At 71.8% G+C, this 57,671-nt stretch carries 45 protein-coding genes, 1 tRNA gene and 2 pseudogenes (1 of these 48 only partly in view); 34 read left to right on the forward strand and 14 right to left on the reverse strand.

Annotation, left to right across the window (positions count from 1 at the left end):
• Nucleotides 1-101 precede the first annotated feature (101 nt).
• Together I4Q55_RS37910 and I4Q55_RS37915 are read right to left on the reverse strand one after the other, a co-directional pair.
• Entirely contained in the window at nt 102-596 is a 495-nt protein-coding gene (locus I4Q55_RS37910; RefSeq protein ID WP_206795144.1) for a winged helix-turn-helix transcriptional regulator, read from the reverse strand.
• A 45-nt stretch (nt 597-641) separates the two neighbouring features.
• Nucleotides 642-1,502, reverse strand: coding sequence for an AfsR/SARP family transcriptional regulator (locus tag I4Q55_RS37915; RefSeq protein ID WP_191307828.1), 861 nt, complete (start codon nt 1,500-1,502; stop codon nt 642-644).
• 492 nt (nt 1,503-1,994) lie between these two features.
• Between I4Q55_RS37915 and I4Q55_RS37920 the strand changes: the two genes are divergently transcribed.
• The 21 genes from I4Q55_RS37920 to I4Q55_RS38020 all read left to right on the forward strand — a co-directional run bounded on the left by I4Q55_RS37920 (nt 1,995) and on the right by I4Q55_RS38020 (nt 25,962).
• Entirely contained in the window at nt 1,995-2,897 is a 903-nt protein-coding gene (locus I4Q55_RS37920) for a helix-turn-helix domain-containing protein (protein WP_206795146.1), read from the forward strand.
• Between the two features lie 32 nt (nt 2,898-2,929).
• Nucleotides 2,930-3,925 carry a DUF1702 family protein gene (locus I4Q55_RS37925; protein WP_206795148.1) on the forward strand — a complete coding sequence of 332 codons (996 nt, stop codon included), beginning with the start codon at nt 2,930-2,932 and terminating at the stop codon, nt 3,923-3,925.
• Nucleotides 3,926-4,032: 107 nt separating this feature from the next.
• Nucleotides 4,033-5,016 carry a DUF1702 family protein gene (locus I4Q55_RS37930; protein ID WP_206795150.1) on the forward strand — a complete coding sequence of 328 codons (984 nt, stop codon included), beginning with the start codon at nt 4,033-4,035 and terminating at the stop codon, nt 5,014-5,016.
• The gene (locus I4Q55_RS37935; protein ID WP_206795152.1) at nt 5,013-6,986 is read left to right on the forward strand and encodes a VCBS repeat-containing protein; all 1,974 of its coding nucleotides are present in this window, start codon (nt 5,013-5,015) and stop codon (nt 6,984-6,986) included. Before I4Q55_RS37930 ends, I4Q55_RS37935 begins: the two co-directional genes overlap by 4 nt.
• Nucleotides 6,987-6,990: 4 nt before the next feature.
• Nucleotides 6,991-7,998 (forward strand): enediyne biosynthesis protein, encoded by a 1,008-nt coding sequence (locus I4Q55_RS37940; protein WP_206795154.1) that lies wholly within the window; start codon nt 6,991-6,993, stop codon nt 7,996-7,998.
• On the forward strand, nt 7,995-9,380 hold the full coding sequence (locus tag I4Q55_RS37945) for a cytochrome P450 (protein WP_206795156.1): 1,386 nt from the start codon (nt 7,995-7,997) through the stop codon (nt 9,378-9,380). The genes I4Q55_RS37940 and I4Q55_RS37945 overlap by 4 nt, the downstream gene beginning before the upstream one ends.
• Nucleotides 9,381-9,414: 34 nt before the next feature.
• Nucleotides 9,415-9,984: a DUF5987 family protein gene (locus tag I4Q55_RS37950; RefSeq protein WP_206795157.1), complete on the forward strand. Its 570-nt coding sequence runs from the start codon at nt 9,415-9,417 to the stop codon at nt 9,982-9,984.
• Nucleotides 9,981-11,633 carry a GMC family oxidoreductase N-terminal domain-containing protein gene (locus I4Q55_RS37955; protein ID WP_206795159.1) on the forward strand — a complete coding sequence of 551 codons (1,653 nt, stop codon included), beginning with the start codon at nt 9,981-9,983 and terminating at the stop codon, nt 11,631-11,633. Before I4Q55_RS37950 ends, I4Q55_RS37955 begins: the two co-directional genes overlap by 4 nt.
• A 66-nt stretch (nt 11,634-11,699) precedes the next feature.
• Nucleotides 11,700-12,806: a carboxymuconolactone decarboxylase family protein gene (locus I4Q55_RS37960; RefSeq protein ID WP_206795161.1), complete on the forward strand. Its 1,107-nt coding sequence runs from the start codon at nt 11,700-11,702 to the stop codon at nt 12,804-12,806.
• Complete coding sequence (locus I4Q55_RS37965) at nt 12,799-13,593, forward strand: TIGR03084 family metal-binding protein (RefSeq protein ID WP_206795163.1); 795 nt, start codon at nt 12,799-12,801, stop codon at nt 13,591-13,593. The genes I4Q55_RS37960 and I4Q55_RS37965 overlap by 8 nt, the downstream gene beginning before the upstream one ends.
• Before the next feature lie 252 nt (nt 13,594-13,845).
• Nucleotides 13,846-19,674, forward strand: coding sequence for a type I polyketide synthase (locus I4Q55_RS37970; protein WP_206795165.1), 5,829 nt, complete (start codon nt 13,846-13,848; stop codon nt 19,672-19,674).
• A gap of 1 nt (nt 19,675) precedes the next feature.
• A complete protein-coding gene (locus tag I4Q55_RS37975; protein WP_206795168.1) occupies nt 19,676-20,128 on the forward strand; it encodes a thioesterase family protein in 453 nt (150 codons plus the stop codon).
• Nucleotide 20,129: 1 nt separating this feature from the next.
• On the forward strand, nt 20,130-20,705 hold the full coding sequence (locus I4Q55_RS37980) for a flavin reductase family protein (RefSeq protein WP_206795170.1): 576 nt from the start codon (nt 20,130-20,132) through the stop codon (nt 20,703-20,705).
• A gap of 14 nt (nt 20,706-20,719) precedes the next feature.
• Entirely contained in the window at nt 20,720-21,778 is a 1,059-nt protein-coding gene (locus tag I4Q55_RS37985) for an NAD-dependent epimerase/dehydratase family protein (protein WP_206795172.1), read from the forward strand.
• Complete coding sequence (locus I4Q55_RS37990; protein ID WP_206795350.1) at nt 21,775-21,960, forward strand: DUF6222 family protein; 186 nt, start codon at nt 21,775-21,777, stop codon at nt 21,958-21,960. The genes I4Q55_RS37985 and I4Q55_RS37990 overlap by 4 nt, the downstream gene beginning before the upstream one ends.
• Nucleotides 21,961-22,122: 162 nt before the next feature.
• Nucleotides 22,123-22,275, forward strand: a complete 153-nt coding sequence (locus I4Q55_RS37995) for a hypothetical protein (RefSeq protein ID WP_206795174.1) — start codon at nt 22,123-22,125, stop codon at nt 22,273-22,275.
• Between the two features lie 180 nt (nt 22,276-22,455).
• On the forward strand, nt 22,456-22,761 hold the full coding sequence (locus I4Q55_RS38000) for a DUF6235 family protein (protein ID WP_206795176.1): 306 nt from the start codon (nt 22,456-22,458) through the stop codon (nt 22,759-22,761).
• 351 nt (nt 22,762-23,112) lie between these two features.
• Nucleotides 23,113-23,592: a DUF6423 family protein gene (locus I4Q55_RS38005; protein WP_206795330.1), complete on the forward strand. Its 480-nt coding sequence runs from the start codon at nt 23,113-23,115 to the stop codon at nt 23,590-23,592.
• Nucleotides 23,593-23,631: 39 nt separating this feature from the next.
• On the forward strand, nt 23,632-24,960 hold the full coding sequence (locus I4Q55_RS38010; protein ID WP_206795178.1) for an FAD/NAD(P)-binding protein: 1,329 nt from the start codon (nt 23,632-23,634) through the stop codon (nt 24,958-24,960).
• The gene (locus I4Q55_RS38015; protein WP_206795181.1) at nt 24,953-25,423 is read left to right on the forward strand and encodes a DUF6187 family protein; all 471 of its coding nucleotides are present in this window, start codon (nt 24,953-24,955) and stop codon (nt 25,421-25,423) included. The genes I4Q55_RS38010 and I4Q55_RS38015 overlap by 8 nt, the downstream gene beginning before the upstream one ends.
• Entirely contained in the window at nt 25,411-25,962 is a 552-nt protein-coding gene (locus tag I4Q55_RS38020) for a carboxymuconolactone decarboxylase family protein (RefSeq protein WP_206795183.1), read from the forward strand. Before I4Q55_RS38015 ends, I4Q55_RS38020 begins: the two co-directional genes overlap by 13 nt.
• Before the next feature lie 85 nt (nt 25,963-26,047).
• On the opposite strand, the pseudogene I4Q55_RS51100 reads toward I4Q55_RS38020, so the two are convergent.
• The 6 genes and pseudogenes from I4Q55_RS51100 to I4Q55_RS38045 form a co-directional block, all read right to left on the reverse strand.
• A pseudogene (locus tag I4Q55_RS51100) lies at nt 26,048-26,302 on the reverse strand (YceI family protein); the annotation flags it as partial.
• Nucleotides 26,303-26,437: 135 nt separating this feature from the next.
• Nucleotides 26,438-27,508, reverse strand: a complete 1,071-nt coding sequence (locus I4Q55_RS38025; RefSeq protein ID WP_206795185.1) for a nucleotide disphospho-sugar-binding domain-containing protein — start codon at nt 27,506-27,508, stop codon at nt 26,438-26,440.
• 85 nt (nt 27,509-27,593) lie between these two features.
• A pseudogene (locus tag I4Q55_RS38030) lies at nt 27,594-28,195 on the reverse strand (dTDP-4-dehydrorhamnose 3,5-epimerase family protein).
• Nucleotides 28,196-28,960: 765 nt separating this feature from the next.
• A tRNA-Arg gene (locus tag I4Q55_RS38035) sits at nt 28,961-29,037 on the reverse strand.
• Between the two features lie 1,204 nt (nt 29,038-30,241).
• The gene (locus tag I4Q55_RS38040) at nt 30,242-30,616 is read right to left on the reverse strand and encodes a peptidase inhibitor family I36 protein (RefSeq protein WP_206795187.1); all 375 of its coding nucleotides are present in this window, start codon (nt 30,614-30,616) and stop codon (nt 30,242-30,244) included.
• Nucleotides 30,617-30,794: 178 nt separating this feature from the next.
• Nucleotides 30,795-31,868: a LacI family DNA-binding transcriptional regulator gene (locus I4Q55_RS38045; protein ID WP_206795189.1), complete on the reverse strand. Its 1,074-nt coding sequence runs from the start codon at nt 31,866-31,868 to the stop codon at nt 30,795-30,797.
• A gap of 76 nt (nt 31,869-31,944) precedes the next feature.
• Here I4Q55_RS38045 and I4Q55_RS38050 point away from each other — a divergent pair, with 76 nt between their 5' ends.
• Complete coding sequence (locus I4Q55_RS38050) at nt 31,945-33,126, forward strand: MFS transporter (RefSeq protein WP_206795191.1); 1,182 nt, start codon at nt 31,945-31,947, stop codon at nt 33,124-33,126.
• A gap of 183 nt (nt 33,127-33,309) precedes the next feature.
• Entirely contained in the window at nt 33,310-34,482 is a 1,173-nt protein-coding gene (locus I4Q55_RS38055) for an ATP-binding protein (protein WP_206795332.1), read from the forward strand.
• Here the strand turns inward: I4Q55_RS38055 and I4Q55_RS38060 are convergent.
• Nucleotides 34,456-35,094: a histidine phosphatase family protein gene (locus I4Q55_RS38060; RefSeq protein WP_206795193.1), complete on the reverse strand. Its 639-nt coding sequence runs from the start codon at nt 35,092-35,094 to the stop codon at nt 34,456-34,458. The genes I4Q55_RS38055 and I4Q55_RS38060 overlap by 27 nt on opposite strands.
• Before the next feature lie 57 nt (nt 35,095-35,151).
• Between I4Q55_RS38060 and I4Q55_RS38065 the strand changes: the two genes are divergently transcribed.
• The 7 genes from I4Q55_RS38065 (at nt 35,152) to I4Q55_RS38095 (ending at nt 48,242) form a co-directional block, all read left to right on the forward strand.
• Nucleotides 35,152-37,179, forward strand: a complete 2,028-nt coding sequence (locus I4Q55_RS38065) for a cytochrome c oxidase assembly protein (RefSeq protein ID WP_206795195.1) — start codon at nt 35,152-35,154, stop codon at nt 37,177-37,179.
• A 130-nt stretch (nt 37,180-37,309) separates the two neighbouring features.
• On the forward strand, nt 37,310-38,986 hold the full coding sequence (gene ettA / locus I4Q55_RS38070) for an energy-dependent translational throttle protein EttA (protein WP_206795198.1): 1,677 nt from the start codon (nt 37,310-37,312) through the stop codon (nt 38,984-38,986).
• A 16-nt stretch (nt 38,987-39,002) separates the two neighbouring features.
• On the forward strand, nt 39,003-41,462 hold the full coding sequence (locus I4Q55_RS38075) for a hypothetical protein (protein ID WP_206795200.1): 2,460 nt from the start codon (nt 39,003-39,005) through the stop codon (nt 41,460-41,462).
• 445 nt (nt 41,463-41,907) lie between these two features.
• Nucleotides 41,908-46,896 carry an NAD-glutamate dehydrogenase gene (locus I4Q55_RS38080; protein ID WP_206795202.1) on the forward strand — a complete coding sequence of 1,663 codons (4,989 nt, stop codon included), beginning with the start codon at nt 41,908-41,910 and terminating at the stop codon, nt 46,894-46,896.
• Nucleotides 46,893-47,312 carry a thioesterase family protein gene (locus I4Q55_RS38085; RefSeq protein ID WP_206795204.1) on the forward strand — a complete coding sequence of 140 codons (420 nt, stop codon included), beginning with the start codon at nt 46,893-46,895 and terminating at the stop codon, nt 47,310-47,312. Before I4Q55_RS38080 ends, I4Q55_RS38085 begins: the two co-directional genes overlap by 4 nt.
• Nucleotides 47,305-47,940, forward strand: coding sequence for a hypothetical protein (locus tag I4Q55_RS38090; RefSeq protein ID WP_206795206.1), 636 nt, complete (start codon nt 47,305-47,307; stop codon nt 47,938-47,940). The genes I4Q55_RS38085 and I4Q55_RS38090 overlap by 8 nt, the downstream gene beginning before the upstream one ends.
• A gap of 53 nt (nt 47,941-47,993) precedes the next feature.
• Nucleotides 47,994-48,242 carry a hypothetical protein gene (locus tag I4Q55_RS38095; protein WP_206795208.1) on the forward strand — a complete coding sequence of 83 codons (249 nt, stop codon included), beginning with the start codon at nt 47,994-47,996 and terminating at the stop codon, nt 48,240-48,242.
• Between the two features lie 480 nt (nt 48,243-48,722).
• On the opposite strand, the gene I4Q55_RS38100 is transcribed toward I4Q55_RS38095, so the two are convergent.
• From I4Q55_RS38100 to I4Q55_RS38110, 3 genes are all read right to left on the reverse strand, one after another.
• Nucleotides 48,723-50,273 (reverse strand): glycoside hydrolase family 13 protein, encoded by a 1,551-nt coding sequence (locus I4Q55_RS38100; RefSeq protein WP_206795210.1) that lies wholly within the window; start codon nt 50,271-50,273, stop codon nt 48,723-48,725.
• Nucleotides 50,270-50,653 carry a globin gene (locus I4Q55_RS38105; protein WP_374194517.1) on the reverse strand — a complete coding sequence of 128 codons (384 nt, stop codon included), beginning with the start codon at nt 50,651-50,653 and terminating at the stop codon, nt 50,270-50,272. The genes I4Q55_RS38100 and I4Q55_RS38105 overlap by 4 nt, the downstream gene beginning before the upstream one ends.
• A gap of 170 nt (nt 50,654-50,823) precedes the next feature.
• Complete coding sequence (locus tag I4Q55_RS38110; protein ID WP_206795334.1) at nt 50,824-51,777, reverse strand: mechanosensitive ion channel family protein; 954 nt, start codon at nt 51,775-51,777, stop codon at nt 50,824-50,826.
• A 394-nt stretch (nt 51,778-52,171) separates the two neighbouring features.
• Here I4Q55_RS38110 and I4Q55_RS38115 point away from each other — a divergent pair, with 394 nt between their 5' ends.
• Entirely contained in the window at nt 52,172-52,669 is a 498-nt protein-coding gene (locus I4Q55_RS38115; protein WP_176171908.1) for an HNH endonuclease, read from the forward strand.
• A 118-nt stretch (nt 52,670-52,787) separates the two neighbouring features.
• Here I4Q55_RS38115 and I4Q55_RS38120 read toward each other — a convergent pair whose 3' ends face one another.
• A complete protein-coding gene (locus I4Q55_RS38120; protein WP_206795214.1) occupies nt 52,788-53,159 on the reverse strand; it encodes a hypothetical protein in 372 nt (123 codons plus the stop codon).
• A 278-nt stretch (nt 53,160-53,437) separates the two neighbouring features.
• On the opposite strand from I4Q55_RS38120, the gene I4Q55_RS38125 reads away from it, so the two are divergent.
• From I4Q55_RS38125 to I4Q55_RS38135, 3 genes are all read left to right on the forward strand, one after another.
• Nucleotides 53,438-53,692 (forward strand): hypothetical protein, encoded by a 255-nt coding sequence (locus I4Q55_RS38125; RefSeq protein WP_206795216.1) that lies wholly within the window; start codon nt 53,438-53,440, stop codon nt 53,690-53,692.
• On the forward strand, nt 53,679-54,167 hold the full coding sequence (locus I4Q55_RS38130) for a DUF5130 family protein (protein WP_206795218.1): 489 nt from the start codon (nt 53,679-53,681) through the stop codon (nt 54,165-54,167). The genes I4Q55_RS38125 and I4Q55_RS38130 overlap by 14 nt, the downstream gene beginning before the upstream one ends.
• A 423-nt stretch (nt 54,168-54,590) precedes the next feature.
• Nucleotides 54,591-55,376, forward strand: coding sequence for a hypothetical protein (locus tag I4Q55_RS38135; RefSeq protein WP_206795336.1), 786 nt, complete (start codon nt 54,591-54,593; stop codon nt 55,374-55,376).
• A gap of 99 nt (nt 55,377-55,475) precedes the next feature.
• On the opposite strand, the gene pepN is transcribed toward I4Q55_RS38135, so the two are convergent.
• Nucleotides 55,476-57,671 carry the 3' portion of an aminopeptidase N gene (gene pepN / locus I4Q55_RS38140; protein ID WP_206795338.1) on the reverse strand. Its footprint extends 372 nt past the window's final position, so 2,196 of the gene's 2,568 nt are visible here — the last part of the coding sequence; its start codon lies beyond the right edge, outside the window — the gene reads right to left on this strand; it ends in the stop codon at nt 55,476-55,478.

Consider the following 57,671-nt stretch of genomic DNA (forward strand, 5'->3'; position numbering starts at 1 on the left):
CGAAACCGGGCCGGGGGGGGGGGGGGGGGGGGGGGGGGGGGGGGCGCCGGGGGGGGGGGGGGGGGGGCCCCGGGGGGGGGGCCCCCCCCACGGCACTGTCCTCAGTGGACGAGGATGCCCTCCTGCGGCGAAGGTGCCGCGGTGATGCGGAAGAGCCGGGCGAACAGCTCCAGGCCGGCCAGCCTGCCGTCGATCGCGATGCGGCCCGTGCGGACCGCCTCCGCGGCGCTCGTCTGGCCGCCGATCACGTCGAGGAGGACCCGGCCGCGGTCGGCGTGGATGACCAGGTCCGCGTCCGGGAGGCGGCCCTCCGTCACCTTCAGCGCGCCGTCGACCATCGCGTGCAACGTCATCGTGTCGTGCAGGACGTGGTCCAGCTCGCTGCCGTACTCGGTGAGCTCGTGCACCACGCTCGCGTCCAGGTCGGGTCGCACGCGCCGGCGGACGACCCCGGACTTCTCCAGCTCGTTGAGCCGGGCCGGCAGGATGCTCGGCGGGATCTTCGGGAGCCCGGCCCGCAGCTCCGTGTACCGCTTCGAGCCGAGCACGAGGTCCCGCACGGTGAGCAGTGCCCACCGCTCACCGACGAGCTCCATCGCGGGCCACTCCGCAGAACTGGCCATAGGTACGGGTTCGTGCGGTCATCGGTCCTCACTTCGTGCGGTGGGGTGGAACTGGTTGTGGTCGCCCTCGGAGATGAGCTCGCGGTGCAGCAGCTGCAGGTCGTCGCACGGCTCGACGCCCAGCTCCTCGGCGAGCCGGCGGCGCAGGTCGCGGTACACGGCCATCGCGTCGGACCGGCGGCCACTGCGGCCCAGCACCCGCATCAGCTGCCCGTGCAGTGCTTCGTCCAGCGGGTTGCCCCCGGTCAGCGACCGCAGCTCGCCGATCAGCTCGCGGTGCCGTCCGCTGGCGATCTCCGCCTCCACCAGCAGGTGCAGCGTGGTGCGGTGCTGCTCGGCCAGCTGGGTCACGTACGACTGCAGCACCGGTCCACAAGAGACGTTCGCCAGCGGCGGGCCCGACCACAGGTCCAGCGCCTCGCGGAACCGGCCCGCCGCGTCGTCGTGCCGCCCGTTCCGTTGCAGGACCTGCCCTTCGTGCTGCAGCCGGTCGAAGCGGAAGACGTCCACCTGCGCGGGGTCGATGCGGAAGACGTAGCCCGGGTTCTTGGTGACGAGCAGGTCGTCGGCGTTCTCCGCGAGCCCGTTCTGCTGGATGCACCGCCGCAGATGGTAGACGTAGGTGTGCAGGGTGGTCCGCACCGTGCGGATCGGGTCGCTGGCCCACAGCTCCTGCATGATCGAGTCGGCGTGGACCAGCCGGCCCGGCCGGACCACCAGCAAGGCCAGCAGCTGCAGGACCTTCGGTGTCGTCGGCGCGTAGTCCACGCCGTCACGCAGGAGGCCGAGCGGGCCGAGGACCGTGAAGCGGACGACACTTTCGGATGGTTCCCGTGGCCGCGGGGTTGCCCCGGCCGCTAGCCTAGTTTCGGAGTACATTGCCGAACGCCTCCAGTGTGCAGCCGTGTGCCGGCTCCCCAGTAGTGCCGCGTCAGGACCGATGTACTCCCGATGTACCGTCGATCCCCCGGCTGTCCACATTCGAATGTGACAGAGCGGCCGGGGTGCGGCCAGTGAGCCGCCCATCAGAGTCGAACTGTGTTTCTCCGCCCGGACCCGTGCGTTCCGCACTTTTCGCGGCCGCGTGCCGCGGACTCCCGACCCGGCCGGGTTGGCCGTCCGGATCATGCCGCCCGGCCGGGCGAACGGCGGAAGGCCGGTGCTCACTCGCCGTGTCGGGGCAGCTTTCACAACGGATCCGTGCGAAGTGCACGACGGGAGCCGTGCCCTTCGCACGGGTTCGGCGTTCCCCGCCGACATTGCCTTCTCCAGTCTCCGTCGAGGCTCGATCGGTCGTCCACCGACCCGCGACCTCCGGCGTCTTACCTGGCGGCGAGGGAAATTCAAGCGGAGGAATTCGAGGTTGGGCTGATGATCTTGCGATCGGTTGCGTCCACGGGGGTACAGCGGGAGGCAGGCGAGCCACCGGAGGACGCGGACCGGCTCAGACGCGAACAAGCCGTCCAGCCGGCGATCCTGCGGGCGATCGAGCTGCTGCTCGAACGCTACTTCGAGCCCATCACCCTGTCGGCGCTGGCCGCCGAGGTGTACGTGAGCCCCTTCCACTTCTCGCGCATCTTCGCGAAGGCGACCGGGGTCACCCCGGGCCGGTTCCTGACGGCCGTGCGCCTGTTCGAGGCGAAACGGCTGCTGCTGACCACTTCCCTGACCGTGTCGGACATCGTCTGCAGCGTCGGCTACAGCAGCGTCGGCACCTTCACCAGCCGGTTCGTCCGGGCCGTCGGCATGACGCCGACCGAGTACCGCGAACCGGACGTCGGCGAGCTGCTCGTCGCGCACTCGGCGTACTTCCAGCGGCTGCCGTCGCAGCGGTCGCTGCGCGAAGCCGGCTGCGCTTCGCAGCCGATGGGCACCGGCCACCTGGACGTCGACCTGGTGCTGCCGGACGACGCGGCCCCGGCCACCGTTCTCGTCGGCGTGTTCGCCGACAACGTGCCGCAGCGCGGCCCGGTCGCCTTCGGCGGCTCGGCCAACACCCGGTCCGGGCGGTTGACCGTGCACGGCGTGCCGGAGGGCAACTGGACCGTGATTGCGATCGCCGACCACAGCTTGCACGCCAAGAGCGGCCCCGCTTTCACGGTCGGGACCGCCTCGGCCGCCGTGTCGCCGTTCGACCCGCCGGGCGTCACCGTCCGGCTGCGGCGGCCCGCGCTGACCGACCCGCCGATCGCGATCACCCTGGCGTCCCGGCCGACGCCGTCGAGCCGGCAGCAGTTCGCCACGCAACGGCCGCACCTGCGCGCCGTCGCCTGAGCCCCGTTCCCCCGACCGACAGGAAGATCCGGATGTCGACTCTGCTCGGCGTGCTGCGCAAGCGCGTGCTCGCTCCCTCCCTCGCGTCCGTCGGCTTCGCCGAGCGCGGGTTCCCGGTGGTGCACACCGACGCCACGGCCCGCCTGGAAGCGGTGCCGCAGGCGGTCGTGTGCGGGTTCGAATGGGCCATCGAAGGCGCGTCGCTGTGGGAGATCGAGCGGCGCCTCGCGCTGATCGAGCCCGAACAGCGCGGGTTCGCCTACGAGGGCGCGACGATGGGCTGCTCCATCCTCGACGCCATGCCCGGCGGCGGCTCGGACCGGACCCGCGAGCTGCTCGAAGGACCGGGCCGCCCGCACATCTTCCTGACCTACATCGGGATCGGGTTCGCGATGGCGCGGCTGCCGCGTCCACTGTGGAAGAAGATGCTGCCCGAGCTGACCGGGGTGGCCTACCACCCGGTGATGAGCTGGCTCGCCGTCGACGGCTACGGCTTCGACCGCGCCTACTTCGACACCGGGAAGTGGGTGGAGCGGCAGGCCGCCCCGGAGCCCTACCCGTGGGCCGGCCGCCCGGAGTACTTCCCCCGCGCGTTCGACCAGGGGGTCGGCCGCGCGCTGTGGTTCATCCACGGCGGGAACCCGGACGCGGTGGCCGCCGCGGCCGGCCGGTTCGCCGAGCACCGGCGGGCCGACCTGTGGAGCGGGATCGGGCTCGCCGCGACGTTCGCGGGCGGCAGTGACCAGCTCGGGCTGGCGCGGCTGCGCCGGGCGGCCGGCGGGTACCACGACGAGCTCGGCCTGGGCGTCGTGTTCGCGGTGAAGGCGCGGACCTACTCAGGGTACGTGCCGGCGCACACCCACCTCGCGTGCGATGCCCTGGTCGACCTGACCGTGCAGGAGGCGCAGAACCTGGCCGACCGCACCGAGCGCGCCGACGGCGACGACGGGCCGGTGCCGCCCTACGAGCTGTGGCGGGAGCGGATCCGGGAAGAGCTCCGTCCCGCCGCCGCGCGCCGGGCGAGCTGAGCGGTGATCCCACGCAACCGTGGAGTAGACCGCCGACCAGCGGATCTGTGACTGTGGAATCGACGAGCAGAACCAAGTCTCATTCGACCCGTTAGGGGGAGAGTGCGTTGGGCAATGGCTGGCGCGCGCTCAGACGCCGCATCCTGACACCGAACGTTTCGGAGACCACGCTGGAAAAGCGTGGCTTCCACCGAAAGAGCCCAGCCGCTCAAGAACGACTCGAGACGGTCGGGGAGAAATTCCTCCTCGGGTACGCACACGCGGTCGAGGCGCGTTCGGTCGAGCAAGCCGAAGAATGGCTCGAGCGCATTCCACCGCAGTTCCGCGGCTTCGCCTACGAAGGCGCGGGAATGGGGTACGGCGTCCTCGACGGGCTGCCGTTCGGCAAGAGCACGAACATCGCCGAATTCCTGGCCGGCCCCGGTGAGAAGCACGACTACATCATCTACGTCGGGGTCGGCTGGGCCATGTGCCGGCTCCCGCGGTTCGCGTGGCCGAAGGCCTCGGCGTTCGACCCGCTGCTGCGCTGGCTCGTGCTCGACGGCTACGGCTTCCACCAGGCGTACTTCAAGACCGACCAGTACATCCGGCAGCAGTACCAGGAGCCGGGTTTCTCGTGGCCGGACAAGCGCTACGACGGGTACGCGTTGCGCGCCATCGACCAGGGCATCGGCCGGGCGCTGTGGTTCATCTGCGGTACCGACGTCGAGCTGGTGACGAAGACGATCGAGGAGTTCCCCGAGTCGCGCCACGGCGACCTGTACGCCGGGGTCGGGCTGGCCTCGACCTACGCGTGCGGCGTCACGGCCGACGAGCTGCGGGAACTGGTCGACCGGGCCGGCATCCACCACGGGCCGCTGGCGCAGGGAAGCGCGTTCGCGGCCGAGTGCCGGGTGCGCTCGGGCCTGATGATCCCGGAGACCGAGATGGCGGCCCGGGCGATCTGCGGCCTGCCTGCCGAACGCGCGGCGGCCATCACCCAAGAGGTCCGGCCGGACGTGGTCGTCGACGGCGACGACGTCCCGGCGTTCGAAATCTGGCGGCGGCGGATCGCCGACGAAGTCCTGACGCACGGAGGTGTGCACGAATGACCGCGACCTTGGGCCGGCTGCGCAAGCAGCTGGCGGGCATCGTGGCGCTGGCGCTGATCTTCAGCCTGTTCTTGGTCGCGCGGCTGCCCAGCGTCTCCGCCGCCGAGCAGGACTCGATGGCGAGCAAGTTCCACTTCACGCCGATGTCGATCGCGCTGCCCGCGGCGAAGAAGGCGCAGTCGATCCGCACGGTGAACAAGGAGTACGAGGACATCGCCGCGTGGATCTCCTCGGTCGGCGCCGCGATCGCGCTCAACGACATCAGCGGCACCGGCAAGGCCAACGACCTCTGCCTGGTCGACACCCGCAGCGACCAGGTCGTCATCACGCCGTCGCCGGACTCGGGCCCGCGGTACGCGCCCTTCGAGCTCGATCCCGCTCCGGTGCTGCCGACGTGGGACTACATGGCGCCGATGGGCTGCGTCCCCGGTGACTACAACGAAGACGGCCGCACCGACATCCTGGCCTACTACTGGGGCCGCACGCCGGTGCTGTTCCTGCAGAAGGCCACCGCGGCGAAGTTCGACGCGGCCGCGTTCCAGCCGGTCGAGCTGGTGGCGGGCAACCACCGCGGCCCGGACGGGAAGTACAACGGCCCGATGTGGAACACCGACTCCGCCACCATCGGCGACTTCGACGGTGACGGGCACGTCGACATCTTCATCGGGAACTACTTCCCGGACAGCCGGGTCCTCGACCCGAACGCCGACGGCGGCATCACGATGAACCAGTCGATGTCGCACGCGCTGAACTCGGGCGCGAAGTACATCTACCGCTGGACCGGCGCCGCGTCCGGCGCGAACCCGAGCGCGCAGTACGTCGACGCTTCGCAGGGAATCCCGGAAGTCGCCCGCTACGGCTGGACGCTGGCCTCCAGCGCGACCGACATCGACGGCGACAGCCTGCCGGAGCTCTACATCGCCAACGACTTCGGGCACGACCGGCTGCTCTACAACAAGTCCACGCCGGGCCACATCGAGCTCGCCGAGGTCACCGGCGTCCGCGGGATCACCGACCCGAAGTCGAAGGTGCTGGGCAACGACTCCTTCAAGGGCATGGGCGTCGACTTCGGCGACCTGAACCACGACGGGCTCTACGACCTGTTCGTCAGCAACATCACCGCGTCGTGGGGCATCGAAGAGTCGAACTTCCAGTTCATGAACACCGCGAAGAACACCATGGACCTGCGCAAGCAGCTGCAGGACGGGGTCGCGCCGTTCGAGGACGTGAGCGGCAGCCAGGGGACCGCCTGGTCCGGCTGGGGCTGGGACGTCAAGATCCAGGACTTCAACAACGGCGGCGAGAACCAGATCGCGCAGGCGACCGGGTTCGTCAAGGGGCAGGTCAACCGCTGGCCGAACCTGCAGGAGCTGGCCACGGCGCACGACGGCATGCTGTCCAACCCGCTCTGGTGGCCGAACGCCCGTGCCGGTGACGACATCGGCGGCGACCACACCCTGCACTTCTTCGTGAAGAGCGCGGACGGCCGGTACACCGACCTCGCGCCGCAGCTGGGCCTGGCGGTCCCGGTGCCCACCCGCGGCATCGCCGTCGGCGACACCGACGGCGACGGCCTGCCCGAGTTCGCGGTGGCGCGGCAGTACGAGGCGCCGATCTTCTACCACAACGACAGCCCGAACCCGGGCAAGTACCTGCAGCTGAAGCTGTTCACCGACGCCCCGGTGGCGCCCGGCCCGCTGCCCGCGGCCGGCCCGCCCGCGATCGGCGCCCAGGCCACCGTGACGACGGCGGACGGCAAGAAGTACCTCGGCCGGGTCGACGGCAGCAGCGGTGAGGCCGGCCGGCGCAGTTTCGACGTCCAGATCGGCCTCGGGCACGACGTCAGTGGCCCGCTCGACGTGCACCTGCAGTGGCGGGACCGGACCGGGCAGTTGCGGACCCAGAACCTGAAGCTCGAACCCGGTTGCCACATGTACCAGCTCGGCACCACGGCGAAGGAAGCGATGTGACGTGATGGCGACCCCGACTCTGACCAAAGTGGACACCGCGCCACCGAAGCGCAGCAACAAGGTCGTCACCGCCTTGCGCCGCTTCGCGATCTCGATCACGATCTTCAACATCGTCGGCTACACCGTGCTCGGCTTCGAGCAGCCGTGGCTGTACCCGTTCGTCGCGCTGGCGACCGCGTACGCCACGGAGATCCTGCTCGAAATCATCAACGCCCGCGTCACCTCGCGTGCGGTCCGCTTCAAGGGCAACGGGTTCAAGGGGCTCATGGAGTTCCTGCTCCCGGCGCACATCACCGGGCTCGCGCTGAACATGCTGACCTACGTCAACGACCGGATCCTCGTGATGATCTTCGGCGTGGTCGTCGCGGTCGGCGCGAAGTGGATCCTGCAGGCACCGGTGTACGGCCGGATGCGGCACTACATGAACCCGTCGAACTTCGGCATCACGATCATCCTGCTCGTGTTCCCGTGGGCGAGCATCGCCCCGCCGTACCACTTCACGGAGCAGATCCCCACCTGGGGCGGCTGGCTGATCGTCGGCATCATCCTCGTGTCGGGCACGGTGCTCAACGCGCTGCTGACCGGCCGGATGTTCCTCATCGCGGGCTGGCTGAGCTTCTTCGTCATCCAGGCCGTCGTCCGCGGCTGGCTCTTCGGCACGTCGATCCCCGGCGCGCTGGCGATGGCCACCGGTGTCGCGTTCGTGCTCTACACCAACTACATGGTGACCGACCCGGGCACGTCGCCGTCGAAGCCGGGTTCGCAGTTCGCCTTCGGGGCCGGGGTGGCGCTCGCGTACGGCTTCTTCACCGCCGTGCACGTGGCCTACGGGCTCTTCCTGGCCACCGCGACCGTCTGCCTGATCCGCGGCATGTTCCTGTGGGCCCTGCACTTCTCGAACAAGGCGCGGATCAAGTTCGAGGCCGAACAGGCCGAGCAGAAGGCGAACCTGGAGCTCGCGCCCGCGCCGGCGGAAGCCGGCGGCGAGAAGCCGGGAGCCGTCGCGGCATGACCGGCCGCCAGCACCGAGCCCGGGCGGCGCACCCCGCGCCGCCCGGGCCGCCGCGCCGGGCGACCCTCCGGTTGCTGAAGCAGCTCTTCACCGACCGGCTCGCGCTCATGGGCGACAACGCCGAGGTCTATGGCGACGTCGTCCGCATCGCCATCGGCCCGAAGGCGATGTACCTGGTGAACCACCCGGACCTCGCGAAGCACGTCCTCGCGGACAACGCCGCGAACTACCACAAGGGCATCGGCCTGCAGGAGGCGCGCCGGGCCCTCGGCGACGGCCTGCTCACCAGCGACGGCGAGACGTGGCGCGAGCAGCGGCGGACCATCCAGCCGGTGTTCCAGCCCAAGCGGATCGCGCGGCAGGCCGCCGTCGTCGCGGCCGAAGTGGACGCGCTGATCAAGCGGCTCGGCGCGCACAACGGGCCGGTCGAGATCCTGCACGAGATGACCGGGCTGACCCTCGGCGTGCTCGGCAAGACGCTGCTCGACGCCGAGCTCGGCGGGTACGAAACGCTCGGCCACTCGTTCGAAGCCGTGCAGGACCAGGCCATGTTCGAGGCGGTCACGCTGAGCGCGGTCCCGCAGTGGGTGCCCTTGAAGAAGCAGCTGGAGTTCCGCACCGCGCGCGACGACCTGCGCCGGATCGCCGACGAGCTCGTCGAGCAGCGGCTGGCGAACCCGGTCGAGAACGGCGAGGACGTGCTGTCGCGGCTGATCGCGTCCGGGTCCGGGCAAGGTGCGTCGCGCGAACGCATGCGGGACGAGCTGATCACCCTGCTGCTGGCCGGGCACGAGACGACGGCGAGCACGCTCGGCTGGGCCTTCCACCTGATCGACGAGCACCCGGAGGTCGGCGAGCGGCTGCACGCCGAAGCCGTCGAAGTGCTGGGTGACCGCCTGCCCGAGCACGAGGACCTGCGCCGGCTCACCTACACCGCGGCCGTGGTCGAGGAAGTCATGCGGCTGTACCCGCCGGTGTGGCTCCTGCCGCGGGTCGCCCAGGCCGACGACGAGATCGGCGGGTACCACGTGCCGGCCGGCTCCGACGTCGTCGTGGTGCCCTACACCCTGCACCGGCACCCGGGGTTCTGGACCGACCCGGAGCGGTTCGACCCCGGCCGGTTCGACCCGGCGAACCCGGCCGGACGGCCGCCGCGCTACGCCTACATCCCGTTCGGCGCCGGGCCGAGGTTCTGCATCGGCAACAGCCTCGGCGTGATGGAGGCGGTGTTCGTGCTCGCCATGGCGGCGCGGGACCTGGTGCTGCGGAAGGTGCCGGGCAAGGTCGTCGACCCCGAAGCGATGCTCTCGCTGCGGGTGCGCGGCGGGCTGCCGATGACCGTGCACCGCCGGGAACGGGTGCGGCGGGCCGAGGCCGCCTGAGTTCACTGTGGACATTCGATGAGGAGGTAGGCCGGTGCAACGCGAAGCCACCGAAGAAGAACGCGTCAAGAACCTGACCCTCGAGGCCTACGCGGACACGATCGTGCCGGGGGAGAAGCGGTACGAAGGCGACCGGGCGATCGCCGGGGCCGCGCCCGGCCCCGGTTCGGTGGCGGCGGGCGCGCTCGAACTGCTGAACTTCGACGCGACCGGCGTCACCGTCGGCCTGCCCTACCTCGCGCAGTCGCTCAACGATCACGCGAAGGCCTACGCGGGCGAAGCGGAGCTGTCGCTCGATCACGACGTCCCGCCGTTCGTCGCGCTGCCCTACGAGCACCGCCGCGAGCTGGTGCGGCGGCTGACCGCGCCCGGCCACCCGGAGAAGGACGGCTGGGTCAGCCTCGCGCTGTTCTGCAACATGGCCTTCGACAGCGCCGCGCACAAGCACACCGCCGACGCCATCCGCGAAGGGCACCCGGGCCTGCTGGCGCTGGGCTACACCGCACCGGACGCCGACGGGTTCTGGCGGTTCCCGAAGTACGGCTACGGCCGCAAGCTGGCCGAGCTCCACCCCGACACCACGCCTTCCGGGAGCCCCGCATGACTGCCATCGACAAGACCGACGTCGTCATCGTCGGCAGCGGCTTCGGCGGGTCCATCCCCGCCTACCACCTCGCCGCCGGCGGGGCCAAGGTCACCGTGCTGGAGCGCGGGCCGTGGCTGGCCTCGGCCGACTTCGAGCACGACTACCTGCTCGGCTCGTCCTACACGCGGGCGTTCGACTTCGTCGTCGGCGACGGGATGAGCGTGCTCGGCGGCAACTGCGTCGGCGGCGGCAGCGTCGTGTACTTCGCCGCGATGCCGCGGGCGCCGAAGTTCGTCTTCGAGCGCCACGGCAGCATCGGACGCCGGATGTGGCCCTGGGTGATCAACCGCGACTCGCTCGAGCCGTGGTACGACCGGGTCGACGAGTCGCTGCCCGTGTCCAAACAGGACTGGAGTGACGTCTCCTACGCCGGCGGGCTGTGGGCCGCGGCCTGCAACCACTCGGGCCGGACGGCCAACCCGGCGCCGGTCGCGGTGGACAACGCCACCTGCGTCAACTGCAACTTCATGATGGCGGGCTGCAAGTTCGACGCCAAGCGCTCGATGCTGACGAACTACCTGCCCGCGGCCCTCTCGCACGGCGCGGAGATCCGCCCGCTGCACGAGGTCCAGCGGCTCGAGCGCACCGAGGACGGCGCCTACCGCGTCTACTTCGACCTGATCGACGAGGAAGATTACCGGATCCACACCGGCAGCGGCGTGATCGAGGCGAAGATCGTGATCATCGCTGCCGGCGCGGGTGCCACCCCGGTGATCCTGCAGCGCTCGGAGGCCGCGCTCGGCACGATGCCGCACGGCGTGGGCCGGTACTTCTCCGGCAACGGCGAGCGGCTCAACACCGCGATCATCGACGAGGACCGCGTCCGCGAGGTGCTGGGATTGTCCCGTGAGGACGGTCCGGTCTACTCGGCCAACCACATCGGCAAGGGCCCGACCGTCGCGAACTGGGACAAGCTCGACGGGTCGCTGCCGGAGTACGAGCGGTACTCGCTGGAGCAGCTGTACTTCCCGCCGGGCCTGGGCACCATCCTCGCCCAGGTGCCCGGCGGCGAGGAGCCGCGCTGGTTCGGTGCGGAGAAGAAGGAAATCCTCAAGCAGTGGGCCAACTGGCTGACGATCTTCCTGATGACCGAGGACGACAACGAAGGCGTGTTCGGCGCCCCGCCGCCCACTGGGAACGCCTACCGGATCTCGCAGCAGATGCTCGGCCGCGGCCCGCTGCGCTACGAGCCGACGACGAACACCCGGCGCGGCTGGGCGCTGGCCGACGCGGACTGCAAGGCGATCATCGAGAAGGACGGCCTGGCGAAGGTCGCGCCGTGGACCAACGACGTCGTCGGGGCGTACACCGTGCACCCGCTGGCGTCCTGCCGGATCGGTGACGACCCGGCGACGTCGGCGCTGTACCCGAACCACGAGCTGCGCAACCATCCGGGCATCTTCGTCACCGACAGCGCGGCGGTGCCGGGCGCGCTGACGGTGAACCCGGCGATGACCATCGCCGCGCTCGCCGAGCGGTCGATCCCGGGCATCGTCCGGGCCCTGCAGGCCCGCGACGTCGACGTCAAGTACGGCGCGCCGGCCCCCGACGGCTCGATCACGGGCCGCCGTGCGGTGTCCAAACTGGACCTGGTCGCCGGGAACTGACGTACCCGGACGGACGACTCGCGTACCTGGACGGACGACACGCGCCCGAGGGGCTGAGGAGGAAGTATGGCGGCGGGGTTGGTGCGGGTTGCCTTGCGGCGGTCGCTGCGGGAGGTGCGCTACGTCGACGTGGTGCGGCCGCGGCGGGCGCGCGGGCTGGTGCGGGAGGTCTACCGGCAGGTGGAGCGGGACTTCGGGATGCTCGCCCCGCCGATCGCGCTGCACTCGGCGTCGCCGGAGGTGCTGGCCGCGGCGTGGCTGATGCTGCGGGAGTCGCTGGTCGCGGGCGGGGCGGCGAGCCGGGCCGGCAAGGAGGCCGTCGCGGCCGCCGTGTCCGCGGCGAACTCGTGCCCGTACTGCGTCGAAGTGCACGCGATGGCGCTCGGGACGCTGGGGGAGCCGGCCGCCGCCGCGGCCATCGAGGCCGGGGACCCCGCGGCCATCCCGGACCGCGGCCTGCGCGCGCTGACGGCGTGGGCGGGCGGTGACGGCGGGCTGCCCGCGGACGTGCCCGAGGACGCCGCGGCGGAGTTCACGGCCGTGGCCGTCGCGTTCCACTACCTCAACCGGGTGGTGAGCGTGTTCCTCGGGCCGTCGCCGCTGCCCGAGGCCGTTCCGCCGACGGCGCGGGCGAAGGCCAAGGCCGTGCTGGGCTTCCTGCTCAAGCCGGGTGCCGCGCCGCCGGCCGGGCAGGCGCTGGACCTGCTGCCCGCCGCGCCGGGGCCGAACCCGGGCGAGACGCTGTCCGACGCTTTCTCGCGGGCTGCGGCGGCGATCGAGGCCGCCGGGGAACGCTCGGTGCCCTCCCGGGTCCGGGAGCTCGTCCGCCGGGAACTCAAGGCGTGGGACGGGAAACCGCCCGGGCTGAGCCGCGCGTGGGTGGACCCGGTCCTCGCCGAACTCCCCGCGGAGGAGCGCGCACCGGGCCGGATCGCCTTGCTGACGGCCAAGTCCGCCTACCAGGTGACGGCCGCCGACATCGCCGCGCTGAGTCCGGAAAGGACGGACGACCGCGGGGTGGTCGAGCTGGTGTCGTGGGCGGCGCTCACCGCGGCCGTGGCGGCGGGCGACCGGCTTTCTCTCCGCCCGCGAAGAGAAGACTTCCGAGCTCGCAACGGTGATGATCGATCAGGAGAAGACGTCGCATCGGTGAAAGGACAGACAGGTGACTGACACCACGGGCGTGATCGCCGACCTTACCGCCGAGGCCGCCGAGGTGGACGCGCTCGTCGCGGGGCTCACCGAGGCGGAGTGGGACACCCCCACGCCCGCGCCGGGCTGGACCGTCCGCCACCAGATCGCGCACCTCGCGTTCATCTTCCGCATCGCGGGGTTGTCGGCGGCGCAGCCGGAGGCGTTCGTCGCCATGACGAAGTCGCTGTCCGGTGGGTTCGAGGCCGCGGTCAACGCCGCGCTGGAGGACTACGTCCACGACCCGGCCGAGGTGCTCCTGACGCGCTGGCGGGCCGAGCGGGACGCGGGGCTCAAGGCCCTCGCGGCCGTGCCCGGGAACCAGCTGGTGCCGTGGCTGGTGAACCCGCTGCCGCCGTACGTGCTGGCGTGCGCGGGGATGATGGAGGTGTTCGGCCACGGCCAGGACATCGCCGACGCGCTCGGCGTGCGCCTCGAGCGCACCGACCGGATCCGGCACATCGCCGGGTTTTCCGTTCGGGTCCGGGACTTCGGCTACGAGGCGCGGAACCTGACGCCGCCCGCGGAAGAGTTCCGGTTCGAGCTCACCGCGCCCTCCGGGGGGCTCTGGGCGTTCGGGCCCGAGGACGCGGCCCAGCGGGTCACCGGCAGTGCCGAGGACTTCTGCCTGCTCGTCACCCGGCGGCGGCACCGCTTCGACCTCGACGTGCGGGCGACGGGCACGCTGGCCGACCAGTGGCTCGACATCGCCCAGGCCTATCGCGGGCCGGCCGGGGCGGGGCGCCGCCCCGGCCAGTTCGACGCCTGAATCCTTCGTGGACAGTACGGGTCGTTGTCCGGTCGTGCTGACGACCCGGGCACGGGCAGCAAAAGGAGAAGCCGGTCCGCATCGCCCGGAGATGCTGGACCGGATGGCCCGGCGACCCGGAGCACCGGGCAGCGGCGGCGCCGCCAGACGGAGACAGGCCGGCGGCTGGACCCCTGGTCCCGCACCGGTGGGCAGCGGGGGCCGGACGGTTCCGATGGTATGGGGCTCGAGAGCCAGTGGGAGTGCGGTGGCATGAGCGTAGAGCGGATTTCGATCGTCGGTATCGGTCTCCGGTACCCCGACGCGAGTTCTCCGGAGGAGCTCTGGGAAAACGTGCTGGCCGGGCGGCAGGCGTTCCGCAGGCTGCCGGACGAGCGGATGAACCGGGCGGACTACTACTCGCCCGACCCGAAGGCACCGGACCGCTTCTACTCGCAGAAGGCGGCCGTGCTGCGGGGTTACGAGTTCGACCGGGTGGCGCACAAGGTCGCCGGCAGCACCTTCCGGGCGACCGACACGACGCACTGGCTCGCCCTCGAGGTCGCCGCGGAGGCCCTCGCGGACGCCGGGTTCGGTGACGGCGAGGGTACCCCGAAGCTGAGCACCGGCGTCGTCATCGGCAACAGCCTCACCGGGGAGTTCTCCCGCGCCAACATCATGCGGCTGCGCTGGCCGTACGTGCGCCGCACGGTCGCGGCGGCGCTGACCGCCCGCGGCTGGGAGGACGAGGACACCGCGAACTTCCTGCGGGAGCTCGAGGTCCAGTACAAGGAGCCGTTCCCCGAGATCAACGAGGACTCCCTCGCCGGCGGCCTGGCCAACACGATCGCCGGCCGGGTCTGCAACTACTTCGACTTCGCCGGCGGCGGGTACACCGTCGACGGCGCCTGCTCCTCTTCGCTGCTGTCGGTGGTGACCGCGGCCAACGCGCTCGTCCAGGGCGACCTCGACCTCGCCATCGCCGGTGGGGTCGACCTGTCGATCGACCCGTTCGAGGTGATCGGCTTCGCGAAGACCGGCGCGCTGGCCAAACGCGAGATGAAGGTCTACGACGCCGATTCGAACGGCTTCTGGCCCGGTGAAGGCTCCGGCATGCTGGTCCTGATGCGCGAGAGCGACGCGCTGGAGCAGGGCAAGCGGATCTACGCGTCGATCGGCGGCTGGGGCGTGTCGTCCGACGGCAAGGGCGGCATCACCCGGCCCAAGGCGTCCGGGCACCGGCTGGCCCTCAAGCGCGCCTACGACCGCGCCGGCTACGGCGTCGAGACCGTCTCCTACTTCGAGGGCCACGGCACCGGCACCGCGCTGGGCGACGAAACCGAGATCGAGGCGCTGTCCACGGCCCGCCGTGACGCCGACCCGCTGGCCAAGCAGGCCGCGCTGTCGACGATCAAGGGCAACATCGGCCACACGAAGGCGGCGGCCGGGGTCGCCGGCCTGATCAAGGCGTCGCTGGCGGTGTACCACCAGGTCATCCCGCCCGCGACCGGCCACTACGCCCCCCACGAGTCGCTCACCGGCTCCTCGGCGCGGATGTACGTCCCGCGCGAGGCGACGCTGTGGCCGGAGGACCAGCCGGTCCGCGCCGGTGTCTCCGCGATGGGCTTCGGCGGGATCAACTCCCACGTCACGGTGACCGAGGCGCCGACCGCGACCCGGCGCCGGGAGGTCGACGAGCGGGCCCGTTCGCTGGTCGCCGGCCGCCAGGACGCCGAGCTGCTGCTGTTCGATGCCGACGACCTGGCGACCCTGCGCGGGAACATCGCCGCGGTGCTGGAAACCGTGCCGAAGCTGTCGTTCGCGGAGCTGACCGACCTCGCCGGCACGCTGGCGAAGGACCTGTCGGGCAAGCCGGTGCGCGCCGCGGTCGTCGCGGCCAACCCCGAGCACGCCGAGCGGAAGCTGACCAAGCTGCTCGAACAGCTCGACTCGGGTGACTCGGTCTTCGACAGCGCCGACGGCATCTTCGCGAGCAGCCGCGGCTCCGCGCCGAAGATCGGCTACCTGTTCCCCGGCCAGGGTTCCGGCCGCGGTGGCGACGGGGCGCTGCGCCGCCGGTTCGCCGTGGCGGACGAGATCCACCGGGCCGCCGCGCTGCCCACCACCGGCGACCACGTCGCCACCGAGGTGGCGCAGCCCCGGATCGTCACCGGTTCGCTGGCCGCGCTGCGGGTGCTGCGCTCGTTCGGCATCGAGGCGGCGACGGCCACGGGCCACAGCCTCGGCGAGCTGACCGCACTGCACTGGGGCGGCGCGCTCGACGAGCGGGCGCTGCTGAAGCTCGCCACGATCCGCGGCAAGGTGATGGCCACGACCGTGGGCGACGGCACCGGCGCGATGGCGAGCATCGCCGCTTCGCCCGGCCGGGTCGAGGAGCTGGGCCTGGGCGACGACGTCGTCATCGCCGGGTACAACGCGCCCGAGCAGACGGTGATCTCCGGGCCGGCCGGGGCGATCGACCGGATCGTCGCCCGGGCGAAGGCCCAGGGGGTCACCGCGACCCGCGTCAAGGTCTCGCACGCCTTCCACTCGCCCGCCGTCGAGCCGGCCGCGAACGCCATGACCGAGCGGCTCGCCGAGTTCGGCTTCGCGCGGCTGGAGCGGCCGGTCGTCTCGACGGTCAGCGGGGACATGCTGCACGCCGCGGAGGACCTGCCCGGGCTGCTGCGCGACCAGATCGTGCTGCCGGTCCGCTTCCGTGAGGCCGCCGCCAAGGTGGCCGAGCGCAGCGACCTGGTGGTCGAGGTCGGGCCCGGCCGGGTGCTGACCGGGCTGTTCGAAGAGATCGCGCCGGAGACCCCGGTGCTCGCGATCGACACGGACAACGCGTCGCTGCAGGCCCTGCTGCGGGTCGTGGGCGCGGCGTTCGCGCTCGGCGCGCACCTCTCGGTGGACGCGCTGTTCGAAGGCCGGATCGTCCGCGCCCTGCCCGCCGACGGCCAGTTCACCTTCCTGGCCAGCCCGTGCGAGGCGGGGGCGTCGATCGACAGCGAGCTGGCCGCCGAGCTGGCCGCGGAGAAGGCGGAGGCCGCCGCGGCCGAGGCCGAGGAGTCCGGCGGGGACGCCGGTTCGACGCTGGACCTGCTGTGCCGGTTCGCCGCCGAGCGCGTCGAGCTGCCCCTGGAGGCGGTCACCGCGGACACGCACCCGCTCGACGACCTGCACCTGTCGTCGATCACGGTCGGACAGCTGGTCAACGACGTCACCCGGGCGCTGGGCCGCCCCGCGCTGGAGGGCATGCCGAACTTCGCGACGGTGTGCCTCGGCGACCTCGCCGAGATGATCGACGAGCTCGCGCAGACGGCCAAGCCGGCCGACACCGCCGCCGGTGAGGCCCCCGGCGTGGGTCCGTGGGTCCGGCCGTTCGCGGTCGAGTACGTGCCCGCGCCGCGGCCCGCCGCGGACCTCACCGTGGGGGCGGGGAACGCCGAGTGGCAGGTCTTCGCGACGCCGCGGCACCCGCTGGCCGAACCGCTGAAGGCCGCGCTCGCGCGGTCCGGCGCCGGGGACGGCGTGCTGCTCTGCCTGCCGGCGGACTGCGACGCCAGCCACGTCGGCCTGTTCCTCGAAGCCGGCCGCGCGGTCATGGCCGCCCCCAACGGCACGCGGTTCGTGGTCGTCCACCACGGCTACGGGGCGGCCGGCCTGGCCAGGACCCTGCGCCTGGAGGACCCGTCGGCGAAGACGACGATCATCGACCTCGCCGACCCGGAGCCGTCCACTGTGGACGCGATCAAGGCGGCCGTGACCACGGTGGTGGCCGAGGTCGCCGCGACCACGGACTTCACCGAAGCGCGCTACGGCGCCGACGGCGGGCGCACGGTGCCGCGGCTGTCCGCGCTGCCCGCCCCGAAGCCCGGCCCGATCCGCGACTCGCTGGACGCGACCGACGTCCTGCTCGTCACCGGTGGTGGCAAGGGCATCACGGCGGAGAGCGCGCTGGCGCTCGCCAAGGATTCCGGGGCGCGGCTGGCCCTGCTCGGGCGCAGCGACCCGGAGTCCGACAGCGAACTGGCGGAGAACCTCGACCGCATGCAGGCGGTGGGCATCCGCTACCGCTATGAGCGCGCCGACGTCACCAGCGCCCCGCAGGTGGCCGCGGCGGTCGCCCGGATGGAGGCCGAACTCGGTCCGGTCACCGCGATCCTGCACGGCGCGGGCCGCAACGAGCCGGCTGCCCTCTTCAGCTTGACCGAGGACAGCTTCCGCAAGACCCTCGCCCCGAAGATCGGCGGCCTGAACGCGGTGCTCGCCGCGGTCGACCAGGACCGGATCAAGCTCCTGGTCACCTTCGGCAGCATCATCGGCCGGGCCGGCCTGCGCGGGGAAGCGCACTACGCCACGGCGAACGACTGGATGACCGAGCTGACCCTGCGCTTCGGCCAGGAACACCCGAAGGCCCGGGCGATCGCGCTGGAGTGGTCGGTCTGGTCGGGCACCGGCATGGGCGAGAAGCTCGGCGTGGTCAGCGCCCTGATGCGCGACGGCATCACGCCGATCCCGACCGAGGAGGGCATCGCCGTCCTCCGCCGGGTGCTGGCCGACCCGGCCGCGCCGCCGGTGCTGGTGGTCTGCGGCCGCACGGCGGGCCTGCCCACGCTGCCGATCCGGAAGCGGGAGCTGCCGCTGACCCGGTTCGTCGACCGCGCGATCGTGCACTACCCGGGCGTCGAGCTGATCACCGAGGCGGACCTGTCCGACGGGGCCGACCCGTACCTGACCGACCACCTGCTCGACGGGCAGCTGCTGTTCCCGGCGGTGCTCGGCATGGAGGCGATGACGCAGGCCGCGGCGGCGACGCTGGACCGCACCGGCACCCCGGTGCTCTCCGACGTCGAGTTCCTCCGGCCGATCATCGTCTCGCCCGGCGGGTCGACCACGGTCCGGCTGGCCACGCTGGCCCGCGACGCCGACACCGTGGACGTCGTCATCCGCAGTGACGAGACCGGCTTCAGCGCGGACCACTTCCGGGCGCGGCTGAGCTTCGCACGGCCGGCCGAGCTGGGGGAGAAGGCCGCCCGCGACGTCGCGCTGCCGCCGGTCCCGGTGGAGCCGATCAGCGAGCTGTACGGCTCGGTCCTGTTCCAGGGCAAACGGTTCCAGCGCGTCCTCGGGTACCGGCGGGCGAGCGCCCGGCACGCGGTCGCCGAGATCGCGACCAGCGCGGACTTCTCGTGGTTCGCGCCCTTCCTGCCCCAGGAGCGGCTGCTGGCCGACCCCGGCACGCGGGACGCGATGATGCACGCGATCCAGTGCTGCGTCCCCGACGCGACGCTGCTGCCGCAGGGCATCGAGAAGCTGTACCTGGCCGAACCGGGGCGTCAGCACGACGAATACGTCCTCCTGGACGCGAAGGAACGCTTCCAGGACGGCGACAGCTACGTCTACGACCTGAACGTGCGCAACCCCGACGGGACGCTGGTCGAGCGCTGGGAAGGCCTGAAGCTGCGCGCGGTCCGCAAGCGCGACGGCGCCGGGCCGTGGGTCCCCTCGATGCTGGGGTCCTATCTGGAGCGTTCCTGTGAGCGGCTGCTCGGCGGGACGCGGTCGGTGGTGCTCGAGCCGGACCCGGCCGGGCGCCCGGCCGAGGGCACCGCCGAGCGGAGGGCGCAGACGGCGCTCGCCGCGGGCCGGGCGCTCGACCGGCCGGTCGAGATCCGGTACCGCCCCGACGGCAAGCCGGAGTGCGACGGCGGGGTCCACATCACCGCGTCGCACACCGCACAGCTGACCCTCGCGGTCGCCGGCACCAGCCCGGTGGCGTGCGACATCGAGACGGCGATCGAACGCAGCGAGGAGGACTGGACCGGCCTGCTCGGCGAAGAGCTCATCGCCCTCGGCCGGCTGCTGGCCGCGGACACCGGCGAGCCGGTCAGCGTGGCCAACACCCGGGTGTGGAGCGCGCTGGAGTGCGTGCGCAAGACCGGGTCGATGACCCAGGCGCTGACCGTGCGCCAGGTCGACGCCGACGGGTGGGCGCTGCTGGCCTCCGGCAACGCCCGGATCGCCACCTGGTCGACCACCGTCAACGACCGGACCGCCCCGATCGTCTTCGCCGTGCTCCAGGCAGAGGGGAACTGAGATGTCCGACTACTACGAGATCCGCCACACGGTCGGCTTCGAAGAGACCAACCTGGTGGGCAACGTCTACTACGTGAACTACGTGCGCTGGCAGGGCCGGTGCCGCGAGATGTTCCTGAAGGAAAAGGCGCCGGCGGTGCTCGAAGAGGTCCGCCACGACCTCAAGCTGTTCACCCTCAAGGTGGAGTGCGAGTTCTTCGCCGAGATCACCGCGTTCGACGAGCTGTCCATCCGGATGCGGCTGGAGGAACTCACCTCGACGCAGGTGCAGTTCGCCTTCGACTACGTCCACCTCACCACCGGCGGCGAGGAGCGGCTCGTGGCGCGGGGTCGGCAGCGGATCGCCTGCATGCGCGGGCCGAACACGGCCACTGTGCCGTCCCGGGTCCCCGAGCAGCTGCGCGAAGCGCTGGCGCCCTACGCGACGGCCGCGGTCAACGGCAAGGGAGTCTGACGTGGGCTACGACGCAGAGCCTTCCGAGGGGGCTCCCGTGCTCAAACGGCTGCGGACGACACGCGCCCGCAGTGGCCTCTCCGTCCAGCCGGGCCTGCGGCAGGTGATGGCCCAGTTCGCGACCGGGGTGACGGTGCTGACGGCGGGCGGGGAGGACGCGCACGGCATGACCGCCAACGCGTTCTCGTCGGTGTCGCTGGAACCGCCGATGGTGCTGTGCTGCGTGTCCAAGGCGGCCCGGATGCACACCGCGATCGTCACCGCGGGCTCGTTCGGGGTCAACATCCTCGCGGCCGAGCAGCAGGAGCTGTCGAAGTACTTCGCCGATTGGCGCCGTCCCGACGGGATCGCCCAGTTCGACGCGGTCGGCTACACGGCGGGCGACCTGACCGGCGCACCGCTGCTCACCGGCGCGCTGGCGTGGCTGGAATGCGAGCTCGCCCAGGTGGTGTCGGGTGGTGACCACTCGATCTTCCTCGGCCGGGTGGTCGCCACCAGCCGCGGCGAAGGCGACCACGCGCTCGTGTTCTACGGCGGCGGCTACCACCGGATCGACGGGCGGGCCCGCGCGGCCTGAGGGAGGCGAACGTCATGCTGATCGCGGTCACCGGCGGCACCGGCTTCCTCGGGACCCACACGGTCGCGGCCCTGCTGCGGCGCGGGCACCGGGTGCGGCTGCTCGCCCGCGACCCCGGCTGGACCGTGCCGTCCACTGTGGACGTCGTGACCGGCGACGTCACGGACCCCGCTGCCGTCGCCCGGCTGGTCGACGGTGCGGACGCGCTGCTGCACGCGGCGGGCGTCTACACCTTCGACAGCAGGCGCCGGGCCGAGCTGTGGCGGGTGAACGCGGGCGGCACCGAAGTCGTGCTCGCCGCCGCACGCCGGGCGGGCACCGGGCGGATCGTGCACGTCTCCACCGTCGGGGCGCTGTACCCGGCGGCCGGGCCGGCGATCGGGGCGGCGAGCCCGGTCGGCACCCCGCGGGAGGCCTACCTCGCCTCGAAGGCCGAGGCCGAGCGGATCGCCCGCGCGCACCGCGCCGACGGCGTCCCGGTCACCGTCACCCACCCGCCGGCGCTGCTCGGACCGCACGACCCGCACCTGGGCGACCAGAACGCGCGGCTGCGGGACCTGCTGCGCGGGCTGATGCCGATCTGGCCGTCGGGCGGGCTGCCGATCGGCGACGTCCGCGACTCGGCGGAACTGCACGCGCGGCTGTTCGACGGCGTGCCCGGCGACGGGTACTTCGGGCCGGGCCACTTCCTGACCACCCGCGAGTACCTCGCCGTGGTCCGGGCCGCGACCGGGCGGCGCCTGCCGGCGGCGTTCCTCCCGGCGCGGGCGATGTTCCCGGTCGGCCGGGGTGCCGACCTGCTGCAGCGCTGCTGGCCGTGGCACATCCCGGCCGAGTACGGCGCGCTCTACGTCTGCGCCTCCGCCGCGCCCGTCGCCGCGGACGCACCCGGGGCCGGCGTCCCGGCGCGGCCGGTGGCCCGCACCGTGCGCGACACGGTCGCCTGGTTGCACGCGACCGGACGCCTCACCGACCGGCAGGCCGGCGCGGCCGCCCTGCCCACTGTGCCCATGACGACGACAGCGGTCCCGGCCGAGCCGGGACCGTCCCGACCGAGGAGGGTCCTGCCATGACCGCCAGCGACGCCATCGAGCCCATCCGGCCCGGCTCCGACACGGCCCCGACGGCCTTGACGGCCGTGCCGGACGGCTGGCAGGCCCGGCCGATGCCCCGGTTGGGGCGGGGCATCGTCTGGTCCGACATCGTCGCCGAGATCGAGCACGACTACGAGGTCCGGCTGCGGGATGCCGCGTGAGCGGACCTCACCGCGCGGACGCCGCGGTGAGGCACTCGCCCTCGCGCTGAACCGCTGCCGTCGAACCGCCTCGGCCACTCGACGGCCGGTATCCCGGAATGCGGCGAGACTCGTCCGATTCGTGAGCTTTCCGGGCCGGGGAGTGAGAACGGAGGAAACGCCATGACAGCTCCAGCGTTGCCGGCCGGGAAGGGCCGGGCCGACGGAAAGCCGGCCGAACCGAGCGGCCGCCCGCGCGCGGACTCGCCGCGGGAACCGGCCGCGCCGGCCGAGCGGGAGTACCTGCGTGAGCACATCGTTCTCGGTTACAACTGAACGTCCGGCGGCCGGGCGGGTGCCGCGTCACGGGCGCGCGCCTGCCGGTCCGGCGCACGCACAGAGATGACGCGGTCACCGCGAGGGCGGGACACTGGAACCTCACCGGGGCCGGAGTGCGGGGCGGGACTCGCCGTGCGCGCCCGGCGCCCGGCCGAAGTTCGGTTGGGAGGCCGGTGGATGGCGATGCGCCTCCAGCTCACCGCGGGAGTGCAGGTGCTCGGGGACTGGGCCGAGTCGGCGACACAGGCCGAACGGAATGTCGTCTACGAGGCATTGTTCGCTGTGGGCGACGGGTCGGCTTTCCTGGTCTACGACATTTTCGGCGACCCGCACGATCCCGGTAATTTCATGATTATGGTGAAACCGGGTCTGGCGCTGATAATAATGGTGCAGCGGGCGGAATCCGCATTCGAGATCCGTTATGTCGGCCGTCTGCAGGACGATGTCGACGCTCCGGCCCGCCCGGGCTCGCCGGGGCAGTGAGCACTGGCCGCGAGATGACGCTGAGGCTTACTCCGGCCAGGCTGCCGCGGCTCGGCCCCGTGACGGTTTGTGACCGGGATGGTCGGGCGACGGCCGACGGCTGAATGAGCGGCACTGCGCCGAACGGGGTAAGACGTCGCCCGGATGGCGTACCCACCCGGTGGGTGCAATGCATGCCGCGGAACGGGGTATTCCTCATCTTGACAATGTCTCTTGTGGTATGAAAACCTCGTCGTGTTCGCCGTTGCGGCCGTTATTTTCTGGGGTGAATAACGAGGAGGCTTCGTCATGTCGTCGCCCGAATTGCCAGGACTCGATGTTTCCAGCCGGGTCCGCGCCCGGGACATCCAGCTGACCGGCGTGGCCGATGTCGGCCGCCGGGTACTCATGATCACCGGCGCGATCGACACCACCGATCACGACGTTTCGGTGAGTGTCAGCCTGCCGGAGCCGGGGCGCTGGCAGGTCATCAAGGCCGAGACCAACCTGACCGACCGGACGTGGGTCGCCATGCAGGCGGTGCTGGACGAGGACTCGGTGTTCATCGACGACGCCGCGCTGATGTCGCCCCAGTTCGCGAAGAGCTTCATGACGCCCGACCAGCGGCGGCTGACCTTCTACGACGGTGAGGTCCGGCCGGGCGAGGCCGTGCTCAAGACGTACTCGATGGAAACCGGCGGCAGCAAGCCGACGTACTTCTCCTCCCGGTACAGCCCGATCGCCACCGACAGCGCCGAGCAGTCCCAGCAGACGCTCGAGGAGCTGGTCACCAACGGGATGCGGCAGCGGCCGGTGGTCGAGCTGATCGTCCCGATCACGGTGATCGGCTGAACCGGCGCCCGGTCCCGGACTCGGGTGTGAGGGGAATTCGTGATCAAGTTCGTCCCGGAACCGCACCTGCTGGACTCACCCCGCGGCCGTGACTGGCCGCGGTTGCCCGCCCCGCCGGCCGCGGACCGCGGCACCCGGCCGGCCGCGACCGCGGAGGTCGTCGTCGTCGGGGCGGGGCCTGCCGGCCTCGCCGTGACGTCGGCGCTGTGGCACCACGGCGTCCGCGACGTCGTGGTGATCGACCGTGACGGCCGCCCGTGCGGGCGCTTCTTCGACCGGATCGACCGGCTCGGCCAGCGCGTCCTGCGCTCGCCCTACGAGCACCACCCGGGAGTCGAGGGCTACCGCGACTGCGAGCTGGTCGACTTCGCCCGGCTGCACTGGGCGCGGTTGACCCCGGTCGAGCGCCGGGAGATCCGGATGTCGCAGGCCGGCCACCGGTCCGTCGTGCCGGTGGACGTCTTCGAGGCCTACTGCGCGCATCTGGCGGCGAGCCACCACGTCGGCGAGAGGACGTGGCGGGGCGAGGTCCGCGAGGTGCTGCCCGCCGCCGACGCGGTCACGGTGCACGCCGGCGCCTTCACCGTCACCGCCCGCCACGTCGTGCTCTGCCTCGGCGAGGAACGGCGCCCCGCGCCGGATTCGTGGTGGGGCGGCGGCCCGACACCCCCCGGGACCTCGTACTGGGACGAGCCCGTGCCGGACGGCGGGCGGCAGATCGTCGTCGGGGCCGGGCTGACGGCCGCGCACCTGATCACCAACGCGCTTTCGGCCGGGCGGGAGGTGCGCTGGGTGCTGCGCGACCCCGGCGAGCGGTACCAGTGCGCCGACGTCAACTCGACGTTCTTCCGCCCGGAGGGCCGCAAGCGGTTCGACAGCGTCGGCTGGGCCGACCGGCTCGCCCTGATGAACCAGTTCCGCCGGGCGTCGATCATGTTCGAGTTCCAGCCGTTGCTCCGGCAAGCCGAAGCGGACGGCCGGCTGGTCGTCCACCGCGGCGAAACCGTGGCCCGGATCGCGACCGGCATCGGCGGGACGGTGACGGTGCGCCTCGCGAGCGGCCGCCGGATCGCCGCCGACCACGCCGTCCTGGCGCTGGGCACGGCACCGTCGATCGGCGACGGCCTCCTGCCCGCCGAACTGGTCGGCGAGCGCGACGGGTGGCCGGCCCTGGACGAGCGCACCCTGGTCTTCGAGCGCGCACCCCGCGTCTCGGCGGTCGGCGCCGCCACGGCGATGGTCCTCGGCCCGGCGGCCCGGAACATCGACGGGCACCGCGTGGCGACGACCCGGGCGGCCGCGGCCATCGCGGCCGCCGTCCGCGAGGAAAGCCCCGTCCGGACGCTCCGGGAGGCCGTCGGTGTCTGAGCCCGCCGACAGCCGGTTCGCCCGGCCCGACGACAGCCGGTTCGCCCTGCCCGACGTCGACGCGCCCGCCGACGTCGAGGTCGGCATCATCCTGCTCGGCCTCGACCCCGACCGCCTGCTCGGCGGGCTGGGCCTGGCGCGGATCGCCGACGATCCGGCGCTGGTCACCCAGCTGGTCGACCAGGTGCGCCACGGGGGCAGCAGTTTCGACCTGCCGGGCCTGGTCGCCCTCGGCCGGGCCCATTGGCTTTCGGTGCGCTCCGCCCTCGACGAGCCGGCGGCGGACACCCCGGGCTCGCTCCGCCAGGAGTGGGTCAAGACCGCCGCGCGCGTCGCCGCCGTCGCGCCGGGCGCGGGGCACGCTTCGATCGCGTACCTGACCGCGTGCGTGCTGCGCCGCGCGGACGTCGATCCCCGCGCCGACGCACCATCGAACGGAAAGGACCCGCGATGTCCTACCTGAAGTCCCTGCCGGCCGAGACGACCCTGCTCCAGGTGTTCCAGGCCTATCCCGAGCCGGCCCGGCACCTGCTGGCCTTCCACGAGCTGGTGCTGCGCGGCGAGTCCCCGTTCACGCCGGGCGAGCGTGAGCTGATCGCGGCCTACGTGTCCGGCCTGAACAGCTGCGACTACTGCCACGGCATCCACACCGTCACCGCCGAGGCGTTCGGCATCCCGGAGGGCACGCTGGCGGCGGCACTCGCCGACCTCGAGTCCGCTCCGGTGGACGCCCGCCTCAAGCCGGTGCTCGCCTACGTGGGCAAGCTGACGAGGACGCCGTCGAAAATGACCGACGCGGACGCCGAAGCGGTCTTCGCGGCCGGCTGGGACGAGCGCGCGCTCCACGACGCCGTCCTGGTCTGCGCCCTGTTCAACTTCATGAACCGGATGGTCGAGGGACTCGGCATCCGCGCCGCCGAGGGCTACACGACGACCTCGGGCGAGAGGCTGAAGAACGCGGGCTACGCGGGTCTGGCGGAGTTGCTCGACGCACCGGCCTGACCGGGCGCGGGCCGGGCTCACGAGCCCGGCCCGCCCGCTCGTCAGGTGTTGAGAACGGCTTCGATGTCCAGCGTGATGTCGACCTTGTCGCCCGTATCTTCGTGTTCTGGCCGGTCCGGAACCAGTCGGCCGAGCGCAGGTGGTCGTCACGCATCTTGAGGCCGGTGTCGACCGAAGCCAGGTCGATGTCGGCGGGGACGGTCGACCGGGCCGGGTCGTCGGCGGTCACGATCTGCGCGGTGAATTCGGTGAACTGCCGCGCACCTTGCTCATCAGGTGCCGGACGGAGAACCCCACCGCGGAGTGGAAGTGGTCGACGGTCCACGTGCCGGCGATCCACTCCGGAACCGCCGCCGGATCCACCGTGGCCTCGCTTATGAAAGTCCTCCCCGTGCGCTAGTGGTGCCTCTCAGCCGGCCTTGACACCGTCCTCCACCGGAGGGCACCTTCGCCCGTGCTCTGTTCCGGCGGGTATTCATCGGCCCAGAGCCTCCAGATTGGCGACGACATCGAGAGGTGAGAGCTGCGCCGCCATCTCGCGGGCGACGGCCGCGGCAGCCGTGGCGAACGCGGGCGTGCCGAGCAGTTCTTCGCAATGCGCGGCCACGGCTCTCGGGGTGACTTCGTCGGGCAGCATCCTGATCCCCGCCCCGGCCTTGGCGACCGCGTCCGCGTTCTCGAACTGGTCGTCGAACTGCGGCAGCGCCAGTTGTGGCACACCGGCGGAGAAGGCGGTCAGCGTGGTGCCCTGGCCGCCGTGCTGGATCAGCACATCGCAGGCGCCGAGCACCTGGTGCAGCGGCATCCGGCCGGCCTGGCTGACGTTCTCCGGCAAGGGACCCCAGGAGGCTATGGCCCGCTCGTCGACCGCGATCACCACGTCGACGTCCAGCCGCCCGAGCTCCCGCACGACGGCCAGCATTTTCCCGTGCAGGTCGGGAATTCCGAAAAGCGGAACCAGTGTGCCGAGCGTCAGGCAGATCCTGGGTTTCGTGCGCGGCGCCAGCACCCAGTCGGGAACGTCCGCGGTGCCGTTGTAGGACACGTGCCGGAAGCTCAGCTGGCCCGTCGCGTGCGGCAGGCGCAGGCTGGGGGGCCACGGGCTCAGCGACAGAGCGGGCTCCGGAAGGGTGAGTCCCGCCGCGACCGGCGAGCCGGCGAGCACCTCGACCGCGCCCGCACGGTACTCCGGCAGTTCGGCCACGCCCCACCGCACGTCGGCCAACGGTGTTCCGTGCGCGGCCGCGGCGAGCGGGCCGGCGAACTCGGCGCGCTCGCTCAGCACGACATCGGGCCGCCATGCGTCCACAATGGACATCATCCGCGGCAGCGTGGCGGCAGCGATCCGCCCGAACACCCGGCCGTGCACGTGCCGCCGCTGTTCGATCGGGTGTGTGGACAGGTCCGGGCCCAGCTCGACGAAGTCCATCGGCGGCCCGCTCGACACCGCGGGCAGCCCGGACCGCAGAACCGTGTCGACGAAGTTTTCCGGGACGGCGACCAGCACCTCGTGCCCCGCCGCCCGGCAGGCCCAGGCGAGTGGCACCAGCGGGAAGAAGTGCCCGAGCAGCGGCTCGGTGGTGAACAGGATCCGAATGATTGGCTCCGATCTCGGTAACCGGCAGGCCCGGTCAGTGCCCCAAGGCCACTTCGGCGGCTTTGCACTTGTCGTAGTGCGGAAGCAATCCGCGTTCCCGGGCTTCGGCGAGCGTCGGCGCGACTCGGTCGCGCGCGGACAGGATCGGTGTGAGGTCCTGCGGCAGCGGAAGTCCGAGCTCGGGGTCCGTCACCGAGAGCGCGAGCTCGTTCTCCGGCACGTACTCCCCGGAAAACAGGTAGGACATCACGGTGTCGTCCTGCAACGCGATGAACGCGTGGCCGACGCCGACCGGGAAGCAGACCGCACGGAAGTGCTCTTGATCGACCACCACGGCGTCCCAGTTGCCGAAGGTCGGTGAATCGACGCGGATGTCCACGACGACATCGATCGCCGATCCCCGGGGGCAGTAGAGGTTTTGGCACAGCCGGGCGGCGTCGCCGTGAAGTGCACACCCCGGACCACGCCCCGGCGCGACCGGCTGTGACTGGTCTGGGCCACGCTGAAGAGCCGCCGACCGGTGGCCGGCCGGAACGGCGTCTCCTGGAACGGCGAGACGAAGAGGCCGCGATCGTCTGAACTCGGGTTCGGCGTGATTCCCAGGGCACCTTCGACGGAAAGCTCACGTATCTGCATCGCTGTCCCCGCTCAAGAGTGACTCCCACGATGTTCGGACTGCGCCTGGATTCACCGCAGCAAGCGTGGCACCGGCACAACCGGGCCGGCGTCTTCAGCCATGCTGTTCGCCGCCGGACGATGGCGGGTGGCGCTTCGCGCGCGGTGTCACCGGACCGCTGTCCTTGTGGAGACAAGACCGCCGGGCTCCGGTGGTCCGGTACTCTTGCCCGCCCTGCCCGCCCTGCCCGCCCTGCCCGCCCTGCCCGCCCTGCCCGCTCGCCGGCGTCAAGCCGCGTCCGATGTGGAGGGCGGGTGCTCCGTTGGCTCTTCGGGCGTTCGGGGCGGTGGTTCCGGAGTGGGGCGGGCACGGTCGGCGAGGTGGCTGAGCTTGGTCAAGTGGCGTTGGACCAGCCCGGCGCGGCGGGCTTCGTCGAGCGCTGTCCGGGTGATGGTGTTCTGCCGTCGTCGGCGGTGACGACCGCCGGGTGCTTCCTGGTGCACTGTGGGTCTCCTTTCCGTTCGGTGCTTCACTCGATCGTGGGGTGCGTGCGCGCACCGAAGCCGCGGTCGATCGGTCAGGTAACAAGGTTGTTTCGGGAAGAACTCGTTCGGGACCCACTGGGCCACCTGGGCGCTTACGCGGTGCGACTTCCGGAGTCCTGCACGCGAGAGGGGACGAGACGCGGGACCGTCCACAGTGGGAGTACGGCCGAGGCGACGAGTGTGGGCCCGATCACTGGCCCGGGGCACGCCGTGCGCTGCTGCGCACGGCGTCTTCCCTGGTGGCGCCCCCGGCAGGACTCGAACCTGCGACCTAGAGATTAGAAGGCTCTTGCTCTATCCAGCTGAGCTACGAGGGCCCGCGCCGACGGCCGCTGCCGGTGACCCGGCACTGGCAGCTTAGTCGTCGCCACCCACTCGATCGTTCGACACCGGCGAATCGTTTCAGGTCTCGTTCGACGTAATTGGGGAGCTTCGCGCGCGCAGTGGTGATCGGACCCCCTCCTGTGTCCGGGGAAGTGCTGAGCGTGACCGAGCGGGCTTTTCCGCGCGGCCGGAACCTGTAATCTGGCCATCAGAAGGCTCTTGCTGTGTCCAGCCAGAACCCTGCTCGCCCGCTCGACCCGCGGCCGGGCAGGCAGCGCCGTGGGCTTCTGCGCACCGCTGCTTGCCCGGAGCAGCGGGCGGCGAGCCCGGTTGCCGGCCCCCTTTCTGCTGGGAAATCGTGTGCAGGAGGCTCCTGCCTGCAGGAACGTCGGGGGCGACCACCTCGGCCGCCTGGCGTTCGGCCGCTGGGCGCGGTCGACCTGGGGGTTGCCGAGCGGTTGGGGGGCCGTCGGGGTCTTGGCGAATGGTGGTTCGGTCTCGGGCGTCGTTGGCGGGTGCGTACCGGACGGGTGCCCGGCCGCTGGGGTGGTCGGTTTTGTGGCTGCCGCGGGTCCGGCTGTGGTGAGCGGTGGCTCGTCGGGTCGCTGGGCGCGGACGGTGAGTCGTGCCACGGTGCGGGCGCCGGGCGGCTGCCCGGTCCCCGGCGGGCGGCCTGCTGGAGTTCGCCCCCCGGTCGGCTGAAAGCGCCACCCGAGAACTCCAGCAGACCTCCCGCCCGCCCGGAACAGGCTCCGTGCGCCCCGGATGGGCCCGTGTGAGCCCCGGACGGGCCGTATGAGCCCCGGATGGGCCGTATGAGCCCCGGACGGGCCGCGTGAGGCCCGGATGGGGTGCGTGAGCCCCTGGAAGGGCCTGCCTGGGGCCTCGGATGGGGAGCGTGAGGTTTCGGATCAGGCCGCGTGAAGCCCGGATGGGGCTCGGCGCGCCCCGGATGGGCTCGTTGCGCCCCAGATCGCTGCGCGAGGCCCCGGGAAGTGCTCCCGTAGGCCCCGGAGGGGCTCCTGAGGGGTCAGGGGCCCCGGGACAGGTTGCGGGGAGCCCGTGGGCGCGCCCCGCCGCTGAGGCGCGCCCACGGGGTGGGGCCGCTTCGGGGGAGCGGCCCCGGTCGGGCCCGGCCGCCGCCGCGAGCCGGCTCTCTCCTGGAGCTGGCGGCTTTGCGGGGCCCGGGTCATCGGGTTACTCCCAGATCTGGATGCCGCGGACCAGGAACGGGGCGTTCGGGACGTACGTGCCGCCACCCGGGTAGGTGACGAAATCGCCCTCGGTCGAGCATTCCTCGTCCTGGTACACCGTGACGTCGCGGGTCATCAAATTGGCGAACGACGACCCGTCGAATCCGTCCGGTAGTGGCAGGCATTCCCCGGTATTGGCCGTGCGCAGCTCGAAACGCTGGATTTCGCCGCTGTAGCCGTCGGACGGCCACACGCAGAACTCGCCCTTGCGGCAGCCCGGATCCGTGCTCGCCTGGGCGGCTCCGACGCTGGTCAGGAGCCCGATCATGGCCAGGACCACGATGTGCGGCAGGCGCGAACGAAGACGACGTGAAGACATGGCGGATTTCCCCTCCGGAATCGCGGCTCTCGCGGAGCCGCGGTGAACGTGTGATTCCAGATTGGCGGTGAAACACGGGTTTGTCAGCCCGTGATTTTGATTCTGTGGACAACTGCCCGGCGATGGAAAGGTTGTCCACAGCCGCCGAGGAAGGTCTTGCGAAACGATGGAGCTGGTGCTACACGGGTCCCGTGCTGCCGCGCACCACCAGCGAAACCGGCACCTCGACCGGGGCCGGCGCGGACACCGACGCCGGCGCCGAACCGTCGTCCAGCAGGCCCAGTGCCAGTTCCCCGGCGATCCGGCCCTTGGCCGCGAGGTCCTGCCGGACCGTCGTCAGCGGCGGCGACGACCACGACGCCGGCGGGCTGTCGTCGAAGCCGGCCACCGACAGCTCGCCCGGCACGCTGATCCCCAGCTCACGGGCCGCGGCGAGCACCGCCAGCGCCAGCTGGTCGGACATGCACAGCACCGCCGTCGGCCGCGGTGACGCCGTCAGCAGCGCGAACGCGCCGGTCATCGCGCTCTCCGCGCTGAGCCCGGCCGCCTCCTCGACGACGACCGGGCAGGAGCCCAGCTCGTCCAGGTAGCCGCCCAGCCGCTCGCGGACGTCGTGGAAGGGCGCGGCCGCGGCCTCCGCCACCGTGAGACCACCTCCGCCGGGGCGCAGGTGGCTGCACGCGGCGAAGATCCCGAACCGCCGGTGGCCCAGGTCCAGCAGGTGCCGCGCGGCCGCCGCCGCCCCGGCCCGGTCCGCGCAGCCGACCCGCGCCGTGCCGGGCAGCAGCGGCTGGTCGATCACCACGAGCGGCAACCCCCGCGTGCGCACCGCCTCCAGCGAAGGAGCCCCGTCGGGCAGCGAATAGACGATCGCGAGGTCGGCCTGCGCCGTGAGCACCCGGTCAGCCGCGGGGCCGCCGAAAACGCCGCCGGGCAGGAGCAGCAGGGCGTGCCCGCGGGGGTCGATCACCTGCGCCAGCGCGTCCAGCGTCAGGTACAGCGCGGGATCCGAAAACGCCATCGACAGCGACGTGTCCAGCAGGACCGCGATCGCGCCCGTGCGGCTGGTGGCGAGGCTCCGGGCGGTCGGGTCCGGACCGGGGTAGCCCAGCTCGGCCGCCACCCGCAGGACCTGGTCGCGCAGCCGGGCGGACAGCTGGTCGGGCCGGTTGTAGGCGTTCGACACGGTGGCGCGCGAGACGCCGACGGCGCCGGCGACGTCGTCGAGCGTGGGACGGCGGCGCCGGGTCATCCGCGCAGTCTAGCCGCAGCGCGGTGGACTTTCTGAAGCGCTTAAGTCACGCTGGAAGACACGAAAGGGGGAAATCATGCGGGACCGGATCGCGGTGTTCACCGTGTTCGCCCTCAACGGGCTCGCGCTGGGGTCGTGGGCGTCGCGCACCCCCGCGTTGACCGCGCAGGTGCACGCCTCACCCGGCGTGTTCGGCCTCGCCCTGCTCGGGGCCAGCGCCGGGATGCTCGCCGCCGCCTCGGTGTCCGGACGCCTGATCGAGCGGGCCGGCGCCCGCGCGGTCGTCGCCGGGAGCACCGCGACGGCCGCCGTCGCGCTGGTGCTGATCGGCTTCGCGCCCACCGTCCCGCTGCTGGCCGGGGCGCTGCTGGTGATCGGCGCGGGCGTCGGGATGCTCGACGTCGGGATGAACGTCGCCGGCGTCGCCGTCGAACGCCGGCTCGGCAGGCCCGTCATGTCCGTCTTCCACGCGGGGTTCAGCTTCGGCGCGCTCGCCGGCTCGCTGGGCGCGGGCCTCGCCGCCGGCCACGGCTGGTCCCCGGTGCGCCACCTCACCGTGGCCGCCGTCGTCGCGCTCCTCGTGCTGGTGCTGGTGATCAAGGCCGTCCCGGGCATCCGCCCCGAGCACACCGACGAGCCCGTCGTGACGCCGGCGCGGGCGCCGATCCGGCGGCCGGTGCTGTGGCTGCTCGCCGCCGTCGCGCTGTGCTCGGCCATCGCCGAGGGCGCGTCGTCGGACTGGTCCGCGCTGCTGATGACGGTCGAGCGCGGGGTCGGCCAGGGCGCCGCGGCCCTCGCGTTCGCGGGGTTCCAGCTCGTCATGGCGCTGACCCGGCTGGCGGGCCCGTGGGCGCAACGCCGGTTCGGCCCGACCCGCTGCCTCGCCGCGGGCGCCACCCTCGCCGCCGCCGGGCTGGTCGCCGCGGCCGCGATCCCCGTCGCCGCCGTCGGTTACGCCGGGTTCGCGCTGGCCGGCGCGGGTCTCGCCGCGTCCTTCCCGATGGCCCTCAGCCTCGCCGGGGACGCCGGGAAGCGCGGTGACGGCACCGGCGGCGAGCGCGAGATCGGCTTCGTCACCGCCATCGCCTACACCGGTTTCCTCGGCGGTCCGCCGATCGTCGGCGGCATCGCGCAGGCGACGGACTACAACGTGGCGTTCGTCTTCGTCGCGCTCGTCGCGGCGCTGATCCTCCCCGCCGCGCTCGCCGCCCGGCGGTCGCGACGGCGGGAGGAAGCGGACGCGATGGTCGGCCGGTAGCCGTTCCGGGTACGAAATCCGTGCCGCAACCGGCGTTTCCGCCACGCCCGGAACGTTGACAGCCTCGTGGTGCGCCAGGCAAGCTGAACCCCGTCGGTAAACTGAAATGAATACGGCGACGTTTCAATTTCAGGTCGGCTGATCAAGCTGGGGCCTTGATCCGGGGAGGACGTCGTGAGGGTTGTGCTGCTCGGCGGAGCGGGGGCGCTCGCCGGCGGAAGCGGCAGGTGGGGCGGGCCGTCGCTCGTCCAGAGCGCCGTGCCGCGGCTCGTGCTGGTGCCGGTCGCGTTCCGGCTGGCGCTGTTCCTGCAGGCCGTCTGGTCCGGTGGTCCGCTGAGCGCGCCGGTGCTCTGCGGCGCGATCGCCCTCTACCTGGTGCCCAACCTGCTCGAAGTGGCCTGGGTCTTCCGCCGTGCCACCGGGATCCGGCCGGTCCTGGCCGCCGACACCGCGTACACGCTCGTGACGAGCTTCGCCGCGGCTGTGTTCGCGGCGCAGTCACCCGAGCTGCTGACCCTGGCCTGGCCGAACATCTTGGGCACGGTCATGGTCTGGACCCTGCTGCGCGGCGCGCCCGCGGGGGCCGTCGCGATCGCCGGCGCGCTGCTCCTGCGGTACGGCATGGCGGCCGTCTCGGGCACGGCGGCGCCCGCCACGTGGATCCTGCTGGCCCTGGTCGCGGCCGCGGTGACGGCGCTGGCGATCGTGCTGCTCGTCGCCGGCTCCATGCGGTTCGCGCTCGGGCTCGGCGAGCAGCGCGGCCGGGCCGCCGAGCGGGAACGGCACCGCCGTGACGTCCACGACACCGTCCTGCAGGTCATGGAGTCCCTCGCGCTGCCGGCGCCCGGCGACGCGCTCGACCCGCGGGGCAGCCTCGACCAGGTCCGCCGCACCGCCCGCGCGCACGCCCTGCGCCTGCGGCTGAGCCTCGACGGCGACGCGCCCGCCGAGCCGGGCGGGCTCGAACACCGCCTCGGCGCGCTCGCGGTCGAGATGACGGCGGACGGTCTCCGCGTCGACCTCGTCGTGCTCGCGAAGCCGGCCGACGTACCCGAAGCTGTCGTCAACGCCCTTCACGACGCAACCCGCGAAGCACTGCGCAACACCTTGAAACACGCGAGGACGGCGAAGGCCGTGGTGTGCCTCGAAGAACGCGAAGGCGTCGTGACGGTGTCCGTCCGCGACCACGGCACCGGCTTCGACCTCGGCGCGCGCCGCGCCGGGTTCGGCATCGAGAACTCGATCCACGCGCGGATGGCCGAAATCGACGGCGAAGCCCGCATCGACTCGGCGCCCGGCCACGGCACCCGCGTGGTGCTGACCGCGCCGCTAAAGCTGGGTTTCCCCGTCGGGTGACTCCCGCCACTGGGCGAACGGGCGGTCCAGCGCCCACTTCCCGTCGGACTCGGAAAGCACCCGGTATTCGCAGGTGGCCGGGTTGGAGAGGGACTCGAACAGCTCGATGCTCCAGCCGAAGAGGCGACGGCACAGCAGCCGCAGGGTGAGCCCGTGCGAGACGATCAGCACCGTCTCGGGGTGACTTTCCTCGCGCATCCGCAGGTCCGAGAGGAACGCCGCGACGCGGTCGTCGACGTCCGCGCCCGACTCGCCGAACGGCAGCCGGTAGAAGAAGTGCCCGAACTCGTGCCGCCGCGCCTTCTGGACCTCCTGGTCGGCCGGGTCCTGCAGGTTGCCCCAGTCCTGCTCGCGCAGCCGCGGCTCCGGCACCAGCCGTTCGCACGACGCCCGGATGTCCAGCAGCCGCAACGTCTCCCGGGTGCGCAGGTACGGGCTGACGTACACCGCGGGCCGCTCGCCGTCGAGCAGCCGGGCGATCTCCGGCGCCACCGCGCGGGCCTCCTGCTCCCCCTTGGCCGTCAGCGGCAACGCGTGGTCGGGGATCCGCGTGTAGGCGAGCTCGTCGACGTTGCCGAGCGACTCGGCGTGCCGCAGCAGGATCATCTTCACGGCTGCCATCCTGCCCGTCACACGGGCCTGACCGGGGCGGGGCATACCCTCAGGGGCGTGTCCGCCACGAAATCCGACGTCCCCACCCAGCGCCGGGCCAGTGTGCTGCCCCTGCTCGTCGTCGGCGTCCTGCTGGCCGCCGTGGTCGCGATCGGCCTGATCGCGCTGACCGGCGGGGCCGGCTACGCCATCGCCGGGCTACCCGACCCGGGACTGGTCACCAAGTACGGCATCACCGTCATGCGCGTGCTCTCCGAAAGCGCGTCGGTGGTCTGCGTCGGCGCGCTGCTGCTGGCCGCCTTCCTGGTGCCGCCGCAGAAGTCCGGGACGCTCGGGCCCGAGGGCTACGGCGCCCTGCGCGCGGCCGGGATCGCCGCCTGGGTGTGGTTCGGCGCGGCCCTGCTCTCGGTCGCCTTCACCGCGGCCGACACCGCGGGGAAGCCGTTCGGTGACGTCCTGGACCCGCAGACGCTGCTCGACCTCGTCGGCGCGATCGAACAGCCCAAGGCGTGGCTGTGGACGGCGCTGATCGCGATCCTCATCGCGCTCGGCTGCCGGCTCGCGCTGTCCTGGGGCTGGACGGCGGTGCTGTTCTTCCTGGCCGTCGGCGGCATGATCCCGGTCGCCGTCACCGGGCACTCCGCCAGCGGCGGCTCGCACGACGTCGCCACCAACAGCCTGCTGTTCCACCTGGTCGCCGCCGCGCTGTGGGTCGGCGGCCTGGTCGCGCTGCTGGCGCTGGGGTACCGGCGCGGGGGACACCTGAGCCTGGCCGCGCAGCGGTTCTCCAAGCTGGCCCTGGTCTGCTGGATCGTGATGGCGCTCTCCGGCGCGGTCAACGCGCTGGTCCGGATCGGCCTGAACGACCTGTTCACCACCGACTACGGCCTGCTCGTCGTGGCCAAGACGGTCGCGCTGCTGCTGCTCGGGGTGTTCGGCCACCAGCAGCGTGAAAAGGGCGTCGCGAACCTCAAGAACGGCACAGACGGCAAGGGCGGCGCCCAGCTGCTGCGCCTGGCCTCGGTCGAGATCCTGATCATGTTCGTGACGATCGGCATCGCCTCCGGGCTGGCCAGGACGCCACCGCCGGCCGACGCGATCACCCAGCCGTCCACCATCGAGCTGCTGATCGGCTACAACCTCGACGGCGCGCCGACGGCGTGGCGGCTGCTCTTCGACACCCGCTTCGACCTGGTCTACGGCACCATCGCGCTCGTCCTCGGCGGGCTGTACCTGGCCGGCGTCCGGCGGCTGCTGCGCCGCGGCGACACCTGGCCGGTCGGCCGCACGGTCGCCTGGATCGCCGGCTGCGTGGTGCTGCTGATGGCGACGTCGTCGGGCATCGGCCGGTACGCGCCCGCGATGTTCAGCGTGCACATGGGCAACCACATGCTGCTGTCGATGGTGGCGCCGGTGCTGTTCGTGCTCGGCGGCCCGGTGACGCTCGCGCTGCGCGCCCTGCCGGCCGCGGGCAAGGACGCCCCGCCCGGGCCGCGCGAGTGGCTCGTCGCCTTCGTGCACTCCCCGGTGTCGCGGTTCCTCACCCACCCGGTCGTCGCGCTGCTGCTGTTCGTCGGCTCGTTCTACGCGCTGTACTTCTCCGGCCTGTTCGACAACGCGCTGCCGTACCACTGGGCGCACCTGGCGATGAACGGGCACTTCCTGCTCGCCGGGTACGTCTTCTACTGGCCGGTGATCGGCGTCGACCCCTCGCCGCGGCGGATCCCGTACCTCGGCAGGCTCGGCATGATGTTCGCCGCGATGCCGTTCCACGCGTTCTTCGGCGTGATCCTGATGAGCAAGCAGACGGTCATCGGCCAGGCCTTCTACAGCCAGCTGCACCTGCCGTGGGTCACCGACCTGCTCGCCGACCAGCGGCTCGGCGGCGGCATCGCCTGGGCCGCCGGCGAGGTCCCCGTGTTGCTGGTGCTGATCGCGCTGCTGGTGCAGTGGTCGCGCCAGGACGAGCGGGAGGCGAAGCGGCGTGACAGGCGTGAAGCGGCGACCGGCGACGAGGAGCTGAACGCCTACAACGCGATGCTCAAGAAGCTCGCCGAGGGCAAGCGACCCTCGGGTTCCAGTTGAGGTTGAGCCGCCGTCCGGCTGCCGGGAAAACGGCCGTTTTGCTACTCTCGCCGTGATCTCGGGCTGACTTTCGGTAGTCCGGTGGTGACCGGCGTCGAGGCGCGATCAAGCGCGCTCTACGATCGTGGGTATGGCCGAGTTCATCTACACCATGAAGAAGGTGCGCAAGACCGTCGGGGACAAGGTCATCCTCGACGACGTCAGCACCGCGTTCTACCCCGGCGCCAAGATCGGCGTGGTCGGGCCGAACGGTGCCGGTAAGTCCACCGTTCTCAAGATCATGGCGGGGATCGAGCAGGCCAGCAACGGCGAAGCCTTCCTCCAGCCCGGCGCCTCCGTCGGCATCCTCATGCAGGAGCCGGAGCTCAACGAGGAGAAGACGGTCCGGCAGAACGTCGAGGAGGGCCTCGGCGAGGTCAAGACCAAGCTCGACCGGTACCACGAGGTCCTCCGGCTGATGGAGACCGACTACACCGACGAGCTGGTCGAGGAGATGGGGCAGCTCCAGGAGGAGCTCGACCACGCCGACGCCTGGGAGCTCGACTCCACCGTCGAGCAGGCCATGGACGCGCTGCGCTGCCCGCCGCCGGACGAAGGCGTCTCGCACCTCTCCGGTGGTGAGCGCCGCCGGGTCGCGCTGTGCAAGCTGCTGCTGTCGGCGCCCGACCTGCTGCTGCTCGACGAGCCCACCAACCACCTGGACGCCGAGAGTGTCCTGTGGCTGGAACAGTTCCTGGCCCGCTACGCCGGTGCCGTCCTGGCCGTCACCCACGACCGGTACTTCCTGGACAACGTGGCCCAGTGGATCATGGAGCTCGACCGCGGCCGCGTCGTCGGCTACGAGGGCAACTACTCGACGTACCTGGAGAAGAAGCGCGAGCGCCTCGAGGTCCAGGGCAAGAAGGACGCGAAGCTCGCCAAGCGGCTGAAGTCCGAGCTCGAGTGGGTCCGGTCCAACGCCAAGGCGCGCCAGACGAAGTCGCGCTCGCGCCTCGACCGCTACGAGGAGATGGCGGCGGAGGCGGACAAGCACCGCAAGCTCGACTTCGAAGAGATCCAGATCCCGCCGGGCCCGCGGCTCGGCAGCGTCGTGGTCGAGGTCGAGAAGCTGCAGAAGGGCTTCGACGGCCGCGTGCTCATCGACGGCCTGTCGTTCAACCTGCCGCGCAACGGCATCGTCGGCGTGATCGGCCCGAACGGCGTCGGCAAGACCACGCTGTTCAAGACCATCGTCGGGCTCGAGGAGCCGGACGCCGGTGACGTCAAGATCGGCGAGACGGTCAAGCTGTCCTATGTGGACCAGAACCGCGGCGGGATCGACCCGAAGAAGTCCGTGTGGCAGGTCGTCTCCGACGAGCTGGACTACATCCACGTCGGGCAGACCGAGATGCCGTCGCGCGCGTACGTCAGCGCGTTCGGGTTCAAGGGCCCGGACCAGCAGAAGCCGGCGGGCGTGCTCTCCGGTGGTGAGCGCAACCGGCTCAACCTGGCGCTGACGCTCAAGCAGGGCGGGAACCTGATCCTGCTCGACGAGCCGACGAACGACCTGGACGTCGAGACGCTGGGCTCGCTGGAGAACGCGCTGGAGCAGTTCCCCGGCTGCGCCGTCGTGATCTCCCACGACCGGTGGTTCCTCGACCGGGTCGCGACGCACATCCTCGCCTGGGAAGGCACGGACGAAGACCCGGCCAAGTGGTTCTGGTTCGAGGGCAACTTCGAGGGGTACGAGAAGAACAAAGTCGAGCGCCTCGGCGCCGAGGCGGCCCGGCCGCACCGTGTCACCCATCGCAAGCTGACCCGCGACTGAGGGGGCGGGTTTCCCCGTGGAAGCCAGCAAACAGCACCGGACGGGCCCGCTCTCTCCGGAGAGCGGGCGCTCCGCGCATGCCGGGGGAACCCTCTCCGCAGTCGGCAGGCTGATCGAACGCGCGGACGCGCTGCACCTGCGCGCGCCCGAGCTCGCGCTCGTTCTCGGCGAGCGCGCGGCAGCGTTGTCCGAAGCCGCCGGCGCCGACGAACAGTGGATCCGGGCCGAGAGCCTGGTCGTGTCCGCGCGCGTCCGGCTCGGCGAGCGGCCGGGCACCGTCGGCCGCGCGGTCGCGGCCCTGCGCGCGGCCGAGCACGCCGGCTACGGCGACATCGCGGCGCGGCTGCGCATCGACCTCGCCGTGTGCGCGCGCAGCCTGGGCGTGCCGCTGACCGGCCTCGCCGCCTTGCGGCCGGTGCTCACCGACCCTGTCGTCTCGCCGGTGCACCGCGCCGCGGCGCTGTGCCACCTGGTGGGCTGCCTCGGCCAGCTCGGCCGCAAGTCGGAGCTGGACCGCGTGCTCGTCGAGGCGGACAAGCTCGTCGTCGGCGACGACTCGCTGAGTGCCGACACCCAGCTGCTCGTGCGGGCGCTGCTGCGCGTCGGCACGGCCGCGCACCGGCGGCGCCACGGCGACCTGACGGCGGCGGCCGACGCGGCCCGCACCGGGCTGGGCTTCCTGGAGCGGCTCGACAACCCGGCCGACGACGGCGGCCTCGTCCGCATCCGCCTGGTGCTGCTGCTGGTCAGCACGCTGCTCGACCGCGGCGACACCGAAATGGCGTACGACATCGCCGAGCCGGTGCTGGCCGAGCCGGTCCGGGCGGCCGGCGTCGCCCCGATGGGCTGGCTGCGGCTGGCCGTGGCGACGCGGATCCACCTGCCCGCGGGGGCCGGCGAGGCGGCGATCGAGCTGGTCCGCGAAGCCGTGGCGAGCACCGACCGGCACGGGCTGTCGGCGGTCACCGCGCGGTTGTGGCTGGAGCTGGCGCAGCTGCAGGAGAGGTTCGGGCAGGCGGAGGAGGCCATCGCGTGCCTGTACCGCTCGCGGGCGGCCGAGCAGCTGCACGCCCGGGCCCGGCGGCAGGCGTGCAGCGTGCTGGCCGGCGAGTTCGGCACCGGGGAACCGGCGTCGATCGACCTGGACGAAGTGCTGAAGGCGGTGCCGTCGCGGCCGGTCCCGGTCGTCGCGGCCGAGCCCGAGCCGGTGGGGCGGCCGGAGCCGGTGGCGCCGCGTGAGCCGGTGGCGCGTCCGGAGCCGGTGGTGTCGCGTGAGCCGGTGATGCCACCGGAGCCGCGGACGCCGGCGTGGTCGTTCGGGCGCGAGGAGCCACCGGCGCGTCCGGAGCCACGACAGCCGGCGGCGCCCGCCTGGTCGTTCGAGCGGGTGACGGCGGACGCGGCCGAGACGACGCTGATGCCGGCGGTGCGGGACGAACCCGCGCCGCAGTCCGGCCGGCGGGCGCGCCCGGAGCCGGTCGCCGAGCCGGTTGCCGTGGAGCGGCGTCCCGCGCCGGTCCGGCCCGAGCCGGTCGAGGTGCGGCCGGTGCCGGAGTTTCGTCCGGACCCGGTTGAGACGCGGCCCGCCCCGGAGTTTCGGGCGGAGCCGGTCGAGGCACGGCCGGAGCCCCGGCCCATGCCTGCCGAGGCGGCCCGGGAGCCGGAGTTTCGTCCGGAGCCGGTCGAGGTGCGGCGAGCGCCGGAGCCTGCCGAGCCGCGGCCGCGTCAAGAGGCGGAAAAACCGCGCTCCTCGCCCGAGCCGCTGGGCGCCGAAAGCGGCAAGACCAAGTTCTCCTGGGCCGCGCTCGCCGAAGCGCGGCTGCGGGAGACCGCCGCCGAGCGCGACTCGGCGCCCACCCGCGTCACGCCGGCGCTGCCGCTTGCGCCCGAGCCCGCCGCCGAGCGGGAGCCGTGGGCGTCGGAAGGGCGCCGGTCCGAGCCGCAGCCGTCGACGCGGCACGACGCCGAGCACGGCTCGGTGGCCGCGCGGTCGGTGCTGGACCGCCTGGGCATCTCGGCGTCCGGGGGCGCCGGGGGCCGCCGCCGGGCGGAGGACGCCGAAAGCCCGCGCGCGGAGGAACCGGCCCAGCCCGAACCCGAGCTCGCCCCGCCGCCGCGGCCGGAGGACGAACCGCCCTCGGTGCCGGACTACCGCGACGAAGCCGAGCCCTGGCTGCCGCGGCTGCGGATGCCACCGTCGCTGGAGCCGATGGAGGACTTCGGCCACTGGACGCCGGCGACGGCACCGTTCCCGGAAAGCTACGCCCGCGCGATCGCGGAGGACGAGCCCCCGGCGGACGCCGGCCTCGCCGACCTGCTCGCGCGCGCACTGGCCGAACACCAGGCCGGCACGGCGAGCGCGGCGGCGCTGGTGAAGCAGCTGGGTTCCCAGGACACGGGACGCCGCAACGGTCACGGCCGCAACGGGCACGGCGCCGAAGTGTCCGATTCCCGCGGCCACCGGTCGCGGGACTGAGCGCGGAACGACAACCCGCGCGCGGGGGCGCCCCCCGTTTTCCACGCTACCGGAGACCACCGACAGTTTGCCGGGCTCGGCTCCCGGCTCGGCCGGCGCCCGCTCCCGGTGCGCCGCCGACGTCCGCTCCCCGGCCCGGCATCGCCGACCGGCCGACAGCGTTCGGCGAACGGTGTCGCGCTCCCTCAGCTGAACCGATCACGTTGGGCCGTCGGCGAACCGAACCCGGCGGCCACGGCTGGTCACAGCCGCGGAGGGCCCCGCAACGCAACCCGTCAGTAGCTTGACCGATCACGCGAATCCCATGCCCCGGAAGGGTTTCCGCGTGCCGAGCAACCTCCGGGTCTTCATGTGATCCCCGAACGCGGCGCATTAGTGTGGGGTGGGCCGGCTCAACGCCGAACCGGCGCGGTGTCACCTCACGCAAACTGGAGAGTTGTCTCAAATGAGCTCGACCGGAGTCTCGTCCCCACCCGGAACCGGAGCGGACGCCGAACCCGAATTCGGCAGCCCGCGCTCCTCGGCCAGCCCGGAGCAGATCAGGGACGACCTGATCGACTCCGCCGCCGGGCTGGCGCCGGAGATCGGTGAGCTCATCCGCCTCTACTACCGGCACATCCCGCCGGAGGAGATCGTCGGCGACGAGCCCGTCAACCTGGTCGGCGCCGTCCGCTCGCACCTGCAGCTGGCCAAGCACCGGATGCCCGGCCGCCCGGCCGTGCGGCTGCTGAACCCGACCGTCGCCGAAGACGGGTGGGCCCGCGAAGCCACCGTCGTGCAGGTCGTCACCGACGACATGCCGTACCTGGTCGACTCGATCGCCGCGGAGTTCGCCCGCGACGGCGTGCAGGTGCAGCGGATTGTTCACCCGATCGTGGTGGTCAGCCGTGACCTGACCGGTGAGCTCCTCGACGTCCACCCCGACGCCGACCCGGCCGAGCCGCCCGCGAACTCGGCCGCCGAGTCGTGGATGTACATCGAGATCGACTTCGTCACCGACCGCAACCGCGCCCGCGAGCTCGACAACCGGCTCTCCAGCGTGCTGGGCGACGTCCGCGAGGTCGTCGAAGACGCCGAAAAGATGGCCCAGACGGCCTGCCAGCTGGCGAGCGAGCTCGAAACCGATCCGCCGCGGCTGCCCGAGGCCGAGGTCGCCGAGGGCGCCCGGCTGCTGCGCTGGCTGGCCGACGGCCACTTCACCTTCCTCGGCTACCGCCGCTACGAGCTGGTCGACAACCCGCACCCGGAAAGCGACGAGCCGGCCCTGCGCGCGGTCCTGGCCTCCGGCCTCGGCGTGCTGCGCCAGGACAGCCTTGCCGCCCGCGGCCTCACCGCCGGCCCGGACACCGCCGCGTCCGCGCTGGCGCCGACGCTGCTGGTACTGACCCAGGCGAGCGCGCCCTCCACCGTGCACCGCCCGGTCTACCCGTACTACGTCGGCGTGAAGACCTTCGACGCCGAGGGCAAGGTCACCGGCGAGCACCGCTTCCTCGGCATGTTCACCACCACCGCGCTGCACGAGAACGTCCTCGACATCCCGGTCGTCTGCAAGCGGGTCCGCGAGGTCATCCACCGCGCCGGCTTCCCGATCGAGTCGTTCTCCGGCCAGCGGATGCTCGAAATCCTGCAGAACTGGCCGCGCGCCGACCTCTTCTCCGCCGACACCGACTCGCTGTACTCGACGACGACCGGCGCGATCACCCTCTCCGACCGCCGCCGGCTGCGGCTGTTCCTGCGCCGCGACCCGTACGGCCGCTTCTACTCCTGCCTGGTCTACCTCCCGCGCGACCGCTACACGACGCGCTCGCGGCTGGCGATGCAGGAAGTCCTGCTGGAAGAGCTCGAAGGCACCCAGCTCGAGTACAGCGCGCGGATCGGCGAGACGGTCCTGGCGCAGGTGCACTTCGTCGTGCACACCGACCCGGCGCGGCGCCTCGAGCCGGACACGCTCAAGATCCAGGACCGGCTCAACGACGCCGTCCGCACCTGGGACGACCGGATGGTCGAGGCCGTCCTCGACGAACGCCGGGAGCGCGCCGACGGCGGCGTCGCGGTCGGGATCGTCGGCGAGGAGTCGGCCACCGAGCAGGGCCAGCGCTTCGCGATGGTGTTCCCCGAGGGCTACAAGGAGGACTTCACCGCCGAAGAGGCGCTGGCCGACCTCCGCTCGCTGGACTCGCTCACCGACGAAGGCGACCTCGCGCTGTCGTTCTACCAGCCCGCCGACGCCGGGCCGGGGGAGCGGCGCTTCAAGCTCTACCTGCGCGGCGAGGGCGTCACGCTCTCGAAGGTGCTCCCGGTGCTGCAGGCCATGGGCGTCGAGGTCGTCGACGAGCGGCCGTACGAGCTGCACCGCGAAGACGGCGGCGCGTGCTGGATCTACGACTTCGGCCTGCGCGTCGACCAGAAGATGGTCGACGAGTCCGACGAGCACGCCGTCGAAGAGCTGCGCGGCCGCTTCCAGGACGCCTTCGAGGCCGCCTGGCGGGGCGACGCCGAGGTCGACGGCCTCAACGGCCTGGTGCTGCGCGCCGGGCTCACCTGGCGCCAGGCCGCCGTGCTGCGGGCCTACTCGCGCTACCTGCGCCAGGCCGGCAGCGCGTTCTCCCAGGACTACATCCAGAACACGCTGCTGAACCACACGCAGGTCGCGACGAAGCTGCTGCGGCTGTTCGAAGCCCGGTTCGCGCCCCAGCTGTCCGACGCCGACCGCGAGTCCGCGACCGAAGCGCTGGCCACCGAGCTCAACGCGATGATCGACGAGGTCACCAGCCTCGACGAGGACAGGATCCTGCGGCGCCTGATGGCCGTCATCCGCGCCACGCTGCGGACGAACTACCACGTCACCGACGCCGACGGGAAGACGCGGCCGTACCTGGCGATCAAGCTCGACCCGGCCGGCGTGCCCGACCTGCCCGAGCCGCGGCCGAAGTTCGAGATCTTCGTCTACTCGCCGCGCGTCGAGGGCGTGCACCTGCGCTTCGGCGAGGTCGCGCGCGGTGGCCTGCGCTGGTCGGACCGCCGCGAGGACTTCCGCACCGAGATCCTCGGCCTGGTCAAGGCACAGGCGGTGAAGAACGCCGTGATCGTGCCGGTCGGCGCGAAGGGCGGCTTCGTCGTCAAGCGCCCGCCGGCCCCGAGCGGCGACGCCAGCATCGACCGCGACGCCCAGCTCACCGAGGGCATCGCCTGCTACCGCATGTTCATCTCCGGCCTGCTCGACCTGACCGACAACCGCATCGAGGGCAAGACCGTCCCCGCGCCCGGCGTGGTCCGGCACGACGCCGACGACTCCTACCTGGTCGTCGCGGCCGACAAGGGCACCGCGAAGTTCTCCGACATCGCGAACGAGATGTCGGCGAAGTACGGCTTCTGGCTCGGCGACGCGTTCGCGTCCGGCGGCTCGGTCGGCTACGACCACAAGGCCATGGGCATCACCGCGAAGGGTGCCTGGGAGAGCGTCAAGCGGCACTTCCGCGAGCTGGGCAAGGACACCCAGACCGAGGACTTCACCGTGGTCGGCATCGGCGACATGATGGGTGACGTCTTCGGCAACGGCATGCTGCTGTCCGAGCACATCCGGCTGGTCGCGGCGTTCAACCACATGCACGTCTTCCTCGACCCGAACCCGGACGCGGCGACGTCGTTCGCGGAGCGGCGCCGGCTGTTCGACCTGCCGCGCAGCTCGTGGGACGACTACGACCGCTCGCTGATCAGCGAAGGCGGCGGCATCTACCCGCGCACGGCGAAGTCGATCCCGATCAGCCCGCAGGTGCGCGAGGCGCTCGGGCTCGAGGACGGTGTCACCGCGCTGGCGCCGATGGACCTGATCCAGGCCATCCTGCTGGCGCCGGTCGAGCTGCTGTGGAACGGCGGCATCGGCACCTACGTCAAGGCGGAGAGCGAAACCCACGCCGCCGCCGGGGACAAGGCCAACGACGCCATCCGCGTCGACGGCAAGCAGCTGCGCGTCAAGGTCTTCGGCGAGGGCGGCAACCTCGGCCTGACCCAGCTCGGCCGGATCGAGTTCGCCCGCAACGGCGGCAAGATCAACACCGACGCGCTCGACAACTCGGCGGGTGTCGACTGCTCCGACCACGAGGTCAACATCAAGATCCTGCTCGACCACCTCGTCCAGACCGGCAAGCTGGAGCGCGAGCAGCGCAACGAGCTGCTGGAGGAGATGACCGACGAGGTCGGCGCGCTGGTGCTCAAGGACAACTACCGGCAGAACGCCGTCCTCGGCGTCAGCCGGGCGCACGCCGCGCCGATGCTGTCGGTGCACGCCCGTCAGGTGCAGGCGCTGGTGTCCGCGGGCGCCTTCGACCGCAAGCTCGAAGCGCTGCCGAGCAACTCGGAGTTCCGCGAGCTGGAGAAGGCGGGCAAGGGCCTCACCTCGCCGGAGCTGGCGACGCTGCTCGCGCACGTCAAGCTGGAGCTCAAGGACGAGCTGCTGGCCAGCGACCTGCCCGACTCGCAGGTGTTCGCCGGCCGGCTGCCCGAGTACTTCCCGAAGCCGCTGCGCGAACGGTTCGCGAACGCCATCGGCGAGCACCCGCTGCGCCGCCAGATCATCACCACGATGATCGCCAACGAGGTGGTCGACGGCGGCGGCATCTCGTTCGTCTACCGGCTGATGGAGGAGATGAACGCGACCGCGACGGACGCGGTGCGCGCGTACGCCGTGGTGACGCGGGTGTTCGACCTCCCCACCCTGTGGCAGGAGATCGACGCGCTCGACAACGTCGTGCACACCGACGTCGCCGACGAGATGGTGCTGGAGACGCGGCGGCTGCTCGACCGGGCCGCCCGCTGGTTCCTCACCAACCGGCCGCAGCCGCTGGCACCGCTGTCGGAGATCAAGCGCTTCGGCCGGGTGCTCAACGACCTGGTGCCGAAGATCGGCGACCTGCTCCGCGGCCGTGAGGCCGAGTCGGTGCAGACGAACGCGGACGAGCTGATCGAGGCCGGGGTGCCCGCGGGCCTGGCCCGCCGGGTGTCGCTGCTGCTGCACACCTTCGGCCTGCTCGACGTCACCGAGGTGGCCGAGCTCGCCGAGCAGCAGATCGGCGTGGACGCCGTGCACAGCCCGGCCGAGACGGCGGAGCTGTACTACGCGCTCTCGGCGCACCTGGACATCGACTCGATGCTCACCGAGATCAGCAAGCTCGAACGCGGCAACCGCTGGCACGCCCTCGCCCGGCTTTCGCTGCGCGACGACGTCTACGGCTCGCTGCGGGCGATCACGCTGGACGCGTTGCGGCACAGTGATCCCGGCTCGTCCGGCGACGCCAAGATCGCCCAGTGGGAGAAGACGAACGCGTCCCGGCTGCAGCGGGCGCGCGTCGCGCTCGACGAGATCACCAAGTCGGGCCGGCTCGACCTGGCGACGCTTTCGGTGGCGGCCCGGCAGATCCGGAGCACGGTGCGGTGACCTACGTATCGCACGTCCGCCCGCGCTGGACGGACATGGACGTCTACGGCCACATCAACCACGCGAAAATGGTGACGCTGCTCGAAGAGGCCCGCATCCCGCTGCTGTTCGAAGGGGCCGTCGAGGCGGGGCTCGACCAGCTGCCGAAGGGCATCGTCGTCGTCCGGCTGGAGGTGGGGTACAAGGCGCCGATCGTGGTGTCCGGGCAGCAGCTGCGCGTCGACATCGACCTGACCGAGCTGCGCGCGGCGAGCTTCACGCTGGCCTACCGCGTGCGCGGCGGGCCTTCTGCGGACGACCCGGTCGCGGTGACCGCGGAGACGGTGCTGGCGCCGTACGACACGGTCGCGCTGCGGCCGCGTAGGCTCACCCCGGCCGAGTCGGAGTTTCTGAAGCAGGGGTTCGCGGATGCCTGAGTTGTTCGTGCCGGACGCGGCCGACCGGGAGACCCTCGGCGCGTTCGTCGCCCGCGCGGTCCGGCTGGACGGCCAGACGGCCGTCCGGCTGCGGCAGCGCGGCGACGGCGTGGTCGAGGCCTGGACGGCAACGCCGTTCGAGTGCCTGGCCACCCGAGCGGTGGCCGGAGACGTGACGCCCGGCGACGTCACGGTGTCCGGCAACGAGCTCCTCGCGGCGCTGACGGTGGCGGGCGGCCCCCGGATGGACCCGGGCCCGGCCCGCGACCTGCTGTGGCACGGCGAGCTGCCGCCGTCCGGCCGCTGGCCGCTGGTCGACGAGCTGCCGGCGCGGGTGGTGTCGGAGCTGGCGGACCGTGGGGTGACGCTGGCCAGGGACAACGTGGGCCCGCACGGCACGCCACCGGCGTCCCTGATGGACCAGGCGGTGCTGACGGTGACGGGGGAGTCGGTCGAGGTCAAGGTCCAGATGCGCTGCCTGTTCGCGATGTCCGGCATGGGTTTCGTGGACTCGGACGTACCGGGCGACGTGGTGCGGGTGACGGCCACGGATTCGTGGCTGCGCCTGGACGCGCGCTACGGAGCGATCGTGCGGCGCCGGCACGCGTTGTTGCCGCTGCTGTTCTGACGAAGTCCTTACGGCGGCCACCGTGCCTGGCCGGGCGGTGGCACGCTGGTCGGATGACCCCCGACGAAGACCCGACCGCGGACTTCCTCGACTCGGTGCGCGCGGGGGAGACGCCGTGGCGGCAGGACCGTCCGCCGGACGAGCGGGCGCCATCGCCCGCGGAGAGACCTGAGAGGTGGGGCCGCACGCGCGCGGCGGGCCGGGCGGCCGCCCGGGCGGCGCCCTACCTCCAGGCCGCGGCGTTGGTGGCGTGGCTGGCAAGCGGCGCCTTCGACGACGGCTCGGGCAACCAGTCCGGCTGAACCTCGCGCCGCGCGCGGCCCGCCCTCCCTGGGGGCTGCCCCCGCTTCCAGCGTATCGGCAGCGACCGACGAAACTCGCCTGCCGGCCGCGCCAACGGTCCGGTTGTCCACAGCACCGCTGAGTTGTGGGCAACCTGCGTGTCCGCGGCACCGGCCAGCCGTCCAGACGGCCCTGCCGCCAGGCCGCCGCGTGGCCGGCAAGCGGCGCCGTCGGCGACGGCTCGGGTGGTGACCAGGGCCAGTGGTGGCGTAAGACGAGCGGACCGGTCAAGGTACCCACGGGGCTCGTCCTGGCCGGCCCACACCGGCTGGGCGGCGCGTGGTTGCCGAGTCGACGAACGCCGCGCCGCGCGCGGCCCGCCCTCCCTGGGGGCTGCCCCCGCTTCCAGCGTATCGCCGGCGACCGACGAAAAGCCCGGACGAAAGCCCTCCGGTCCGGGTTGTCCACACCCACCGTGGATTGTGGAAGCCCGGTTCGCGTCAGACCAGCCAGGCGGCCGAATCCGCAGGCAGCTTGCCTTCCACCAGCGGACTGCTCGACAACAGGAGCTCCCCCGGCGGCAACGCAATCGGCGATGCCGAGGTGTTCAGCGCGCACACCAGCCCACCCCCGCGCCGTCGGAACGCGAAACATCCCGCCGGCGCGCCGTACCACTCCAGCTCGTCGCCGCCGAACGCCGGATGCGTCTTCCGCAGCTCGATCGCGGCACGGTACAGCGACAGCGTCGAGTCCGCGTCCTCGATCTGCTTCTCCACCGTCAACCCCGCCCAGGAAGCCGGCATCGGCAGCCACGTGCGCGGGTTCCGCGAGAAGCCGAACGGCGGCAGGTCGCCCTCCCACGGCAGCGGGACCCGCGCCACGTCGCGCCCGAACTCCGCCCCGCTCGTCTTGGCCCGTGGGTCGGCCATGTCCGACGGCGACAGCGAAACGTTCGCCAGTCCCAGCTCTTCGCCGTTGTACAGGTACACCGCGCCCGGCAGGGCCAGCTCCACCAGCGCCATCGCCCGCGCGCGGCGCACGCCGGCCGGGCCGCCGCCGTAGCGGCTCACCTGGCGCCAGACGTCGTGGTTGCCCAGCGTCCAGGTCGCCGGGGCGCCCGTGCGGGCCGGGACCGCCAGGGAACGCTCGATGGCCGTGCGCATGGCGTCGGCGTCGAAGTGCGTGAGCACGAGCCGGAAGTTGAACGCCAGGTGCAGTTCGTCGGGCCGCAGGTAGCGCGCCAGCCGTTCCTCGTCGGTCACCCAGATCTCGCCGACCGCCATCGCGTCCGGGAACTCGTCGAGGACCTTGCGGATCATCTGGTGGATCTCGTGGACGCCGTCGTGGTCCCACCGCGGGTCGTAGTAGTGGCTCGGCCCCAGCGCGTCGGCGCGCGGGTCCATGTCCGGCAGGCCGGGCGGCTTGGCCATGCCGTGCGCGACGTCGATGCGGAAGCCGTCGACTCCGCGTTCGAGCCAGAACCGCAGGGTGCGCTCCAGGTCGGCGGCGACCTCCGGGTTGGCCCAGTTCAGGTCCGGCTGCTGCGGCGCGAACAGGTGCAGGTACCACTGCCCGTCCGGCACGCGCGTCCAGGCCGGGCCGCCGAACGCGCTGACCCAGTTGTTGGGCGGGTCTTCGCCCTTCGGGCCGACGCCGTCGCGGAAGATGTAGCGGTCGCGCTCCGGGCTGCCCGGCGCGGCGGCCATCGCGGACTTGAACCAGGCGTGCTGGTTGCTGGTGTGGTTGGGGACCACGTCCACGGTGACCTTGATGCCGCGCTTGTGCGCCTCGGTGAGCAACACGTCGAAGTCGCCGAGGGTGCCGAACATGGGGTCGACGTCGCGCGGGTCGGCGATGTCGTAGCCGTGGTCGGCCATGGGGGATCGGTAGAAGGGCGTCAGCCACAGCGCGTCGACGCCCAGCAGCTCCAGGTAGCCGAGCCGGGAGTGGATGCCTTCCAGGTCCCCGACGCCGTCACCGTCCGAGTCGGCGAACGAGCGTACGTAGACCTGGTAGAAGACGGCGTCCTGCCACCAGGCTCCCTGGCTCATACGAAGCTGTTCATCATGCTGTGCGCGGCCATCTCCAGATAGGCCCAGAGCTGCCCGCGGTACGGCTCTTCCAGGTTCTCTTCGTCGACGGCGATCCGGATGCAGCGAAGCCAGGCATCCCGCTCGAGCGGCCCGATCTTGAACGGCGCGTGCCGCATCCGCAGCCGCGGGTGCCCGCGCTCGTCGGAGTAGGTGTGCGGGCCGCCCCAGTACTGGATGAGGAAGAGCCGGAAGCGTTCTTCGGCGGGCCCGAGGTCTTCTTCGGGGTAGAGCGGCCGGAGGATCTCGTCGCGCGCGACCTCCTCGTAGAACCGCCCGACGATCCGGCGGAACGTCGGTTCGCCGCCGACCGCTTCGTACAGGTTCGCCGGTTCGCTCACTGCAGACACGCCTTCCATTTTGCCCTTGGGGTGCGGGTTCCCGACGCCCGGTCCCGCGGGTGGGCGGACCGTCGCGAATCCGTTTCCCAGCGTAACCACGCCGCCCGCGCGGACGGGTGGCCGCGGTGCTCGAACACCGCGACCACCCCGTCATGACGAAGTGCCTGACGTCACTTCTTCTCGGCCGTCGGCGCCGCGGACGGGAACAGCCGGCCGAGCGGCGGCTCGAAGCCCGCCTCCTCCAGGGCCGCCAGCAGCTGGGCCCGCAGCGCCCGCTGCACCGCCCACTGCTTGCCCGGCCGCACCTTCACCGTCAGGCGCAGGGAGAGACCCTCCGGTGTGACGCTTTCCACACCCAGCATCTCCGGCGGCTCGAGGACGTTGTCCTTCAGCGCCTCCCCCTCGGTGGCCGCCGATGCCGCGTCCGCGAGCACCGTCGTCGCGCGCTCGACGTCGGCCGTGTAACTGAGCGGTACGTCCACGACCGCCACCGCGAAGCCCTGGCTCGAGTTGCCGACGCGCAGCACCTCGCCGTTGCGGACGTACCAGACCGTGCCCTTGACGTCACGCAGCGTCGTGATCCGGAGGCCGACCGACTCGACGGTTCCGGACGCTTCGCCGACGTCCACGACGTCACCCACGCCGTACTGGTCCTCGACCATCATGAAGATCCCGGACAGGAAGTCCTTGACCAGGTTCTGCGCGCCGAACCCGATCGCGACGCCGATGATCCCGGCCGACGCGATGATCGGGCCGAGGTTGATGCCGAGTTCGCCCAGCACGAGGATGAACGCCAGGCCGTAGATCAGGAACGTCGACATCGACTTCAGCACCGAGCCGATGGTCTTCGCGCGCTGGCGGCGCCGTTCGATGACGGCGGAGCCGAGCACCTCCGGCGCGCGCTCGCGCAGGGGGCGCAGCAGCGACGGGAGCTTGCCGCCCGTCTTCGGCAGGGTCGTGACGCGGTTGATCAGCCGTCTCAGCAGCATGCGGATCAGGAACGCGATCACGACGATCATCAGGATCTTCACCGGCTTGGTGATCAGCCAGTTCGCCGAACCCGCCAGCCACGCGTTGTTCGTGACCTCATACACCTGGGCGCAGAACGTGCTCGGGTCTTTTATGCACGGTGGGTCGACGGAGGGGAGCAGGGAGAGCACGGCGGTTCGTTCATCCTTCCGATCGGGTCGGGCACCCCAACGCCGAGTGGATGTTGGGTCGCGCGGATGTGACACGTCATGTAACACACGTGCGCTGGGGGCCTGTTCTGTGGTCGACTATGCCTACGCCCCTGGAGGTGGTCGAGTGCCAGACCGACAACCCAGCCCCCGCGGCGCCTCCGGCCGAGCCACGGCCGACGAGGCGCCAGAGGTGGTCCTGCGTGCCTATCCGGGGGGTTCCGCAGCCGGCGGAACCGTCCCGGCCGGGCCGGGGACCCGCCCAGGGGGAGTGACCCGCCCGCCCGGACAGCGTAGTAGAGGCCGCGATCCGGCCGCCCCGGCCTGGGGGCGGCGCCGGGTGCTCCTGCTCAACGCCACTTTCGAGCCGTTGACGGCGTTGCCCCTGCGGCGTGCTGTCGTGCTCGTGATGTGCGGCAAGGCCGAAGTGGTGCACGGTGACCCCGGCGGGATCGAGCTGCATTCGGCGAAGGTTTCGCTGCCGGTGCCCTCGGTGATCCGCCTCAGCACGTACGTCCGCGTACCGTATCGGGCCCAGGTGCCGCTGACCCGCGCGGGTCTCATGCACCGCGACCGGTACCGCTGCGCCTACTGCGGAGGGCGGGCCGAGACGATCGACCACGTCGTTCCGCGCAGCCGGGGTGGCCCCCACAGCTGGACCAACTGCGTCGCCTGCTGCGCCAAGTGCAACCACCGCAAGGCGGACCGGCTGCTTTCGGAGATCGGCTGGCGGTTGCGCATCGTCCCGCGGGCGCCCCACGGCCCGCACTGGCGGCTGCTCGCGCACTCCAAGGAGGCCGATCCGCTCTGGCGGCCGTATCTCGGCTCCGCCGCTTAGTCGTCCAGGCGAGCGGAGCCCGGACAAGCCGGCGCCCCGGCTGCCTGTGCGGCGGCCGGGGCGAGCCGGGTGCTTGCGCGCTGTGCTCAGGTAGTGCGTGCGGCCCTGGAGTACGGGGTCAGGCAGCGAGCGCGTAGTCGCTCTGGCAGGTGACGCGGGTGCCCATGGTGACGCGCGTGCCGCGGGTGACACGGGTGCCTCGCGTGACGCGGGTGCCGCAGGTGACTCGCGTGCCGGCCGTCACACGCGTGCCCATCGTGACGCGAGTGCCACGCGTGACGCGGGTCCCTCGGGTGACCCGCGTGCCGGCCGTCACCCGGGTGCCCATGGTGACGCGGGTGCCCGCCGTCACCCGTGTACCGCGAGTGACGCGTGTACCCCGGGTAACCCTTGTGCCCGACGTCACACGCGTTCCGGGCACGAATTCGATGTCGCTCAGTGACGAGGTGGTCTCGGTGATCGCCTGTGCGGGCGTCTGGACGCTGTTCATGGCAAGGCCTCCTGGGACCGGTGCGTTACCTGCTGGGGCTGGGGAGCGGGGCGCAAGGCCCGTACAGGTGAAAAAGCTACGAGGATTTCAAGGCGCCGACAAGACGACAGCGGCGGGTGCGGCCGCCTGTACGTTGAGTTGCAACCTTTCGGCCCGATGGTCTTCGCCCCAACGTTCCAGTGGCCGCGCGCCAAGCGGCGGACGGCAGTCGGCTTACGACGAACGGTCGAGTGCGCCGCGCGCGGTGGGTGTGGAGGTCATCCGATACGCTCACCGCCGTGAACGTTGTCGAGACGATCGTGGTCTTCGCCGTGATCCCGCTGGCCATCTACGGTCTCGCCGGGCTGCTGACGCTCCGGCGCAGGTCCGGCGCTGCCCCGCGGCACCGGTCCGGCCAGGCCTGGGACTACCCGGCCATGTGGTGGAGCGCCAACCCCGAAGGGGCGGGCACGGGACACCGGCACGCCGGCACCGAGAACAGCGCGCCCGAGGGCGCCCCGACCGCGGCGGGAGGCGCTCGTGGCAACTGGTGAGCTGACGAAGCGCGTCGACGAGTCCGAGCTGGGCTACGGCGAGGCGCTGATGGCGACCGGACGGGTCTCCGCGGCCAAGATGTACGAGCCGGCGGCGCCGGCCGGGCCGTTCAACACCCGGCAGCTGGCCCGCCTCGACGAGGCGCTGACGTTCGCTTCGCGGGAGACCGGCTTGGACTTCAGCCTGTACCTCGGCGAGCTGGGCACGGACAGCCGCGAGACGGCGGAGAAGCTGCACACGACGACGGCGGACCCGTCGAACTCGGTCCTGATCGCGGTCTCGCCGGGGGAGCGGTTGATCGAGATCGTCACGGGCAAGGCGGCGCACCTGCGTCTGCCGGACCGCGGTGCCAAGCTGGCGGTGGCGAGCATGGTGGCGTCGTTCAAGGAGGGCGACCTGGTTCGTGGGCTGGTCAACGGCCTGGTGAACGCGCTGCGGATGCTTTCGGACCAGGCTGGTCCCGCGCCGCGCTGATCTTTTTCGAGCCCCGCGCCTCGGGTTGAGGCGCGGGGCTCTTTGGCGTTCGCACCCTGGTCTCAAGCGCCCCAATGTGGCCTTCGGTGCGTTGAGCGCACCGAAGGCCACCTTGGGTGCGTTGAACGCAACCAAGGCCACAGTGGGGCGTTGGCGCGGCGTCAACGGCGGATTTCGGTCGGAAATCGACGCGAATGGGCCGTTCGCGCCCTCGTGTGCCCGGTTCTTGTCGGACCCGGTCGGCATCCTCGGCGCATGTTGCGAGGAACCTGGAGCAAACATCCGCTCGTTACCGGTCACCAAGACAACCCTGACGTCGTCCGCGTGTCCGAACTCGAAGAGATCGGCATGCCCCGAAGCAGCGTTTATCGAAGGTGCCTGCCCGGCGGTCCCTGGCGCCGGCTGCTGCCCGGAGTGATCCTGCTGCATCCCGGGGAACCGACCGACGAGCAACGGCTGAGAGCCGGGCTCCTCCGCGGTGGTCCCGGTGCGCTGATCACGGGCGTCTGGGCACTGCGGCGTCACGGATTGCGTCAGTTACCGGAGCCCGGCATCGTCCATCTGCTGGTGCCTCACGAGCGCGAGGTCACGAGCGCGGGCTTTGTCCTCGTCGAGCGAACCACCCGGATGCCGGGTGCCCGGACGAAGGAGGGCATGCCGGTCGCACCCGTGGACCGGGCTGTGTTGGACGGGGCTCGGCGCATCCGCGACTTCGACGTCGTCCAGGCGATGCTCGCCGAGGCAGTGCAACGCAGGAGATGTACTGCCGAGCAACTGGATCGTGAGTTGCGGCTGGGGAGTCAGCGCGGCTCGGCGATACCTCGCCGGGCCTTGCAAGCTCTCCTGAACGGCGCCGAGTCGGTCGCCGAGGCGGACGCGTGGGAGGTCTGGAAGCGCTCGGGCCTGCCCACGGCGGAGTGGAACGTCCGCGTCTACGATCGCCACTCCGAATTCGTCGCGAAACCGGACGCGTGGTGCGAAGATGTCGCGTTCGCCTGGGAGATCGACTCTCGTGCGTACCACGAACACGGCGACTTCTACGCGGCGACCTTGGCGCGCAATGCGCGCTACTCGGCTGCCGGGATCATCTGCCTGCAGACCTTGCCGAGCCGCCTCCGGACCGAGCCCGACAAGGTGATCACCGAACTACGCGACGCGTATGCCGCGGCGTGTGCCCGTCCGAGACCGCCGGTCACTTGCCGTCCGTGAGGATCCGACCGCCCCAAGGTGGCCTTCGGTGCGTTCAACGCACCGAAGGCCACATTGGGTGCGTTGAACGCAACCAAGGCCACATTGGGGCGCTTGAGCTCAGGACTGGGCGTCGAAGTCCCGCGCCGCCAACGCGCGGACGATGCCCGCCCTGCCCTCCGATACCAGGCGGCGGAGGGCCTGCGGGTGTTCGCCCGCCAGCCACTCGTCCGAGGCCGTCACCGTCTCCGGGGCCACCGCCCATGACGGGTACAGCCCGATCGCGATCGGCTGTGCGCGCTCGCTGGACCGGCGCTGCCACACCTCGTCGATCACCTCGAAGTAGCGTGCCACGTACGACCCCAGCAGTGCCTTCTGGCCCGGGTGCGAGAAGCCCGAAATGAGCGAGTCGCTGACCGCGTTGGGCAGCTCGTCGTCGTACACCGCGCGCTGCCAGGCGTCGGCCTTGGCCTCGTCCGTGGGGCGCAACGCCCGGGCGCGCTCCGCCTGGCGGCGGCCCGTTGCCGTGTTGTCGCGGGAAAGCTCGGCGTCGATCTCCGCCGTGTCCGCCTTGCCGTGGGCCACCAGCGCGTGCAGCAGGCGCCAGCGCAGGTCCGTGTCCACCGTCAGGCCCGGGAGCGGCGACGAGCCGTCCAGCCAGCCGGACAGCACCGACAACGTGGCGTCGTCGAGCACCGAGCCCGCCAGCGAGTTCACGAACGCCAGCTGGTGGTCCGAACCCGCCTCGGCGGCGCGGACCAGCTCCAGCAGCCGGGCGGTGAACGCCGGCCAGCCCGTTGCGGCCGCCCACTCCTGCTCCGCGTACGAGTTCAGCGCCGTCTGGGCCTGCAGCAGCAGGCGCTGGACCACGCCGACCTCGGACTCCGTGTGGATGCCGCGCTGCACCAGCGTGACGAAGTCGCGGGCCTTCAGCTCCGCCTCGCGGGTCATCTCCCACGCCGCCGACCAGCACAGCGTCCGCGGCAGCGGCTCGGTGATGTCGGCGATGCGGTCGATCAGCGTGGTCAGCGACGCCGGGTCGAGGCGCATCGTGCAGTACGTCAGGTCGTCGTCGTTGACCAGCACCAGCTTGCCCGCCGGCTGGCCGACCAGGTCCGGCACCTCGGTGCGCTCGCCGTCGACGTCGAGCTCGACGCGGTGCTTGCGGACGATCTTGCCGGAGCCGTCCTCGTCGTACACGCCCACCGCGACGCGGTGCGTGCGCAGCTCGCCCGCGCCCGGCTTCGCCCCCGACTGCACGACCGCGAACGACGTGAACGACCCGTCCGCGCCGACCTCGTAGCGCGGGCTCAGCGAGTTCAGCCCGGTCGTCTCCAGCCACTGCGCGCTCCACCACGACAGGTCGCGGCCGGACGCCTCTTCCAGTGCGCCCAGCAGGTCCGCCAGGGTCGCGTTGCCCCACGCGTGCTTGCCGAAGTACACCTTCAGGCCGTCGAGGAAGTGCTCGAGCCCGACGTAGGCGACGAGCTGCTTGAGCACGCTCGCGCCCTTGGCGTAGGTGATGCCGTCGAAGTTGACCTCGACCGCGTGCAGGTCGACGATGTCGGCCGCGATCGGGTGCGTCGAGGGCAGCTGGTCCTGCCGGTAGGCCCACGACTTCTCGATGTTCGCGAAGCTGGTCCACGCGTTCTTGTACTCGGTGGCCTCGGCCTGGGCGAGCACGCTCGCGAAGGTCGCGAACGACTCGTTCAGCCACAGGTCGTCCCACCAGCGCATGGTGACCAGGTCGCCGAACCACATGTGCGCCATCTCGTGCAGCAGCGTCTCCGCGCGCCGCTCGTAGGCGTAGCGGGTGACGCGGCTGCGGAAGACGTAGTCCTCCAGGAAGGTCACCGCGCCGGCGTTCTCCATCGCGCCCGCGTTGAACTCCGGCACGAACAGCTGGTCGTACTTCGAGAACGGGTAGGGCGTGCCGAACTTCTCGTGGTAGAAGCCGAAGCCCTGCTTGGTCTCGGTGAACAGCCGGTCGGCGTCCATGTGCTCGGCCAGCGACGCGCGGCAGTAGATACCGAGCGGGATCGTCTTGTGGTCGTCGGTGTACTCGTCACGCCACTCGGCGTACGGGCCGGCGATCAGCGCGACCAGGTAGGTCGAGAGCCGCTCGGACTCCTTGAACACCGTCCGGACCGCGCCTTCCGGCGTCTCCTCGGTGGACTCGGCCATCGTGTTCGAGACGACCTTCCAGTCCTTCGGCGCGATCACCGTGAGCCGGTAGACCGACTTCAGGTCCGGCTGGTCGAAGCAGGCGAACATGCGCTTGGCGTCCGCCGTCTCGAACTGGGTGTACAGGTAGAC

Source organism: Amycolatopsis sp. MtRt-6 (assembly GCF_017308975.1).
Classification (GTDB): domain Bacteria; phylum Actinomycetota; class Actinomycetes; order Mycobacteriales; family Pseudonocardiaceae; genus Amycolatopsis.

Bases quoted from the DNA above. Each gene is read 5' to 3' on its own strand.
- I4Q55_RS38090 (WP_206795206.1), top strand. From the start codon at position 47,305: ATGCCTGAGTTGTTCGTGCCGGACGCGGCCGACCGGGAGACCCTCGGC.
- I4Q55_RS38020 (WP_206795183.1), top strand. From the start codon at position 25,411: ATGTCCTACCTGAAGTCCCTGCCGGCCGAGACGACCCTGCTCCAGGTG.
- I4Q55_RS38045 (WP_206795189.1), bottom strand. From the start codon at position 31,868: ATGACCCGGCGCCGCCGTCCCACGCTCGACGACGTCGCCGGCGCCGTC.
- I4Q55_RS38095 (WP_206795208.1), top strand. From the start codon at position 47,994: ATGACCCCCGACGAAGACCCGACCGCGGACTTCCTCGACTCGGTGCGC.
- I4Q55_RS38000 (WP_206795176.1), top strand. From the start codon at position 22,456: ATGGCGATGCGCCTCCAGCTCACCGCGGGAGTGCAGGTGCTCGGGGAC.
- I4Q55_RS37995 (WP_206795174.1), top strand. From the start codon at position 22,123: ATGACAGCTCCAGCGTTGCCGGCCGGGAAGGGCCGGGCCGACGGAAAG.
- I4Q55_RS37920 (WP_206795146.1), top strand. From the start codon at position 1,995: ATGATCTTGCGATCGGTTGCGTCCACGGGGGTACAGCGGGAGGCAGGC.
- I4Q55_RS37925 (WP_206795148.1), top strand. From the start codon at position 2,930: ATGTCGACTCTGCTCGGCGTGCTGCGCAAGCGCGTGCTCGCTCCCTCC.
- I4Q55_RS37960 (WP_206795161.1), top strand. From the start codon at position 11,700: ATGGCGGCGGGGTTGGTGCGGGTTGCCTTGCGGCGGTCGCTGCGGGAG.
- I4Q55_RS38120 (WP_206795214.1), bottom strand. From the start codon at position 53,159: ATGAACAGCGTCCAGACGCCCGCACAGGCGATCACCGAGACCACCTCG.
- I4Q55_RS38040 (WP_206795187.1), bottom strand. From the start codon at position 30,616: ATGTCTTCACGTCGTCTTCGTTCGCGCCTGCCGCACATCGTGGTCCTG.
- ettA (WP_206795198.1), top strand. From the start codon at position 37,310: ATGGCCGAGTTCATCTACACCATGAAGAAGGTGCGCAAGACCGTCGGG.
- I4Q55_RS37915 (WP_191307828.1), bottom strand. From the start codon at position 1,502: ATGTACTCCGAAACTAGGCTAGCGGCCGGGGCAACCCCGCGGCCACGG.
- I4Q55_RS38080 (WP_206795202.1), top strand. From the start codon at position 41,908: ATGAGCTCGACCGGAGTCTCGTCCCCACCCGGAACCGGAGCGGACGCC.
- I4Q55_RS37955 (WP_206795159.1), top strand. From the start codon at position 9,981: ATGACTGCCATCGACAAGACCGACGTCGTCATCGTCGGCAGCGGCTTC.
- I4Q55_RS37940 (WP_206795154.1), top strand. From the start codon at position 6,991: ATGGCGACCCCGACTCTGACCAAAGTGGACACCGCGCCACCGAAGCGC.
- I4Q55_RS37985 (WP_206795172.1), top strand. From the start codon at position 20,720: ATGCTGATCGCGGTCACCGGCGGCACCGGCTTCCTCGGGACCCACACG.
- I4Q55_RS37945 (WP_206795156.1), top strand. From the start codon at position 7,995: ATGACCGGCCGCCAGCACCGAGCCCGGGCGGCGCACCCCGCGCCGCCC.
- I4Q55_RS37910 (WP_206795144.1), bottom strand. From the start codon at position 596: ATGGAGCTCGTCGGTGAGCGGTGGGCACTGCTCACCGTGCGGGACCTC.
- I4Q55_RS37975 (WP_206795168.1), top strand. From the start codon at position 19,676: ATGTCCGACTACTACGAGATCCGCCACACGGTCGGCTTCGAAGAGACC.
- I4Q55_RS37935 (WP_206795152.1), top strand. From the start codon at position 5,013: ATGACCGCGACCTTGGGCCGGCTGCGCAAGCAGCTGGCGGGCATCGTG.
- I4Q55_RS37970 (WP_206795165.1), top strand. From the start codon at position 13,846: ATGAGCGTAGAGCGGATTTCGATCGTCGGTATCGGTCTCCGGTACCCC.
- I4Q55_RS38050 (WP_206795191.1), top strand. From the start codon at position 31,945: ATGCGGGACCGGATCGCGGTGTTCACCGTGTTCGCCCTCAACGGGCTC.
- I4Q55_RS37990 (WP_206795350.1), top strand. From the start codon at position 21,775: ATGACCGCCAGCGACGCCATCGAGCCCATCCGGCCCGGCTCCGACACG.
- I4Q55_RS38100 (WP_206795210.1), bottom strand. From the start codon at position 50,273: ATGAGCCAGGGAGCCTGGTGGCAGGACGCCGTCTTCTACCAGGTCTAC.